Here is a 57,523-nt window from a genome sequence, read left to right on the forward strand (position 1 = left end):
GGGTCAGGTAGCCGTGCGCGATGGTCGAGCCGAACTGGCTCTCCTTGGCCCGCTCCGGGTCCACATGGATCCACTGGTGGTCACCGGTCGCCTCGGCGAACAGGTCGATCTGCCGCTGCTCGATGGTGTGCCACTGGCTGGTGCCCAGCTCGGTGCCGACGGCGGCGGTCAGCTCGGCGAGGGAGGCGAAGGTCGTCACGGTGCGCTCCTGGTGGGGGACGGACCCGGGGAGGGATCAGGACGCCGGAAGCGTATGCCTACCCATCGGTATCTGTCAGGAGCCGAGCGGGAAACCGGTGTTCACGGGGCCGGTCCTCACGGGCCCCGCGCTCGTCGGCCCCGCGCCCATCGGCCGTCGCGTCTGGAGCCCCGGGGCGCCCGGGACGCCCGGTCCGGTCGGGAACAGCCGGCGGCCGCTCACCAGCTCCGGCACCAGCGCCACGAACAGCGGCTCCGGATCGCCCACCCACGGCCGCAGGCCGGAGCGCAGCACCCGCCGGACCTGCTCGGGGTCGCTCACCACGTCGGCCCGCCCGTGCACCAGTACGCTCCACCCGGTGCGGGTGACCGGGTCCAGCAGATCCGCCTGGAAGGCCACCACCGTGCCGTCCAGCCCGCGCGCGGTGGCACTTCCCCGGCGTACGGCGAGCACCAGCCGCCCGTCCAGGACCTCGAAGGAGACCGGCAGGACGGCCGGCAGCGCGTGCTCGGTGTACACCACGCGCCCGACGGGCACGGTGCTGAGCAGCCGCAGGCACTCGGCCTCGCTCAGGGTCTCCACACGGTCCTCACGCTCCATGCGTCCGATCGTCCTCGGTCGGTGCCCGCATCGATAGGGCCCATGGTCCCTGAGCGGACGGGCCGGGAGCCCCGTCGGCGGCCGTCCGGGGCGGTAGCCTGCCCGGCGGGTGGAGAAATGGTGCAGGAGGGGGACGGCCGGATGGCGGGCGGGGTCGATCTGGTGGTGATCGGGGCGGACGGCGGGCCCGACCGGGCCTTCGGGGGTGCGGCGCTCGCGCCGGACGGTGCCCGGCAGCTCGCCGAGGTGCTGCCCGGGATGTGCTTCGACACCGGCGCGGCCGGCTGCCGGGTCACCACGGTGCCGCCGGACGCGGACGCCAACGCCATGCTCACCGCCGTCCGGGACGCCGCCCTGCACCCCGGCCGCTGGCTGCTGGTCTGCCTGGTCGGCCAGCTGGTGGCCGATCCGCGCGGCCGCCGGCTCGCCCTGGTCACCGCCGGCAGCACCGCCGACAACGCCTACCGCCGGGGCCTGGCCTGGGACTGGGTGGTCAGCGCGATGGTGCACGGGGACCAGGAGGAGGCGCTGCTGCTGGTCGACGCGGCGGTCGACCGGGACGCCTGGGCGGCGCTGGAGCGCGGCGAGGACGGCGCGGGCGAACTGCTGAGCTACTCGCGGGTCCCGCTGTGGGGCCGGATCGGCCGCTACAGCCCGGGCAGCCGCTACGCCCCGGGCAGACGCGGCCGGGACGCCGTCCTGCCGGGCGGGGAGGGCTCGTTCAGCCGGGCCCTGACCACCGTCCTGCGCGAGGGCGTCCCGGGTGCCCCCGCGGCCGTCTCCCCGCTCGATCTCCAGCCGGCCGTGGCCGCGCTGACGGACGGCGGGGAACCGGCCGGTAGTTCGGGTGCGCCTGGCGCGCGCCTGCTCGTTCCGCCGCACGCCGGGCGGCTCCTGATGCGCAATCGGGCCGCGGTTCGGGGCGCATTGGCCGGATTGTCGCTTTCCGAAGAACTGTTGGCCGTTCTGTGGCGGGAAAGTGCCCCGACGGAACCGCCTTCCGCGTAAGGTCAGGGGGCCTGAGGTGTTGCCGTGATGGGGTGGGTTGGCGAAGAATCGATCCCCAGCGGAAACACCGGTGGGACGGCGGAATTCTCCTGGCGGCCGTGGATCACGGATCAGGTCGGTCGCAATGAGGTGGGGCCATGCGGCAGCGCGGAAATGTGTTGCGCCCTGGGGCGGTTGGGGTCGGTGGGGCGGTTCTGGTGTTGCTGCTCGGTGCTTGTGCGGGCGGTGGTGCGGGCGGTTCCGTCGATCGCATCGGGTCGGCCGCGCCCACCGTCGCGGGAGTGAACCCGCTAACTCCTTCGAGTGGTTCGGCAAACGATTCGATCGCGCCGACCAGCGGTCCGGAAGGGGCCATGGCACGGCTGGCCCTGAAGGCGTATCAGGACTGGTGGCAGGCCCAGGCCGAGACGTTCGGGCGGTCGGATTCGGACGGTTACGGACTGGAGCAGTACTCCTCCGGTCGGGCGCTGTCCGACAGCCTGGTCAGCCTCCGGCAACTGCGCGACGCCAAAGTGGTGATGACCGGAACGCCGCGCAATTCCGCGGTGGTCAAGACCGTCGACCTGAAAGCCGATCCGCAGACCGCCGTGATCGAGGACTGCGTCGACCTGTCCGGCTGGCACCGCGTCGATGCCGTCACCGGGGCCGCCAAGGATCCCGGAGCACGCCTGAACCGGTACGTCGGAACCGCTTCCCTGCGCTGGTTCCAAGCACATTGGTTGATCTACGACTTCAAACGGGAGGTGGATCGGACATGCTGAACGCGCGGAAACCGGCCCGGCGAATCTCGGTCGTCGCGTCGATGTCGGCCGGGTTGCTGCTGTCCTCGGCGGTGGGTGCGACCGCGGACGAACCGCCGAGCGGCGGGGCCGAGCAGTGCTACCCGAACGTGATCTGCGTGGACGTCAATTCCGGGGGGACGACCACGACGCCCGGCGGATCGAAGCCCGGCGGTGGCGGCGGATCGGGCACCGGCCCGCAGCTGTGCAGCTACCACGACGTCCCCTGGGCCTGCCACGACCCCCAGCTGGGCTGGTTCAGCAGCGACAAGGGCTGCTACTTCCGCCCGCTGGACAACCCGCCGGCCGCCGGCGACCCGGCCTGGGGCGGCCACGACCCGAAGGACGGCTCGCTCTACACGAAGGTCTGCCCGCAGACCGACGGGGGCCTGGGCGGCGCCGAGGTCGTCTTCGAGCCCACCTCGCCGGACGGGCAGAACGTCAACGCGGAGGCCACGGCCATCCAGACCGCCTACGACCGGGTCCGCTTCCGGCCCCCGGTGGGCCGGGCCGCGCCCCAGAAAACGGCGGTGGTCAACGCCCCGGTCTGGCTCTGGGCGGACGACGCCGCGCTGCCCGCACCGGGCAACGCGTCGGTCGCGGGCATCTCGGTCACCGTCACGCCCCGGCTGGTGAAGGCGGACTGGAGCTTCGGCGACCACCTCCAGACCTCCTGCACCACGCCCGGCACGCCGTACGTCCCCGCATACGGCGACGCGAAGTCCCCGGACTGCGGCTACGAGTTCAGGACCAGCTCGGCCCGTGAGAAGAACGGCGTCTTCAGCGCCACGGTGACGATGCACTGGGAGGCCGCCGTGGTGGTCACCGGCGGGCCGAACCCGCGGAAGTTCACCATCCCGGGCATCAACCAGAGCAGCAAGCCCTTCGAGCTCAAGGTCGCCGAGATGCAGGTGCTCAACTGAGCGCTCCGGCGCGGCGATCCGCGCACTGACCAGCCAGAAGAGCCAGACCGGCCGGACGAGCCGGACGAGCCAGAGACGAACGAGGGAAGGGCGGAACCCGGTGGAGAACCGTACGTTCGCGACGCCGGGATCCGGCACCTCCGCGGGCGCGGCGGCGTCCGTGGCACTCCCGGAGCAGCCGGAGCAGGGCGGCCCGGGCAAGGGCCGGGGGCTGCCGCACGCGCCCGGGCGGACCATGCGGGCGCGGCGGCGGCGCCCGGCGGTGCTGGCGATGGCGGTCGCGCTGATCGCGGCCGGCGGGCTGGGCGGGGCCGTCCTCTACAACAGCACCGGCCAGCGGGTCGCGGTGCTGGCGCTGGCCCGGGACGTGCCGTGGGGGCAGGTGATCACCGAGGACGACCTGGTGGTCGCCCGGATCGCGGGGGACCCGGCGCTGCACCCGCTGGCGGCCCAGGACCGGACGAAGGCCGTCGGCATGCGGGCCGCCACCGACCTCAAGCGCGGCGCGATGCTCACCGGGGCCGACCTCGCGCAGGGACTGTCGGTGCAGCCCGGGCAGATCGTGGTCGGGGTGTCGGCCAAGCGCAGCCAGCTGCCCGCCAGCCGGCTCCAGCCCGGCGTGCAGCTGGTCGTCGTCTTCATCCCCGACAACGGCCGGGCCGACTCGCTGCCCGCCACGGTGATCACCGTCGGCCGGGTGGACACCGACGGCAGCCAGGTGATCGACGTGGCGGTCGGCACCGCCGACGGGCCCCGGCTGGCGCAGTGGGTGGCGAGCGGGCGGATCCAGGTGCTGCTCGCGCCGCGCGGCGGGGCGGCGGGCGGCGCCGCGCCGAACCCGGCGCCGAGCGGTGCGCCCTCGGCCGCCCCCGCCGCTCCTACCCCCGGGGCGACCACGCCGGGTGCCGCCACGTCCGGGGGACCGGCCGCGACGGGCGGCGCCTGATGGCCGTGATCGCGGTGGTCGGCGGCCCGGGCGCACCGGGAGCCACCACCACCGCCCTGGCACTGCTGCTGTCCTGGCCGCTGCCGCCCGGCCGGCGGATCCTGCTGGTCGAGGCCGACCCGGACGGCGGCGCGGTGCTCGCCGGCGCCCTGGAGGGCCGGGTCGAGGCGGTGTACGGGTTGCGCAACCTGGCCGTCGCCGACCGGCGCGGGCTGCTCGCGCAGACCATCTGGGAGCAGCTGATCGACCTCTCGCCCGAGGGCAACGCCGAACGGCTGCTGCTGCCCGGGCTGACCGACCCCACCCAGGCGCCCGGCCTCGCCTACACCTGGGAGCCGCTCGCCGAACTGCTGCACGGCGTGGAACAGCAGGGCTACGACGTGATCGTGGACCTCGGCCGCTCCGGCGCCACCGGCCACAGCGCGGTGCTGGCCCGCCGCGCCGACGCGGTGGTGGCGACCGTGCGCACCACGCTGCGCGGGCTGAGCGCGGTCCGGCCCCGGCTTGCCGCCCTGACCGAGGACCTGGCCGCCGCCGGCACCGGCGCGGACGCGCTCGGGCTGCTGCTGGTCGCCGAGGGGCCGTACGCCCGGGCGGAGGTGACCCGGGAGCTCGGGCTGCCGGTGCTCGGGGTGCTGCCGCACGCCCCCCGGACGGCGAAGGTGCTCTCCGACGGCGGGGACACCACCGACCGGCGGTTCATCCGCTCGGAGCTGATGCGCACGGCGCGCTCGGCGGCGGACGAGGTGCAGCTGCTGGTCCGCCGCCGGCGCCAGCGGCTCGCGCCGGGCGCGGCGCCCGCCCAGCTGACGGCGGGCGGCCCGGTCGCGGGCCCGGTCGCGGCGGCGGTGCCGACGCCGCCGGTCCCGGCCGCTCCGATGCCGGCGGCCCAGGCCCCGGCCCCGCCGATACCGACCCCGCCCGTGCCGATGGCGCCGCAGCCGTCGATGCCTGCGCCCGCGCCGGGCCCGTACGGGCAGTCGGCGTACGGTCCGGGCGGCCGGCCGGGGTACGGGCAGGGCGGTCACGGCCAGACCCCGTACGCGCCAGGCCCGCAGGCGCAGGGCCCGTACGCGCAGACCCCGCATGGGCAGGGACCGTACCCGCCGGGCCCGTACGGTGCGGCGGCCCACGGCCGCTCCGGGCCCGGCCGCTCCGGCTACGGGACGGCCGAGGGCGAGCAGCCCTCGTACGCCCCGCCGCAGTCCGTCCCACCGGTGATCACCACCGGACCGGTGGCGCCGCTGGCCGGGCTGGCGCCGCAGCCGGCCGCGCCGGCGCCGTTCCCGGCGCACGTCCAGTCCGCCCCGTACGGCGATCAGGATGACCAGTACCCGCTCCAGCAGCCGTTTGTGACAGACAGTCAGGACAACGTGAACGGGCCGTACCCGCACGACCCCGGGGAGGTGCTCCGTGCGCGGTAGCCCCCTGCACCAGCGTCCCAGCGCCGATCCGGCCGCGCTGCCCTGGGCGGGGCCGGTGACCGGGCCCGCGCCGGTGACCGGTCCGGTCGCCCCGGCGCACGGGTACCAGCCCGGCCCGGTCGCGCCCCAGCCCGGCCCGGCGCAGCCCGTCGCGCCGCAGCCCGTCCCGCCGGGTGCGGCCGCCGGGCCCACCGCCGTGCCCTCCCAGCTGCCCTCGCTGGACCTGCGCGGCTCCGCCACCCGGCCCGTCGTGGACCCGCAGGTCGCCCGCGAGCTCAAGCGCCAGGTCGCGGCCGAACTGCACCAGCAGATCACCCGGTTGACGCTCTCCTCCGGCTCCGAGCCGGACCGCGCCACCCGCCGCCAGCGCGGCCGGGCGCTGATCGAGGAGGCCGTCGCCCGGTGGTCCGACGCGTACGCCCAGACCCACGGCATCCCGCCCACCCGGGATCAGGACCGCGCCCTCGCCGAGGCCGTCTTCGACCTGCTGTTCCGGGCCGGCCGGCTCCAGCCCTACCTGGACGACCCGGAGATCGAGAACATCCTGATCAACGGCTGTGACGACGTCTGGGTCTCCAAGGTGCACCAACCCCTGCGCCAGGTACCGCCGGTGGCCGACAGCGACGCCGAACTCGTCGAACTGCTCCAGGATCTGGCCCGCCAGCACGGCGGCGGCGAGCGCAGCCTGTCCACCGCCAGCCCGACCCTCGCGCTGCGGCTGGAGGGCGGCATGCGCCTCCAGGCGCTCACCGAGGTGACGCCCCGCCCGTACGTGGCGATCCGGCGCCACCGGGTGGCCTCCGCGACGCTCCCCGAGATGGTCGAACTCGGCACCCTGGACGCCACCTTGGCGGCCTTCCTGGCCGCCGCGATCCGGGCCCGGAAGAATGTGATGATCACCGGCACCCAGGGCGTCGGCAAGACCAGCCTGCTGCGCGCGATGGCCGCCGAGATCCCGCCGGACGAGCGGATCGGCACCCTGGAGTCGGAGTTCGAACTCTGGCTGCACACCCTCGGCCACCTGCGCCAGGTCGTCCCGATGGAGGCCCGCGAGGGCAACGGCGAGCGCGTCGAGGGGCGCCTGGCCGGGGAGTTGACCCTCGGCGACCTCATCCCGGCCGCGCTGCGGATGACGCTCTCGCGGATCATCGTCGGGGAGGTCCGCTCCGGCGAGGTCGTCCCGATGCTGCGGGTGATGACCAACGGCGAGGGCGGCTCGATGTGCACCCTGCACGCCCGCGGCCCGCACATGGTCGTCGACCGCATCGCCGAACTCTGCCTGGAGTACGGCTCGCACATGACCGACTCACTCGCCTACCGGCTCACCGCCAACGCCCTGGACCTCATCGTGCACGTCACCATGGTCGACGAGACCGCCGTCGGCGGCCGCCGGCACCGCTTCGTCTCCCACGTCCTGGAGGTCACCGGCCTCGGGGAGAGCGGCCGGCCCGCGCTGAACACCGTCTTCGGCCCCCGGCCGGACCTCGGCGAGCCGCGGGCCGTCCCGCACACCCCGCCGCAGTGCCTGGACGACCTGCGCCGGGCCGGCTTCGACGCCTCGCTGCTCGGCTCCCGGTACGGGAGTTGGGCCACCCCGCTGCAGCTGCGGATCGGCGGTGGCACCCGGTGATGCTGCTCTTCGCCCTGTGCGGGCTGGCGGTCGCGGGCGGCATGGTCGCCCTGGCGCTCTGGGCCCGCGGCAGCGAGCCCGGCGACGAGGACGAGGCCGAGCGGGCGGTCAACCCGCTGGCCGGCCGGCTCCACGTGTTCTGGTACGGCGCGCCCGGGACGGCCGGGCACCGGATGGTGCGGCTGCGCCGCGTCCAACTGCCGCTGGCGCTCGCCGGCGCGCCGCTGGCCTGGCTGTTCACCGGCATCCCGCTGACCGCGCTGCTGGTGCCGCTGGCCGTCTTCGGCCTGCCCTGGCTGTTCGACACCACCCGCCCGGACACCCACCGGATCGAGCGGCTGGAGGCGCTCTCCGAGTGGACCCAGCGGATCGCCGACGTGCTGCTGCTCGGGGTCGGCCTCAACCAGGCCATCGTCACCAGCCGGCGCACCGCCCCGGCCGCCCTGGAGGACGAGATCGGCGAGCTGGCCGCCCGGCTGCAGGCCCGCTGGCGGCCCGAGGAGGCGCTGCGCGCCTTCGCCGACAGCCTCGCCGACGCCACCGCCGACAAGGTGCTCGCCGCGCTCGTGCTGCGGGCCGGGGACAGCGGCCCCGGCCTGGCCCGCACGCTCTCCGACATGGCCGACTCGGTGCGCGAGGAGGTCCGCCAGCGCCGCGCCATCGAGGCCGACCGGGCCAAGCACCGGACCACCATCCGCTGGCTGGTCGGCATCATCGTGCTGGTCGTCACCGTCGGCTCCTTCAACACCGAGTACACCCGGCCGTACGGGACCTTCCTCGGCCAGGTGGTGCTCGCCGTGGTCGCCGCCCTGTTCGTGGCGATCATCGCCTGGATGCGGGCGCTGGCCTCCCACCCGCCGGTGCCCCGGCTGCTGACGCCCGACCGGCGCAGCAGGAGCGGACGGCGGACCAGCGCCGCGCCGACCGGGCCGGAGCCGGCCGAGCAGCTCGGGGAGGTCCGATGATCTCCCCCTGGTCCGTGCTGGCCGGCGCCGCCGCGGCCGGCGGCCTCGCCCTCCTGGTCGCCGAACTGCGGCCGGCGCCACCGGACCTGCGCCAGGCGCTGGACCGGCTGCACGCCACCCCCGCCGACCGCGAGCAGGACCCGGACGAGCGGCCCCGCTGGTACGACCGGATCGGCGAGCGGTCCGTCCACCTGCGCGGGGTCTCCGTCCCGCGCCGCGAGCTCGCCCTGATCGGCCGCACCCCGGCCCGGTTCATGGTGCACAAGCTGCTGTTCTCCGCGCTCGGCCTGCTGCTGCCCGCCTACCTGGGCGCGATGGCCGTGCTGATGGGCGTCGGCCTGCCGTTCGCCCTGCCGCTGGTCGCCGGGCCGCTGCTGGCCGGACTGCTCTGGTTCGTCCCGGACGCCGTCGTGCGCGGCGAGGCCAAGGAGGCGCGCACCGAGTACCTGCACGGCATCGCCGCCTACCTGGAGCTCGTCGCGATGGAGCGGGCCGCCGACTGCGGCCCCGCCGAGGCGCTGCGCCGGGCCGCCGCGGTCGGGCGGGGCGCGGTGTTCCGGCGGATCCGCGACGCGCTGGAGCGCGCGGCCACCGACCGGCTCCCGCCGTGGGCCGGACTCGACGCGCTGGCCGAGGAGTTGGGGCTCAGCCCGCTCCAGGACGTGGCCGACATCATGCGGCTGTCCGGCAACGACGGCGCCGCCGTGTACGACACCCTGCGGGCCCGCGCCAAGGGCCTGCGCGGGGAACTGCTCGCCGAGGACCTCGCCCGCGCGAACGCCGACAGCGAGCGGATGGTCGCGCCCGGGGCCGCCCTGACCCTGCTGATGACCGTCCTGATCGTCTTCCCCGCGCTGCACCAGATGCTCAACTGACAGCCGTCCCAGAGCAGCCGACACCACACCACACCGCCACGTCCCTCCGGAGAGACCCGATGACCGTACGACTCGTCCAACTGGCAGACCGGGTGCTGCGCCCCGTCCTGCTACCGGTCCAGTTCGCACTCCTGCTGTTCACCCTGCGGCTCGGCCGGCTGCGGGCCGCCCGCGCGCGCGGCGACCGCGGTGCGATCAGCATCGAACTCGCCCTCGCCATCATCGCGTTGGTCTTCGTCGCGGGTGCCGTGGCGACCGCGCTCTACCTGCTGAAGGACAAGGTCGTCAAGAAGGTCGAGCAGGACCCGAACATGCCGGGTGCGGGCGGAGCGGGCGGAGCGGGCGGCGCGGGCGGCGCCACCCCGTGATGCGTGCCGCTCTCCGCCGCAGGGGCGACCGGGGGTCGATGAGCGTGAGCCTCGCCATCGTCTTCCCGGTCGTCCTGCTGCTCGTCCTGCTCGTCGTCCAGGCCGCGCTGTGGTGGTACGACCGGCAGGTCGCGCTCACGGCCGCCCGCGAGGGCGTGGACGCCGGACGGGTGCAGGGCAGCGCGACGGACGGCGAGAAGAACGAGGCGGCCCAGCGGCAGGCCCGCGACTTCCTCGACCGGCAGGGCGTGCACGGGTACACGGTGCGGACCGACGGCAGCACGGCGCAGACCATCCGGGTCACCGTGCGGCTGACCCCGCCGCTGCTGATACCCGGGCTCAAGGCGCCCGACATCACCCAGTTCGCCGAGGCGCCCCGCGAGCGCTTCGTACCACCGGCGGTGACACCGTGACGGACGCGCTGCGGACACCGGGCCCACGGCGGCGGTGGTCGGGGCTCCGGTCGCGACCGCGCAGGCCGGACCGGGGCGGGATCGCGATCGAGGCGGCGATCGTCGTGCCGGGGGTGGTCGGGCTGGTCCTGCTGGCCGTCGCCGCCGGACGGGTGCAGACCACGGCCGGCACCGTGGAGGCCGCCGCGCGGGCCGGGGCCCGGACCGCCTCCCTGCAGCGCAGCGTGGACGGGATGGACCAGCCGGCCAGGGACTCCGCCCTCGCGACGCTGCGCCAGCAGGGCGTGTGGTGCCGCGACGGGGACGTGCGGGTCGGCAAGGGGGAGCTGAACCTGCCCGGCGGACCGGTCACGACCGTCACCGTCACGGTGGTCTGCGACGTGGAGCTGGCCGACCTGCTCGGCGGACCGTCCGGGATACCCGTGACGAAGCACCTCGTCGGCGAGTTCACCTCGGTGGTGGACCGTTACCGGGGCACATGACAGCGCGCGGCGCCGTCACCGGGAAGACAGGGGATTGGAGACGGCCCGTGCGGGGGAGACGCAAGCGGAGAGCGCTCGGGGGATGGCGGAACGGTACCGAGCGGCGCCCGGTGGGGGCCGGTGGGGAGAGCGTCGTGCGAAGTGGGGGGAGGGGACGGAAGTGGTGAGCCGTCTGCGGCGACGGCTGTCGGCGCGCCGGTCCGACCGGGGCGCGGTGGCCCTCTTCGTGGCGATCTGCGCGGCCTACGTCGTGCTCGTCATCGCCCTGGTGATCGACGCCGGCGGCCGGCTGCGGGTCGCCGAGCGGACCGACGCCTACGCCCTGGAGGCCGCGCGGGTCGGCGGCCAGCAGCTCGACCGGGCGGCCGTCCTCCAGGGCAAGGGCTTCAAGGTCCAGGAGAAGTACGTGCGGGACGCCGCCGACGCCTACCTGGGCCTGTACGGCCTGCGGGCGGGCGGCATCGAGTTCTCCGGTGACGGCAGGGTCGTCACCGTCACCGTGCAGGCCGACTACCGCCCGGTCCTGCTGGGCGCCCTCGGGGAGCGGAAGGTTACGGGCAAGGGCAGTGCGACCCTCGTCCACGGAGTAGAGAAAGCGGAGACCGACTGATGGCCGCGCCACGTGCCAAGGACCAGGCCCGTACCGCCCAGGCCCGAAACGGCCAGGCCCCCAACGGCCGGGCCGGGACGTCCCATCGGGCCGGCGGTGCCCGAAGGCCCGCCGCCCCGGCGCCCCGACCACCCCGCGGCCGCGGCCGCGCCGTGATCACCGCGCTCGGCGCGCTGGTCGCCCTGCTCGCGCTGCTGTTCGGCGTCCCCGCGCTGCTGCTGTACGGCACCGACGCGGTCGCCGGGATGGGCGAGGTCGCCTCGGGCGGGGTGGGCGAGGCGCTCACCAGTCCGGACGACGGAAGCCTGTTCCTCTGGGCGCTGGTGGTGGTCGGCTGGATCGCCTGGGCCTGCTTCGCGCTCTCCGTCCTGCTGGAGATCCCGGCCCAGCTGCGCGGCCGGATCGCCCGCCGCATCCCGGCCTTCGGCTGGAGCCAGCGGCTCGCGGCCGGGCTGGTCGGCTCGGTGCTCGCCCTGCTCCCGGTGGCCGGCTCGGCCTTCGCGGCCGTCCCCGAGCCGAACCACAGCCCGGTCGTCCAGGCGCAGTTGACGCCGGGCGTGCAGCGCGCCGCACTGCCCGCCGCGCAGGCCGCGCCGGCCCTGACCCCGGCCGCCGAGCAGCAGAGCACGTACACCGTCCGGGACGCCCGGCCGGCCGACAGCCTGTGGTCCATCGCCGAGCGCCAACTGGGCTCGGGGGAACGCTGGGTGGAGATCGCCAAGCTCAACGACGGCCGGGTGATGGGCGATTCGGGCATCCGCTTCGACGCCGACCGGCCGATCCAGCCCGGCTGGGAGCTGCTGATGCCGGCGGACGCCAAGCCGGACGAGGCGAGGACACCGGCGCCGCCCGCCCCGGCCCCCTCGGGCGACCCGGCGCAGGGCGCGCCGCAGGAGACGCCGCAGAGCGCTCCGCAGTCCGGGACGGAGGCCGGTGGGCCCGGTGGCGCGGGCGGTGCGGCCGGCTCCGGCGGCCAGCGGACCGTCACCGTCCAGACCGGGGAGAGCCTGTCGGCCATCGCCCAGCGGGAGCTGGGGGACGGGGAGCAGTGGCCGAAGCTGTTCGAGGCGAACAAGGGGGCGCAGGCCCCGGACGGGACGCAGCTGACCGACCCGGACGTGGTGGTGCCGGGGATGGTGCTCACCGTTCCGGGGGCGGGGGGTGCCGCACCGGCGCCCGCACCGGCTCCCGCTGATCAGGCTCCGGCCGACCAGGCCCCGGCCCCCGCGCCGGCCCCCGCCGACCAGGCTCCGGCGCCGGGCGCTCCCGCGCCGGGCGCGCCGCAGTCGGCCCCGGCGCCCGCGCCCACGCACGCGCCGGCCCACGCGCCCGCCCCCGCCGCGCACGCCGACCCGGCCCCCAGCGACGACTACACCGTCGCCCTCTCGGCCTCCACCGTCGGCGTCCTGCTCGCGGCCGTCATGGTCGGCGCCGTCGCCCACAAGCGCGGCACCCAGCAGCGCGCCCGCCGCCCCCGGCACCGCATCGCGATGCCCGAGGCCGAGGCCGCCGCCTTCGAGAACGAGCTGATGGCCCGGCAGGACCAGGCCGGACTGGACCTGCTGGACCGCTCCCTGCGCACCCTGGCCCGCAACACCGTGCGCGGCGGCAAGCGGCTGCCCGCCATCGTCGCCGCCCGGATCACCCCGGGCCAAACCATCGAACTGCACCTGTCCGGACCGGCCACCCCGATCGCGCCGTTCCGCGCCGCGCACGCCGCCAACGTGTGGTGGTGCAGCGCCGACTCGGGCGACCTGCTCAGCCCCGGCCAGGCCCGCAAGACCGCCGCGCCCTATCCCGCGCTGGTCACCCTCGGCACCTCGCCGGACGGCTCGGTGGTCCTCGCCGACCTGGAGGCCGTCCGGCTGCTCCACCTGTCCGGCCACCCGGACGACGCCCGCGACGTGCTGCGCACCCTCGCCGTCGAACTGGCCCACAGCCCGCTCGCCGACCGGCTGCACCTGCACCTGGTGGACCTCGCCGAGGAGGTGCCGATCAGCGGCCCGGCCGCCGAACGCGTGCACCGCCACCCCACCCTGGAGGCCGCGCTCGCCGCCCTCGGCCCGCGCACCGCCAAGGCCCGCGCCACCCTGGTCGCCGCCGAGGCCACCAGCCCGCGCGAGGCCCGCAGCCGGGGCCAGGCCGACGAGTCCTGGACGCCCGAGATCGTGCTCTGCGCCCACCAGCCCGGCGGGGACGTCCCGGCCGAGCTCGGACGCCTGCTCGACGCCCGTCCGCGCACCTGCGTCGCCGTCATCACCCGTGCCCCCGAGCGCGGCACCGGCCCGGTCGCCCGCTGGACCCTGCCGGCCTCCGGCCAGGCCGCGATCCCGGGCCTGCACCTCACGGTCGAGCTGCAGCGGCTCAGCGACCGGCAGTACGACCAGGTCGCCGAGCTACTCCGGGTCGCCGACGACACCACCCAGCACCCGGCCCCGGCCTGGACGCTGGACGGGCCGGAGGACGACACCGACACCACCGAACTGCCCGCCGCCGTACCGGTGCTGGCCGCCGTCGGGGCCTCGGCCGCCGTGGCGGTCCCGGCCATCGGAGGTCCGGCTGCCGCGGCTCCGGTCGGTGGGGCTTCGACCGGCGGGGCCTCCGTCGGTGGGGCTTCCGCCGGCAGGACTTCCGTCGGCGGGGCTTCGGCAGGCGGGGCTTCGGCAGGCGGGGCGGAGGAAGGCGCGGCCGCCGGTCCCCGGCTGCTCGCCCGGGTCATCGGCACCGGCGCCAGCCCGTTCGCGGGCACCGATCCGGTGGCGCCCGCTCCGACCCCTGCCGCGCTGCCGCCCGCGGCGTCCAGCCCGGCTTCGGCTCCGGCGCCTGCCCCGGCCGGCCCGGCGCGGTTCGCCGTCAACGGGCAGGGACGGCAGGCGGCGACCGACGAGACCACCCGCGACCTGCGCCGGCCGGGCCTGGCGGAGGACGAGGGGACGGCCGGGCCGGGGGACACCGGTTCGGAGTCCACGGCGACGGTCGTGCTCGCCGTCCAGCCGGTCGTGCCGCAGCCCGTCGTGGCGGAGCCGACCGCGTCGAAGACGGCCGAGGGCCTTGTGCCGTCGACCGAGCCCGTTCCCGCTGCCGCTGCCGCTCCCGAGGCTGCCGTCGCCCTCGGGACCGGACCGGCCGGGACGGCGGAGACCGCGGAGGCCGTCGAAGCCGCCGAGGCCGTCGGTGCGGAGCAGCCCGGCCCCGCCGCCGTCGCCCCGGTCGCCCGGACGACGCCCGGCCGCAGCGACAGCGACGACCTGCTCGCCATCCTCCGCTCCCCGGAGGCGCACGCCCCCCGCAACGCCCCCCGGATCCGGCTGCTCGGCCCGGTGGACGTCGCGGGAGTCCTCGGCGCCGCCGCACCCGGCGCGCTGCCCCGGCTCACCGAACTGGCCGTCTACCTGGCGCTGCGCCCCGGGTCCGACCGCCACGCGCTCGACCACGACCTGCACCCCGGCGCGGCGCACCTCGACCCGCACCCCACCGCGGCCGGCTCCGAGAGCCCGCTGCCGGCCAAACTCGCCGACCTGGCCGCCTGGTTCGGCACCTCGCCGGAGGGCCGGGTCTTCCTGCCCACCGAGGGCACCGAGGGCTACTCCTTCGCCCCGGCGGTCACCTGCGACTGGGACGAGTTCCGCGGCCTCTACCGGCGCGGCATGCGCAGCACCAGCGCCACCGCCGACGCGGCCCTCGCCCACGCCCTGGCCCTGGTCCGCGGCGCGCCGTTCGCCGAGGCCCCGCCGGCCTCGTACGGCTGGGCCGAGGCCGAGCGGCAGGACATGATCGCGGCGATCGTCGACACGGCCCACGAACTGGCCGCCCGCCGCCTGCAGTACGGCGACCACCGCAGCGCCGAGGCCGCCGTCTTCCGCGGCCTCGCCGTCGCCCCGGACGTCGAACTGCTGCACCGGGACCTCTTCTACGCCTACGCCTCGGCCGGCGCCCGGGACCAACTCCTGCGCGCCGTCAATCGGTTGGACGCCCTCAGCCGCCGGACCGGCCGGGATCTGGACGCCGACACCGTCGCCCTGCTGCGGGACCTGCTCGCGGGCTCCTGACACCGCGCCCGCCCGCCCGGCCACTCCTGTTCCAGGGGTGGCCGGACGGGTTTCCGGGAGCGGTCACTCCTCCCAGGAGAAGGGCCGGCAGGCACAGGCGCCGTCGCGCGCCGGTTCGGCGGCCGAGTGGACGTCCTGGACGACGGCCTCCGGAACCCGTGCCACGGCCACCAGGACCCGCCGGTCGTCCGCCGGGGTCCGCGCGACCACCTCGACCTGCTCCTGCTCCTCCGCCGTCGCCCGGACGAGCGAGCTGAACACGTACGTTCCGCCCTCGACGCCGTACCCGTCCGCCCACAGCTCGACCAACGCCCCGCCGTGCAGGGCCAGATGCCAGCGGGACGGTGTTCCGGCGACGGGTTCCATGGCGGGGCAGTGTAGTCAGGCCGTCCGCAGCCAGGCGTCCAGCGCGGCGAAGTCCGCGTCGGTGAGCCCGCGTCGGGGATCGACCCGGTGGAGCAGGGCGCGGGCGGGGGAGTGGGCGGCGACCCAGCGGCGGTCGGCCCCGGTGATCTCGTCGTCCACCCAGGCGAACGGCCGCCCGCCCGCCCAGGCGACCAGCGTGCGGGTCTTCCAGTGCAGGCCCTGCGGCGGGTGCGTGGCGTCCGCGGTGTCCGCGTCCTCCGCGTCGTCGGAGTCGTCCACCGGCCAGTCCACGACGGGCAGTCGGGGCAGGCCGAGCCAGGGCGCGAGGCACTCGTTGGCGTCCTCCAGCCAGGTGGTGGCCCACACCGGCTCGGCCGGCAGGCGGAGCAGCCGAGGGCCCAACTCCGGGTCCACGCGGGCGATCAGCGGGTTCCCGCCCGGCGTCGTACCGGCCGGGACGTGCGGGCTGCGGTGGACGGGGTAGCCGCCCGGCGGCGGGCCCCCGAAGGGGATCAGCGGACCGTCCACGTCGAGGAAGAGCAGCGGGCGATCGGTATCGATCATGACGGCACCTTAGCGGGCGGCGCGGGCGGTGTGGCGCGCCGATCGGCCACCCGGCCTGGAACGGGCGAGCCGGGATCTCGTAGGGTGGCGCGCACGGAGTGTGGTGGCAGGCACCACGCAGTCGAGGGCATCAGACGCCGCGGGAGCGGCGGGGCGGGGCGGTGACCAGGAGATGGCGGAGACGACAGCGGTTTCCGGAGGTCCCGACCCGGCCGGGGGCTCGGGTCCCTGGGACGCCGTACCGCCGCCCCCGCGCTTCCCGGCCGAGGAGCACCCGCCCGGCCCCGCCGCGCTGTACGAGCCGCCGCCGGCGCCCCCGGCCGCACCCCCGGCCGCACCACCGGTCGCGCCGCCGCCCGCACCGCCCGTCCCGCCCACCGGATGGACCCTCACCGGGCTGCCCGCCGCCGGGGCCGCGTCCACGGCGACCCCGCCGCCGTTCCCGGTCCAGAGCGCGGCGCCGAGCGCCGCCGCCGTCGGCGCGGGCGGGCTCGGAGCCGCGCCGCGCGGACGGATCCTGGTCATCGAGGGCGGGTACGGAACGTCCGGCCGCCGCACCTGGGGCCGCGGCGGACCGACCCAGGCACCCGTGCTCTCGGCGATGCTCGCCGCCGTCTCGCCGCAGGTGCTGCTCGCCGCGGACGCGGTGGACGCCGTCCACCTCCCCGGCGCCGGGGACCCGCACACCGTCCTCGCCCACCTGCGCGCCGCCTCCCGGCACCCCGGACCGCTGCTGATCCACCTGGGCGGCCACGTCGTCGCCGACAAGCGCGGCGGGCAGCTCCAGCTGACCCTGCGCGACGCCAAGCAGGACGGCCTCCCCTGGCAGGCCGTCGCCGCCGAGCTGAGCCACCGTCCGGCCGAGTGGCAGACCCTCGTCATCGCCGACCTGAGCGCCGACCAGAACGCCTGGCCGTACCTCCAGGGCACCGTCTCGCCGCTCAGCGAGGGGATCCCGCTCTGGGCGGTGGTCAGCCCGGACCCGGAACAGATCGGCACCTTCACCCGCGCCCTGATCGAGGCGCTGCACGGCGGGCGGCCCGGTGCGGGCGAGGTGCTCGCGCCGGAGCAGCTGCGTCAGCAGGTGTACTCGGTGCTGCGGCCGGACGTGGTCATCCTGGCCACGCACGCCCCGGACCGGCCGTTCTTCCGCAACACCGCCCGTCGCGGCGAGGGCCTGCCGGCCGAGGTGGCGCCGCTGCCGACCGCCGGTACGGCGCCCTCCGACGCGCCGCCGCCCCCGGTGGCGCCGCTGCCGCGTCCGGCGGAGCCCCGGGACGCCGCCCCCGAGTGGCCGGTAGCGGCCCCGGCCGGGGCGCCCGCGTCGTCGGCGGGGTTGGCGGGGGCGGTCGGGTCCGCTGCGTTCGCCGGGTCTCCGGTGGCCGCGGGCGGTCCGGTCAGCCTGGTCAAGCCGGGCGTACCGCCCACCCCGCCGCGGCCGGCCCGCCCGGTCAGCCTGCAGAAGGCGGGCGGGAGCGTCGAGGCATCGGGCGTGACCCTGCGCAAGCCCGCCCCGGCCGACACCGTGCCCGAGGACAGCGCGCACCCGGCGGGCGTCACGCTCCTCAAGTCCCGGCCGGAGCCGGTGGACGGTGCCGTCGCCGAGCCCGAACTCCCGCAGGAGGAAGCCGCGGTGGCCGCCGAAGCCGCGGCGGAGGCGGTCGGGACCGTGGTCGGGCCGGTGGCCGAGGAGGCAGCGGAGGAGACGGCGGAGGAGACGGCGGAGGAGACGAGCGAGGAGGCAGCCGAGGGCGCTGCCGGGGAGGTCGTCGAGGAGGCACCCGAGGCCGCGGAGGAGCCCAGGGACGCCGTCCCGGTGGAGTCCGTGCCGACGGACGAGGCGCCCGCCGAGCAGGCTCCCGCCGACGTCGTTCCGGTGGACGGGACACCTTCTGACGAGGTGCCGGCCGACGCCGTGCCGCAGGACGAAGCGCCGGCCGAGGACGCTCCCGCCGACGCGCCGCCCGCCCCGAGTGACGTCCCTGCCGACGCACCGGCCGACGAAGCCGATGAGGCAGCGGCGGCCGCTACGCCCCGCGCGGACTACCGCGAGGTCATCGGACGGATCGTCCGTAGCGCCGAGGCCGGGGACCACGCCGCCGCCACCGACCTGGCCTTCGCCCTCGAACTGGAGGCGATCGCCGAGCACGGCGCCGTCTCCGAGCCGGTGCTGCAGGTCCGGCAGGTCCGGGCGCACGTCTGCCGGCTCGCGGGCCGGTCGGCCGAGGCCGCGGACATCTACCGCGAGGTGGCGCTGACCCTGCTCCGTTCGCAGGGCCCGGACCATGTGGAGACCCAGCGGGCGGCCACCAACGCCGAGGCCTGCTGGCGCGCGATCGCCGACCGTGCGGAGGCCATCCGGATCGCCCCGGAGATCATCGAGCTGCGCGCCTACCTCCCGGGCCCGGACGGCCGCAAGCTCCGCGCCGCCGAGCGCTACCTCGCCCAGTTGGCCGCGACCGGCTGACAACCGGCGGTCGGCGGAGAACCGCTGACGGATAACAGCAGACGGAAAACAGCGAACAGCGGACAGATTTCAAAATCTGTCCGCTGTCGTCTGTTATCTGTTACCTGTCATCCGTCACCCGGTGACCCGCCGGTTCACCGACCGGCGACCGCGTGCACGAACTTCGCGCCGTCGATGGTGCCCAGGCCGCTGGCGAGGTCGTAGCCCTCGGTCGCGTTGTAGCCGGTGACGCCGTTCCAGCCGTTGTCGCCCTGCTTCACGTCCACGATGCCGCTCCACTTGCTCGGCAGCAGGTTCATGCCGTACAGGCGCCAGTTGAGCTGGCCGAGGCGGTGGCCGGCGAGCTGGTCGGCGAGCGCGACGACGCCCGAGAACAGCGGGGTGGCCTCGCTGGTGCCGCCGGTGAGGTGCCAGCCGACCGAGGTCGGGTCGTAGGACTCGTAGGTCCAGGCGGCGCCGTCCACGGCCGCGCTCATGCTGATGTCCGGGGTGCCGCGGTGGTTGCCGGTGACGTTGGCGACGCCGGCCTGGTACCACGGACGCTCGAAGATGCCCGAGACGCCACCGCCGCCGGCGCCGGACTTGTCGTGCCACACCTTGTCGGGCGCGGTGCGGTTGCCCTTGTCGTCCAGGGTGAGCTGGGTGCCGCCGATGGAGGTGACCAGCGGGTCCGAGGACGGCCAGGAGTTGACCTTGTACGGGTACAGGTCGGTGCCGTTCTCCTGGGCGTCGGTGGCGCCGTTGTCGCCGGAGGCGGCGAGCACCGTCACGTTGTGGTCGGCCGCGGCCTGGAAGGCGTAGCGCAGGTCGGTGAGCGACTTGAAGTCGCCCTTGTCGTACCCCGGGAAGGTGTTCTCGGTGGCGCCGAAGCTCTGCGAGATGACGTCGGCGCGGCCGGCCTTGATGAGGGCCTTCTCGGCGTCCATCATCTCGGGCAGGCCGGTGGTGCCCTCGGTCTCGGCGACGCCGGTCTCGACCAGGATGATGTGCGCGTCGGGGGCGATCGCGTGGGCGTACTCGACGTCCAGGGTGGTCTCGCCGGCCCAGCCGGTGTGGTCGGGGTTCTTCGGGTCCCAGGTGGGGACGTTGCCCCACTTGACCACCTCGACGTTGGTGTCCGGGATGCCCCACTGCTTGTCGAAGACCTCCAGGTCGTGCTGGATGGTCGGCGAGCCGAAGGAGTCGACGATGACGATGGTGCGGCCCTTGCCGGTGATGCCCTCCTGGTACAGCGGGTCCAGGTTGTAGGCGGTCCGGTACTGCAGCGGCGAGTAGCAGTGGATACCGACCTGGCTGACGCACTGGGTGGTGCTCAGCGGGGCGGGGCGGCCCTGGGCGTTGTGGTGCCCGAAGGAGGCGGGGCGGACGTGGACGCCCGTGAGATCGTGCGCGGGGGCGGCGATCGCGGTGCCGGCGGCCGGTACGGCGACGGTACCGGCCGTGAGGGCGGTGGCCCCCACGGCGAGCAGGGCCAGGGCGCGGCGGAGGGTGGCGGGGCTGCCCATGGGACTCCTTGGGGCGCAGGGCCCGACCTGGTTCGGTCGGGTCGGTGCGGCCATCCCATCGAGAGCTGCATGATCATGCCATAGTCATTTGGTGGGGCCATGTGATCAAGGACATGGTCATACTCGGCCACGCGAAAAGGTAAAGGCCGTCCCAGGGGAAAGTAACCTCCCACCCGGGACGGCGACATGACGACACGTCAGATGACCGCCTAGCGTGCTCCGCCGTTGACGTACAGCGTCTGCCCGCTGACGTACGAGGCCTCCTCGCTGGCCAGGAAGGCGACGACCGAGGCGACCTCCTCCGGCTGCCCGACCCGGCGCAGCGGCGTCCGGGCGGCGACCTCGGTCTGGTGCTCCTCGGCGCTGCTGCCGACCCGCTCGGCGGTGGCCGCGGTCATCGCGGTGGCGATGTACCCGGGCGCGACGGCGTTGACGTTGACGTTGAACGGCCCGAGCTCGATCGCCAGGGTCGCGGTGAGGCCCTGGATGCCGGCCTTGGCGGCCGCGTAGTTGGCCTGGCCCCGGTTGCCGAGGGCGGAGCGCGAGCTGAGCGAGACGATCTTCCCGTACTTCTGCGCCACCATGTACTTCTGCGCGACGTGGCTGCAGTTGTACGCGCTGGTCAGGTTGACCGTCAGCACCGCGTCCCAGTCGGCCTTCGGCATCTTGAAGAACAGGTTGTCCCGGGTGATCCCGGCGTTGTTGACCAGGATGTGCACCCCGCCGAGGTCCGCCGCGACCTGCGCGAACACCGCCTCCACGGCGTCGTAGTCGGCCACGTCGCAGCCGTACGCCCGGGCGGTGCCGCCCTTGGCGGTGATCTCGGCGACCGTCCCGGCCGCCCGCTCGGCGGTGAGGTCGACCACGGCGACCGCCGCGCCCTCCTCCGCCAGCAGGCGGGCGGTGGCCGCCCCGATGCCCTGGGCCGCGCCGGTCACCACGGCGACCTTCCCCGCGAACCGCGTCATGTGAACTCCTCGGAAGTCTGGAGGGTTGAAGGTCGGTCCGGGCCTTGGAGACTCGGACCGACGGAGGTGTGGATCAACAGAGCTGTGGACCAACAGAGTTGTGGATCGACGGACGGGGAGCGCCGGTCGTCAGACGTTCTCGACGAGCACGGCCGTACCCTGCCCCACGCCCACGCACATGGTGGCCAGACCGCGCCGGGCACCGGTACGGCGCATCCGGTGCAGCAGGGTGGTGAGGATGCGGGCGCCGGAGCCGCCCAGGGGGTGGCCGAGCGCGATCGCGCCGCCGCTGGGGTTGACCACCTCCTCGGCCCGCTCCGGGCTGAACCCGATGCCGTCGGCGGAGGCGAGCGCCTGGGCCGCGAAGGCCTCGTTCAGCTCGGCGGTGTCCAGGTCGGCGAGCGACCAGCCGGCCCGCGCGAGCACCTTCGCCGTGGCCGGGACCGGGCCGATGCCCATGACGTCCGGGTGCACCCCGGCCGAGGCGCCGGCCACGTACCGGCCGAGCGGCCGCAGCCCGAGGTCGTGCAGCGCCTCCTCGCCGACCAGGAGCAGCCCGGCCGCGCCGTCGTTCATCGGTGAGGCGTTCCCGGCGGTGACCGTGCCCCCGGGTCGGAACACCGGCTTGAGGCCGGCGAGCTTCGCCAGGCTGGTGTCCTCGCGGATGCCCTCGTCGCGGCCCACCGTCACCCCGTCCGGCCGTTCGACCGGGACGAGTTCCGCGTCGAAGTGCCCGTCCTCGCGGGCGGCGCCGGCCCGCTGGTGGCTGCGCAGCGCGAAGGCGTCCTGGCGCTCCCGGTCGATGCCGTACCGGGCGGCCACCTCCTCGGCGGTCTCGCCCATGCTGAGCACGCCGTGCAGTTCGGCCATCCGCGGGTTGGTGAGCCGCCAGCCGAGCCGGGTGTCGAAGGTCTCCATCCGGTGCGGCAGCGCCTCGTCGGGACGGGGGAGGACGAAGGGGGCGCGGGTCATCGACTCGCAGCCGCCGGCCAGCACCACGTCCGCCTCGCCGGAGCCGATGGCCCGGGCGGCGAGGGTGACGGCCTCCAGGCCGGAGGCGCAGAGCCGGTTGACGGTGGCTCCGGGGACGGTCTCCGGCAGGCCGGCCAGCAGCACGGCCATCCGGGCGGCGTTGCGGTTGTCCTCGCCGGCCTGGTTGGCGGCGCCCCAGTAGACGTCGTCGATCCGGGCCGGGTCGAGTGCGGGGACGTCGGCGAGCAGGGCGCGCAGCACGGTGGCCGAGAGGTCGTCCGGGCGGACCGTGGCGAGCGCGCCGCGCAGTCGGCCGATGGGTGTGCGGCGGGCGGCGGCGAAGTAGACGGGACGCACGTCGTCGGGCTCCTTCTCGGGAAACGGGTGGCGGGGCAGGCGGCGGGGCAGGGCGGCTTGGCGGGCCAGCGTCAGAAGGCGTTGACGCCGGTCAGGGCGCGTCCGATGAGCAACTGGTGGATCTGGCTGGTGCCCTCGTAGAGCGTCATCACCCGCGCGTCGCGCAGGTACTTGCCGACGGGGTACTCGTCGATGAACCCGTAGCCGCCGAAGACCTGGAGCGCGTTGTTGGCGGCCCGGACGGCGGCCTCGCTGGCGTACAGCTTGGCGACGGAGGACTCGGTGGCGAACGGCAGGCCGCGGTCGATGTGGTCGGCGACCTTCCAGGTGAGCAGCCGGGCCGCCTCGACGTCGACGGCGATGCCGGCCAGCAGCTCCTGGACGAGCTGGTGCGAGGCGATCGGCTTGCCGAACTGTTCGCGCTCGCCCGCGTAGCGGACGGCGGCCTCCAGGCAGGCCCGGGCGATGCCGACGCAGCCGGCCGCCACCGACATCCGGCCCTTGGCCAGCGCGGCCATCGCCACCGTGAACCCCTTGCCGACCTCGCCGAGCCGGGCGCTGTCCGGCACCCGGACGTCCTCGAAGGAGAGGCCGGCGGTGGCCTGGCCGCGCAGGCCGAGCTTGCCGTGGATCTCGGTGCGGGTGAAGCCGGGCAGGTCGGTGGGGACCAGGAAGGCGGTGATGCCCCGGTGGCCCCGCTGCTCGGGCGCGTCCCCGCCGGTGCGGGCGAAGACCAGGGCGACGTCGGCCCAGGTGCCGTTGGTGATGAAGGTCTTGGCGCCGCTGATCAGCCAGTCCCCGCCGTCCCGGACGGCGCGGGTGGTGAGGCTGGCGGCGTCCGATCCGGTGCCCGGCTCGGTGAGCGCGAAGCAGGCGAGCGCCTCGCCCGAGGTGAGCCGGGGCAGCCAGTGCCGCTTCTGCTCCTCGGTGCCGAAGGCGTTGACCGACTTGCCGACCAGGCCGAGCGAGACCGAGACGATCCCGCGCACGGCCGAGTCGCCGCGCCCGAGTTCCTCCAGGACGAGGCAGTACGCCAGGTGGTCGCCGCCGCTGCCGCCGTACTCCTCCGGGATGGTCAGCCCGAGGAAGCCGACCTTCGCCAGCTTGCCGATGATCGCGCGGTCGACGGACTCGGCGCGGTCCCACTCGGCGGCGTGCGGCACGACCTCGCGGTCGGTGAAGGAGGCGGCGAGGTCCCGGACGGCGCTCTGCTCCTCGGACAACTCCAGGTTCACGGCGGCTCCCGAATCCGGTGTCCAGGGCCCCGACCCCAGGGCCGGACCCATTAAACTAGCGCTGCAAGTTTTATGGGGGGACTGTAGCCCCGCCCCGCCCGCGCTGGGAAGGGGCACCTGCCAGAATCGGTCCCCAGCACACCCGACCGGAGGAACCGGAGGCACCCGCCGCGATGGCCCGTCCACGCACCCCGCTGCTCAGCCGCGAGCGCATCGTCGCCGCCGCCCTGCGGCTGATCGACGAGGAGGGGCTGGACGCCCTCTCCACCCGCCGGCTCGCCAGCGAGCTGTCGGTCAGCGGGCCCTCGCTCTACAACCACTTCGCCACCAAGGACGAGCTGCTGGACGCGGTGGTGGACAGCGTCATCGGCGAGGTCGACCTGTCGATGTTCGGCACCGCCGGGGCTGCCGGGGCCGGTGGGGGTTCCTGGCCGGAGGCGCTGCGCGACTGGGCCCGCTCCTACCGTGCCGCGCTCGCCGCCCACCCCAACATCGTCCCGGTGCTCGCCCAGGGCCCCGGGCGCCGGCCGAACGCCCTGCGGCTGGCCGACGCCGTCTTCGGCCACCTGGTCGAGTCCGGGTGGCCGCGCGGTCAGGCGACCAGGATCGGCGCGTTGATGCGCTACTTCGTCACCGGCTCGGCGCTCGCCTCCTTCGCGGCCGGCTTCCCCGCCGACGCCGAGGTCTACGACGCGGCCGACTACCCGCACCTCGGCGAGGCGCACCGGCTGGCCGGGCACCGCGGGACGGTGGACGAGGGAGCCTTCGAGACCGGGCTGGAGGCGCTGCTCGACGGGCTCGCCCTGCGCTACGCCCGGCTCGCCGAGCGGCCCTGAGACGAGGCTGGAGGGGCCCGGTCGAGCGGAAACGATTCGGCCCCCGCACCCCGCGCTGATCGCGCCGGGGGTACGGGGGCCGAGAGGTCGGCGGGCCGACGGGCGGATCAGCCCATGTCCTCCAGCCGGACGCCCTTGGTCTCCTTCATGAACTTCGCCACAAAGAGGATGGAGAGCGCCGCGAAGGCGGCGTAGATCAGGTAGGTCGCCGACAGGTTCCAGCGCGACATGGACGGGAACGAGACGGTGATCACCCAGTTCGCGATCCACTGCGCGGAGGCGGCGACGGAGAGCGCGGCGGCGCGGATCCGGTTCGGGAACATCTCGCCGAGCATCACCCAGACGACGACGCCCCAGGACATCGCGAAGAACAGCACGAAGGCGTTGGCGGCGACCAGCGCGACGGTGCCCTGGAGGTCGGGCAGGGTGAGGTTGTCCCCGCTGCCGGTGGCCGAGGAGAAGGCCCAGCCGGCGGTGCCGAGCGCGACCGCCATGCCGGCCGAGCCGATCAGGGCGAGCGGCTTGCGGCCGACCCGGTCGACCAGCACGATCGCGATCACGGTGCCGAGGATGTTGATCACCGAGCCGACGAAGCTGATCAGCAGCGAGTTGCCCTGGTCGATGCCGACCGACTGCCACAGGATCGACGAGTAGTAGAAGATCACGTTGATGCCGACCAGCTGCTGGAAGACCGACAGGCCGATGCCGACCCAGACGATCGGGAGCAGGCCGAAGCGGCCGCCGAGCAGGTCGCGGAAGCGCGGGCGGTGGTCGGAGGCGATCAGCGCCTGGACCTCGGCGATCCGGGCGTCGGTGTCCACGCCCTCGCCCTCGACCTCGGCGAGCACCTTGCGGGCGTCGTCCAGGCGCTCGGCCTGGATCAGGTAGCGCGGGGACTCGGGGATCACCGAGGCGAGCACGAAGTAGACCGCGGCCGGGACGACGCAGATGCCGAGCATCCACTGCCAGGCCTCCAGGCCGAGCAGCCGGCCGCGGGTGTCGCCGCCGGCCGCCTGCGCCAGCACCCAGTTGACCAGCTGGGATATCGCGATGCCGAGCACGATCGCGGCCTGCTGGAAGGAGGCCAGCCGGCCCCGGTACTTGGTCGGCGCGACCTCGGCGATGTAGGTCGGGGCGATCACCGAGGCGATGCCGATGGCCGCGCCGCCGAGGACGCGCCAGAGGGCGAGGTCCCAGGCGGAGAACGGCAGCATCGAGCCGACCGCGCTGATCGCGAACAGCAGGGCGCCCGCCTTCATGACCTTGATGCGGCCGTACCGGTCGGCGAACCGTCCGGCGATCGCGGCGCCGACCGCCGAGCCCAGCAGGGCTGAGGAGACGATCAGACCGGTCACGCCGCTGCCGACGCCGAACTTCTCCTGGATGCCGGAGACGGCGCCGTTGATCACGGAGCTGTCGTAGCCGAACAGGAAGCCGCCGAGGGCCGCTGCCGCGGTGATGAAGACGACGAAGCCGAGGCGGCCGGGCGCGGGGGCCTCGACCGCCCCGGAGGGCTTCTGGGTGACGCTCACGATCTGACTCCTGGTACTCAACGCTGAGCTCGGTAGCCGAGATCGTAACCCCTATTCGTTTAAGTCTTGTACACCGGGAACCTCAAGTTTCGCTCTGAGAATTCGTAAGGTGAACAAGCAAATTGGGCCGTCCGGGAGTGGCGGTCAGGCCGGCGAGGCGAGCGAGAGCCCGAACCGGCCCTCCGGGTCGGTCCACCAGTGGCTCAGCCGCAGCCCGGCCGCCGCCAGTTCCCCGGCCACCCGCTCCCGGCGGAACTTCGCCGACACCTCGGTGCGCAGCTCCTCGCCCCGGGCGAAGTGCACCGGCAGGTCCAGGGCCGGGATCTTCACGGACTGCGCGCGCAGCGAGCGCAGCCGCATCTCGATCCACTCCTGCTCGGCGTCCCAGAGCGCGACGTGCTCGAAGGCGTCCGGGTCGAAGTCGGCGCCCAGCTCGCGGTTGAGCACGTTCAGCACGTTCCGGTTGAACTCGGCGGTCACCCCGGCGGAGTCGTCGTAGGCGGCGACCAGCACCGCCGGGTCCTTGACCAGGTCGGTGCCGAGCAGCAGGAAGTCGCCCGGGTCGAGGGCGGTGCGCAGGCCGTGCAGGAAGGCCGCGCGCTCAAGGGGCAGCAGGTTGCCGAGGGTGCCGCCGAGGAAGGCGACCAGGCGCGGGCCGCCCTCCGGGGGCAGGCCGAGCCCGGCGGTGAAGTCGGCGAGCACGCCGTGCACCGCGAGCCCGGGGTACTCGGCGGAGATGGCGGCGCCGGCCGCGGTCAGCGCGCTCTCGCTGACGTCCACCGGGACGTACGTCTCCAGGGTGCCGAGCGCGCGCAGGGCGTCCAGCAGCAGCCGGGTCTTCTCGGAGGAGCCGGAGCCCAGCTCCACCAGGGTGCGGGCCCCGGTGGCGGCGGCGATCTCGCCGGCCCGGGCGGTCAGGATGGCCCGCTCCGCCCGGGTCGGGTAGTACTCGGGCAGCCGGGTGATCTCCTCGAACAGCTCGCTGCCCCGCGCGTCGTAGAACCACTTCGGCGGCAGCCACTTGGGCCGCGCGGTCAGTCCGTGCTGCACGTCGTGGCGCAGCGCGGTGCTGAAGTGGTCGGCGGGCAGCAGTCGGGTGAGTTCGAAGGTGTCCATGACAGGGTGGTTCCTCTGTTCAGAAGGTGAAGGAAGAGTGGGGATCAGTCGCGGCCGGGAAGGCGGCGTACGGTGACGCCGCGCGAGTCCGCCAGCAGCAGCGAACCGTCGGGGACGGACGTCCAGCCCGGCGCGTCGTCGTACGGTTCGGAGGCCACCACCGTGCCGAGGCCCGGCAGGGTGCGGTGGTACAGGGTGTCGCCCCAGGTGGTCGCGGCGATCGAGGCGCCGTCGGTGAGCAGCAGGTTGAGCCGCCCGGTGGTGTGCGCGGTGACGTCCGCGACGGTGCCCGCCAGGGCCTCGCCCGGCCCGGCGCCGTCCCGCAGCCGGTGCAGGGTGAGCGCCCACAGCAGCGCCGAGTCGGTGCGCGCCTCCAGGTCCAGGAGTTCGGCCGGGGGCAGCAGGGCGGCCAGGGCGTCCAGCTTGCCGGGCCAGCCGGCCACCGCGCCGTTGTGGCTGAACAGCCAGCGCTCGGCGGCGAACGGCGCGGCCGCGCCCTCGCCCGGTGCGCAGCCCTCGGTGGCGGACCGGACGGCGGCCAGCAGCGCCCGGGTGCGGACCACCCGGGCGAGGTCGGCGAAGGCCTCGTCCGCCCAGATCGGCCCGGTCCGGCGGTAGCGGGCGGGCACCTCGTCGCCGTCCGCGTACCAGCCGAGGCCGAAGCCGTCCGCGTTGACCGTGCCGTACTGCTGGACCCGGGGCGCCCAGGACTGCCGGTACAGCCCGTACGGCGGGTGCACCAGCAGCTCTCGGGGCGCCACCGGCTCGCCCAGGTAGGCGATGTGACGGCACATCAGTCCGCCTCCAGGTCGCGGGCGGTGCGGAACCCGGCGAAGATCTGCCGCCGGACCGGGTAGTCCCAGTTGCGGAAGGTGCCCCGGCAGGCGACCGGCGCCACCGCGAAGCAGCCGCCGCGCAGCACCTTGTGCTCGGGGCCGAAGAACACCTCCGAGTACTCCCGGTACGGCCAGGCCCGGAAGCCCGGGTAGGGGCGGAAGTCGCTGGCCGTCCACTCCCACACGTCGCCGATCAACTGGCCCACCCCGTACGGGGACCGGCCCTTCGGGTAGCTGCCCGCCCCGGCCGGGCGCAGGTGGCGCTGGCCGAGGTTGGCGTGCTCGGGGCCGGGCGGGCCGTCGCCCCAGGGGTAGCGGCGGGAGCGGCCGGTGGCCGGGTCGTGCCGGGCCGCCTTCTCCCACTCGGCCTCGGTCGGCAGCCGCCGGCCGGCCCACCGGGCGTACGCGTCCGCCTCGTACCAACTGACGTGCAGGACGGGCTCGTCCGGCTCGACCGGCGCCACCGTGCCGAAGCGCCGGCGGAGCCACTGGCCGTCCTGGTGGCGCCAGAACAGCGGGGCGGTCAGGTCGGCGCGGCGGCGGTGCTCCCAGCCCTCCGGCGTCCACCAGCGCGGGTCGTCGTAGCCGCCGTCCGCGATGAACCGCTGGTAGGCGGCGTTGGTGACCGGGGTGGTGTCCAGCAGGAAGGCCGGCAGGTCGACGGTGTGCGCCGGGCGCTCGTTGTCCAGCGCCCACGGCTCGGTGTCCGTCCCCATGGTGAACGGGCCCGCGGGGATCAGGACTTCGGCGGGCAGGGCGGCCGCGTCGGCGGGCGCGGGCGGTGGCGGTGGGGCGGCCAGGGCCGGCTCGCCCTGGCGGAGCTGGTGGGTGATCAGCATCGTCTCGTCGTGCTGCTGCTCGTGCTGGGCGATCATCCCGAACGCGAACCCGGCGTCCAGCAGCGGCGCGCCCTCCAGCGGGCTCGCCGCCAGCAGGTCCAGCACCCGGCCGCGCACCTCGTGGGCGTAGGCGCGGGCCTCGGCGGGCGGCAGCAGCGGCAGGCTGGGGCGCTCGGCGCGGGGGTGCTGGAAGGCGTCGTAGAGCGGATCGATCTCGGGGTGCATCGGGTCGCGGCCGCCGACGTTGCGCAGCAGCCAGAGCTCCTCCTGGTTGCCGATGTGCGCGAGGTCCCAGACCAGCGGGGACATCAGCGGGGAGTGCTGGGCGGTGAGGTCGCCGTCCCCGACGCAGTCGGTCAGCGCGGCGGTGCGGGCGCGGGCGGCCAGCAGCTCGGTGGCGATGCTCTCGCGCAGCGCCTCGGTGCCGGTGGCGGCGGCGTCAGGGGTGGCGGTGGCGGCGGTCGGGCCGGTGCTGCGGTCCGGGCCGGCCGCCTCGGTGCCCCCGTGGGGTCGGATGTCGGTCATGGTGCGGCCTCCTCCGGGGGAGCGGGTCGGGTGCCGGAGCGCAGGGCGTCCAGCTGGTCGTCGGCCGGGCAGCGGCCGCGCGCGGGGTAGCGCTCGGCGAACTCGGCGACGACGGTGCGCAGTTGACCGGCGCCGGGCAGGCGGCCCAGTGCGGCGTCGGCGGCGGCGAAGCAGGTGAGGGTGGCCCGGCGCAGCTCCGGGTCGGCCATGGCCAGGGTGGCGGCCCGGCGCCAGACCTCGCTGCGCGGCGGGCGCGGACCGTCGGTGCGTTCCAGCGGCTCCAGCGCGGCCAGCGCGGCATCGGCGGCCACCGGGTCGTCCAGCAGGGCGGTGACCAGTGCGGCGACCACCACCCAGCCGTCCCCGGGCTGGGCGTCGATCATCCGCAGCTCCAGGTGGCCGCGCGGGCGCACCGGCGGGAAGAGGGTGGTGCGGTGGTAGTCCAAGTCGTCGAGCGTGGGCGGGCGTTCGCCCGCGCCGCGGATCCAGTCGCGGAAGGTCAGCCCGGTCGGGGCCGTCCAGGGCAGGCCCTCGGGCCTTCGTACGCACAGGACTTGGGCATCCAGCACGTACTGTGCCCAGGCCTCGCGCGGGTCGCCGTGGTCCGGCTCCGGGGCGAGCGTGCGGGTCGGGTCCATTCGGGACCAGACGGCCTGCCGGGTGGACCGATGGCCGGTAGAACTGCCGTCCAGTGTCGGTGAGTTGGCGAAGGCGGCGACCAGCACCGGGCCGAGCCGGTGGGCCAGTCGCCAGCGGCGCTCCACCGCGTGCGGCCCGTCCGCCTCGCCGGCGTCCAGGCAGACCTGCACCGACGCGGTGCCGGTCATCATGATGCGGCCCCAGGGCCCGGCGGAGTCGAAGAAGCGCTCCATCGCGAGGTAGCGGGGGTGGTCCAGCACCATCCGTCGGGGGCGGGCGTACGGGTCCGTCCCGGTGCCGGTGAGTCGCAGGCCCTGTGCCGCGAAGGCGGCCCGCAGGGCGGTCAGATCGCGTCGGGTGTCCTCGACGCAGGCCAGGAGGCCGGTGGCGGGCGGGGAGCTGAGCTCGACCTGTCCGCCGGGTTCGAGCGTGAGGCGCGAACCGGAGGGGAGGGAGACGCCGTCCGGTCCGCCGAGTGGCAGCGACTCCAGTGCGGCGTGGAGCAGTTCCGGCCGTACGGGGCGGGACGGACATCGATCGTCATGGACGAACCATTCGACCTCCACCCCCACCAGACGGGGCGGTCCGATCTTGAAGCAGACGCCCGACACGTGGCTGCGCGCCCCCGATTCGGTCAACGGGGTCACCCCCGGCGGGGGTGTTGGCGTGCTCTGCCGGTCGGGCGGAGTGGTGCGGGATACCGGTATCACCGGACTCACCATCCTCGGGATCACGATTGCGGCCCGGTCTACCTTGCCCAGTCTGCTACGGAGCATGCGGGGATGCCCCGCAAAAATCGTGTGAACGTTCTTTTTCGCAGGTCAGAGCTGTGGCGAACGGGTGAGTTCGGGGCTGTCAGGCCGACCGGCGGGCAGGGAGCGGCCCGCGCCCGGCCGGGGCACGTGCCGGGGTCACAGGCGCTCCAGCCGCTCCAGGGCGCTCGCCAGCACCGGCCCCGGCAGGGCGTAGTTCAGGCGCAGTGAACCCCGGCCGCCGGGCCCGAAGTCGGCGCCGTCGGAGGCCTCCAGGCCGCAGCGCTCCAGCAGCGCCCGGCGGGCGTCGGCGGGCGGCAGGCCGAGCGCGGCGGCGTCCAGCCAGAGCAGGTAGGAGGCCCGCGGGGTGGCGCGGACGGCGGGCCCGAGCCGGTCGGTCAGCCGGGTGCGGGCGGCGGCCAGGTGGGCGAGCAGCGCGTCCAGCCAGGGCCCGCCCTCGCGCAGCGCCGCCTGCTGCACGGTCTGCTCCAGCAGGCCGCCCTCCCAGAGGCCGTAGCCGGCCAGCGCCTCGGTGAACCGGGCGCGCAGCCCCGGGTCGGGGACGAGGGCGAAACCGCTGGGGATGCCGGAGCAGTTGAAGGTCTTGCCGACGGAGTTGAGGGTGACGACGAGGGGCCGGTGCGCCGGGTCGGCGGTGGTGACGGCGACGGGGTGGGCACGGCCGGGGTGGGTGAGGTCGCCGTGCACCTCGTCCGAGACCAGCAGCGCACCGCTCTCGGCCGCCCGGGCGGCGAGCGCGCGCACGGCGTCGGCCGGCCACACCGTGCCGGAGGGGTTGTGCGGGTTGCTCAGCAGTACGGCGCCGACGGGGCGGGGGAGCGGGCCCGACGGGAGCCGGTAGCCGCTCGGGCCCGGGTGCAGTACTTGCGGCGGGTGCGCCGGGTGCAGCGGCAGCTCGCGGTACGGGAGGCCGGCCGCGCGGCAGAGCTGGGCGAAGCCGCCCCACTCGGGGGTGGGGAAGAGGACGGGGGCCTGCGGCCGTACGGTCTCCAGGAGGACGCGCAGCGCGGTGCGCGGGCCGCAGGGCAGCAGCAGGACCCAGTCCGGGTCGACCGCGGCGCCGTGCCGGGTGCGGTACCAGTCGGCCACCAGCGCGCGGCCGGCCGGGTCGCAGACCGTGTAGCCGTACGCGCGGTGGCGGGCGCGCCGCTCCAGTGCCTCGGCGACGGCGGGCGGTCCGGGCAGGTCCATGTCGGCGAGGCCCATCGGGATCGTCCCCGGGGCGTCCGCGCGGGCCCACTTGCTGCTGCCGGTGCCGGTGCGGTCGAAGGGGGCGTCGAAGCCGAAGTCGGGGGCGGGGACGTCGGTGGGTGCGGGGCCGGGGGTGTCGCAAACAGATGACAGATTTCGAAAGCTGTCATCTGTTCGCTGAAAGTTGTCGTCTGTCATCTGTTCGCCGCCATCCGTCCTCCGACGCCCGTCACGCCGCTCGACGCCCGTCACCCCGCCGCCGCCCCCGCCAGGTACGCCGCGAGCCCCCGCCGCCCCCGGCGCATCATCACCGCGTGGTTGGCCCGGAACAGCGGGTGCAGCGGCAGGGCGAGCCGGCGCAGCAGGGGCTTGCCGGGCCGGGTCTCCTCCTCGAACAGCACCCGGCTGCCCGGATCGCCCGGCCCGCGGGCCCCGCTCGGTCCACCCGCCTCGCTGGCCCCGCCCGCCAGGTCCGGCGTCACCGTGAACCGCGACCACCCGGCAAGGTCGCCCCGCATGGCCACCTCCAGCACCCCGGCGGCCGGGTCGCGCCGCTTCGCCGCCAGCCCGATCACCAACCGGTACGGCAGCAGCGCGCGCACCACCACGTCCCCGGAGTCCTCGCCGGTCGGTCGGACCTCGCGGATCTCCGGCCACCACAGCGGATAGCTCCGCACGTCCTCGAGGGCCGCGTACACGGCGGTCGCCGGAGCCGCGAGCCGCCAGACGCCCCGGAATCGGTAGTGGTTGGGGTCCACGGCCCCACCCTAGTCCGGGCCGGTCGCTCCGAGGGGTGAACGCCGTTGGACCGTTGCCGAGTTGGTCCGTGGCACGGCCGGTAACCGGAGGTGAATCTTCCGGAAGCGCCCGTCCGGGAGGAAGGAAGCACTCCGCTTGCACCCGTTCGGGGTGCGGGGGAGGATCTTCTGTGCTTGTAGTCTCATCAGTCACGGCAGCATCCCCTGGGCGCTGCGACCCCAGAAACCGGAGTGAAGGAGTCACAGGCATGCGGCGACCGAGCTGGGTACCGGAGGGCACGGACCTGGACAAACCGAACGCCGCGCGGGTCTACGACTACTACCTGGGGGGCTCGCACAACTTCGAGGTCGACCGGGAGATGGCCCGCAAGGCGATCGCCATGTGGCCGGAGCTGCCGCAGATCATGCGCTCCAACCGCGCCTTCCTGCGCCGCGCCGTGACCTTCCTCGCCGAGCAGGGCGTCACCCGCTTCCTGGACATCGGCTCCGGCATCCCGACCTTCGGCGCCGTGCACGAGATCGCCCGGGCGATCCGCCCCGAGGCCAAGGTGGTCTACGTGGACCGCGACCCGGTCGCCGTCGCGCACAGCCGCCTGCTGCTGGAGGACGACCACGACTGCGCCGTCGCCCAGGCCGACCTGCGCGACGTCGACGACCTGCTGGCCCGCCCCGAGGTCACCGAGCTGCTGGCGGCCGGCGAGCCCGTGGCCGTGCTGCTGGTCGCCGTCGCGCACTTCGTCGGCGACGAGGACGACCCGTGGCGGCTGATCGGAACGATCCGCGACGCCCTCCCGCCCGGCAGCGCGCTGGTGCTCTCGCACGCCGCCCTGGAGAGCCGCCCCGACCAGGCCGAGGACCACCAGAAGCTCTACCAGCGGACGCCGACCCCGCTGACCATGCGCACCCACGAGCAGATCACCGCGATGTTCTCCGGCTTCGAGCTGGTCGAGCCGGGCGTGGTGCACCTGCCGCTGTGGCGTCCGGACCAGCCGGGTACGGTCGGTGAGCACCCCGAGCGGATCGCCGGGGTGGCGGGCGTGGGGATCCGCCCTTGAGCGGACGCGACGGACGAGGCACCGACGGCCGCACGCCCCGCGCGGCGGCCGTCGCGAGGCCTGCCCGGCCCGCTCGGCCCGCAAGGCCTGCCGGGCCCGCCGGAACCGGCGCGTACACCAGAGGAACCAGGTTCAGCAGATGAGTACCACCCCGGTGCGCGGCAACGCGGAGCGGTTCCACGAGGAGTGGGCCCGGCTGCTCTCCGCCGACCACGGCACCGCCGTCCACCCCGGCCTGCTCGGCCGGCTGGTCGCGCGCACCGCCGCGCTGCTGCACCGCGCCCAGGAGGACGAGCCGTTCGAGCCGCGGCTGGCCGCGCAGGCCGGCGCCGACCTGGTCGACGCGCACTTCACCGACCCGGTGCTGCTGGCCCGGGCGGTCGAGCTGCTCCAGGCGCAGCCCGTCCAGGACGACCGCGGCCCGGCCCTGACCGGCGCCTTCGCGGCCGGCTGGGCGGCCGCCCTGCGCGAGCGCACGCTGACCGAGCAGGAGGCGATCCGCACCGCCGCCGACAGCGCCCGCAAGGAGGCCGAGCGGGCGCTGCGCGCCTCCGAGGCCCGGTTCCGGGCGCTGTTCGAGAGCGCCGCCATCGGCATCGGCATCGGTGACACCGACGGCAACATCATGGCGGTCAACAAGGCCCTCCAGGAGCTGTTCGGCGCGGGCCCCGAGGACATGATCGGCCGCCGGGTCGGCGACCTGGTGCACCCCGAGGACACCCCCGGCGTGTGGGAGGCGTACGAGGAGCTGATCAGCGGCAAGCGGGACTACTTCCAGTTCGACAAGCCGTACTACCGCCAGGACGGCGAGGTGATCTGGACCCACCTGACCGTCTCGCTGATCCGCGACGACGACGGCATCCCGCAGTACCAGGTCGCGATGCTGGAGGACGTCACCGACCGCTACCGGCTCCAGGAGCGGCTGCGCCACCAGGCCACCCACGACCCGCTCACCGGCCTGCCCAACCGCGCGGCCTTCTTCGAGCGGCTGGAGAAGCTGTTCGAGGAGCCCGAGCCGGGCGCCCGCTTCGGCCTCTGCTACGTCGACCTCGACGGTTTCAAGGTGGTCAACGACAGCCTCGGCCACGACATGGGCGACCAGCTGCTGGCCGCCGTCGCCGCCCGGCTGAAGGCCGCCCTCACCCCGCTCGGCCACCTGGTGGCCCGGCTCGGCGGCGACGAGTTCGTCGTCCTGCTGGAGAAGTGCCGGGGTGAGCAGGAGGCGGTGGCCGCCGCGAAGACCGTGCTCAAGGCGCTGGCCGGGCCGGTGCTGATCGGCGACCACAAGCTCGCCGTCGGCGCCAGCGTCGGCGTGCTGGAGCGGCGGGTGTCCACCACCACCCCGGGCGCCGCCGTCCGGGCCGCCGACCTCACCCTGTACCGCGCCAAGGAGGCCGGCCGCGGCCGCTGGACGCTCTTCGACCCCAAGGAGAACGCCCGGGCGGTCAGCCGCTACGCGGTGTCGGTGCGGATGCCGGCGGCCCTCGACCGCGGCGAGTTCTTCATCGACTACCAGCCGCTCTACCGCCTCGCGGACGGCCGGCTGGCCGCCGTGGAGGCGCTGGTGCGCTGGCGCCACCCGCAGCTCGGCGTGCTCGGCCCGGACGAGTTCGTCACCACCGCCGAGGAGACCGGGCTGATCATGCCGCTCGGCCGCTGGGTGCTGGAGCAGGCCTGCGGCCAGGCCGCGGACTGGATCAAGCGGTACGGCGACGCCGCCCCGCAGCTCAACGTCAACCTGGCGGTCCGGCAGGCCCGCAGTGCCGCCCTGGTCACCGACCTCGCCCGGATCCTCGACAGCACCGGCCTGGACCCGGCCCGGTTGCAGCTGGAGATCACCGAGTCGACCGTGGTCGGGCCCGAGGACGAGGCGCTGCGCACCCTGCACGGGCTGGTCGACCTCGGGGTGTCGCTGGCCGTGGACGACTTCGGCACCGGCTGGTCCAACCTCGCCTACCTGCGCGACCTGCCGGTCTCCGGGCTGAAGATCGCCGGCTCCTTCGTCGGCGACCTGCACGAACCGGGGAAGGACGAGTCCACCGGGTGGCGGATCGTCAGCGGACTGGTGTCGATGGCGCACGCGCTCGGGCTGAACGTCACCGCCGAGGGCGTGGAGACCCACCGGGACGCCGAACGGCTGCGGACCATGGGCTGCGACTGGGCGCAGGGCTGGCACTTCGGACGCCCGGTGCGGCCCGAGGAGATCGCCCGGCGGATCGTGGAGGAACCGCTGGGGCGCCCGGTCGAGGAGCGCTGAGGCGGGCCGGCTGGACGCCGACTCGAGTTCCGCTCGGGGGCCGGTCCGTTCCCGCCCGGTCCTGCTCCGCTTCGGCGGTCGCGGTCCCGGCCCGACCGCCGTACGGGCAGTGCCGGCCGAGGCGTCGACAGCGGCCGGTTCCCCGTCGGGGATCGCGCTTGCGTACCGGTCCTGCGATGGGTCGGTCCTGATCCGCGAAAGCGGCCGACACCCGCGCCCGCCATGAGGGATGATGACGCGTCACAATCCACCCCGGAACCGGTGCGCCCATGGTCACGGCCCCGCGCCGGTCCGGGCTGCGGGGGAGGGGAGCGTCGCATGGGCACGACGGAGGACGCGGACCCGGCCGAGGGCGGTCGGCGCGGGCCGAGGCCCCGGTCGGCCGCCGGAGCCGAGCCGGGGAATCCGCCGGGGAGCAGGGTGGAGCGGTGGTCGCGGGGGCGCTGGCGTGCTTCCGAGGACGCCTCGGACCGGTCGTCCCGGCTCGGCGCGACCCCGCGGGCCCGGGTGGACCCGCAGGCCGCGACCCGTCGGGTGCCCGCCGCCCCGCCGCGCTTCGATCCGGAGGCCGCGACGCGTCGGGTGTCCGGCAACGTGCCGCGGTACGACCCGGAGGCGGCCACCCGCCGCAGGCCGGACACCGGGCCGAGGTTCGACCCGCACGCCCCGACCGAGCTCCGGCCGAACCGGCCGGGGGGCTCGGGCAGTTCGGGGGACTCGGGGCACTCGGGACGTTCGCCGGGTACCGACTCGGAGGCGGTGACCGAGGTCGTCCGGCCCCGGTCGGGCTCGGGGGCCGGCTCGTCCTCCTGGCAGGACGGCATCGGGCCCGGCGGCCCCGCCCCGGCCGGGGGAGGCGGCGGCGTGAGTGCGGGCGGGAGCCCGGCCGGCCCCGAGGACGGGTTCGGCGGGGCCCCGGACACCGGCGGTCCGTTCGAGGGCGTCTTCCCGGACGCCCTGCGGAGCCGCTTCATCCCGCTGGGCCGGGCCGGAGCCGGCTCCGAGGGCACCGTCTGGTACGTCCGGCGCACCGACGGCGGCGGTGACGCGGCCGTCAAGGTGGCCGTCGCGGGCCAGCCGATGGACCACGACCTGCTCTCCCACCTGGGCCACGACGGCTTCCGCCGGCACGTCCCGCAGCTGATCGACTTCGGCCGGGTCCGCCACCACGGCGCCCAGGTCGACTGGGTGGCCATGGAGTACCTGCCGGTCACCCTCGCCGCCCACGTCGCCGGGCTGTGGCGGTCGGGCGGGCACGGCGACCGGCGGACCACCGAGCAGATCGTCTACGAGCTGGTCGCCCTGCTCGACTTCTGGCAGCAGCGGATCCAGCGCAACCCGCTGGACTTCAAGCCCGCCAACATCCTGGTGCGCCCCGGCAGCGGGTCCGGGGAGTTCGTGATCGCCGACTTCGGCGGCGTCGACCGGCTCACCGACAGCCGCCGGTTCACCTCCGCGATGATGGTCACCGTCGCCTACATGGCCCCCGAGCAGCTGGCCGGCAAGAACCACCAGGCCGGGCCCTGGTGGGGGCTCGGCAACGTGCTGTACGAACTGTTCGTCGGCCGCCCCCGCTTCGTCGGCGCGGACGGCGAGCGCCCGGACGACCAGGAGCTGGAGCTGGAACTGGTCATGGGCGAGGAGGTCGACCTCAGCGCCGTCCGCGACCCGCGCCAACTGCTGCTCCTCCAGGGGCTGTTCACGAAGATGCCGGAGGACCGCTGGACCGCCCCGCAGGTCCGCAGCTGGCTGGCGGGCGGCACCCCCGAGGTGATCCGCCGCCGACCGCAGGCGCAGGCCAGGGCCCACCGGCCGGTCACCTTCCTCGGCAACCCGTTCACCGACCCGGTCCGGCTCACCGAGGCGCTGCTCAAGAACTCCGGCGCGGCGGCCCGCTGGCTGGCCACCGGGGGAGCGGAACGGGTGCGCGACTGGCTGCGGGACGAGGTCGAGGACACCGTCTTCGACCTGCACTACCTCTCCGACGTGGCCAAGGCGCCCGGCTCCCGGCGCGAGTCCGTGGCCGCGGTGGCGGTGCTCGCCCTGGGGGCCGCCTTCGTCCCGGGCGCCGTCCCCCACTACCGCGACCGGCCGATCGACACCACCGGGCTGGAACGCGTCGTCACCGCACCGGACGGCGCCGAGCTGATCGACGAACTCGTCCGGGGCGGGGTGCCGGCCGTGGTCGCCCGCTACGACTGCTTCCACCCCGAGTGCGCCGGCGAGCACTGCTCGCGGCTGCTAGCGCTGGCCGCACTGCCGGAGGTGCTGGCCGAGGTGGACCGGCTGGCCCGCACCGTCGGCGGCGGCCGGCGCGGCGGCGACGGGCTCAGCCCGGAGGAACGCGAGGAGGCGCACCGGCAGGCGGTCTGGCTGAGCATCCGGCCCGAGGAACGCGCGCGGCTGCTCGGCCGGCTCTCGCCGCTGCCCGCCGCACTGCACCGACTGCCGCTGCCCGGGCGGGTCTCGGAGCTCGCCGCCGCGGTGGCCGCCGCGGTGGTGGACGGCGCGCTGGCCATGGGCGCGGGCGCCCGCACCGTCGTACGGACCGTGGCCCGCAGACCGGCGCCAGACCCGGCGGCGGCCACTCCCCGGGACGTGGTCCGGCGCCACTGGTCCGCGCTGCGCCGACGGGCGGTGAGCGCCGACCCGGCGCAGCCGGCCGGCCGGGCGGCCCTGGTCGCGGCGGAGGCACTGCGGCGGCGCGGCCGGGGACGGCCCGAGCGGCCCGAACCGGAGGCCGGGGTGCGACAGGAGGGACGGGTGGCCCGGCTCTGGCTCAACCGGCGCCGCCGGCCGCCGACGGGCTGGGAGGAGCGGCGGGAGCAGCTGGCGGCCTGGTGGCCGCACGCCCGCACCGCGCTGCCGCGCCGGGCCGGGGCGGTCCTGCTGCTGCTCCTCGCCTTCGGGCTGCTGCTGTGGGCGGGTGCGGTGCTCCGCTACCCGGTCGAGGCGGGGGAGAAGCTCGACCTCTCGCCCGCCGGCGCCTTCGGCGGCCCCCTGCGGAACGCCGGCGAGCACGCGGCCCGGCAGGTGGCCGGACAGCTCGGCGCGGGGCTCGTCGCGGCCGCCGTGATCGCCTTCTTCCCCGCCCGGGTGGGCATCGGCACGGCGCTGCTGACCGGCGCCGGAGCCCTCGCCATCGGCTACCTGCGGCTCGGACCGCCGATGACGGTGCTGGAGACGCCGCCGTCGGTGGCCGACCGGGTCGTGGTGTTCGAGGGCGGGATGGGGAGTTGGGCCGGCATCGCGGCGGTGGTGGCGACCGTGGTCTCGCTCGTCCTGATCGAGCGGGCCGCCAACCGGCTGCTGAAGCCGGCTCAGGAGGCCCGACGGCAGGCCCGGGAGGCCTGGCGGGAGCGGGGCGTGCGGGGTGTGCGGGGCGTGCGGGGCGCGGGGCCGTCCGGGGCCGGCACCGCCGAGCGGGCGGGGGGCGCGCCGTCCGGGCGGTGGCGGACGGGCGGCGCCGGTGCGCGCGACCGGGTGCGGTTCGCGCTCGGGACGACGGCGGTGCTGGTGCTGCTGCTGTGGGCGGCGGTCGAGGTCCGGCTGGCGGCCACCGGGACGCACCCGACGCCCGACTCGTGGGGGACGGGGCAGGGCGGTGCGGACTACCAGGCCGGGTTCGTCCTGCTGCTGGCGGTGGTGTCGCTGGTCAGCACCCTCGGGACGCCGGCCACCGCCAAGGGGCTGTTCGTGCTCTGGGTCCCGGCCACGCTGTTCCTGGGCGCCTGGCCGGGGCCGCTGGGCCCGGTCGAGGCGCTGCGGATCCCGGTGTTCGAGGGGCTGTTCCGGGCGATCGCCGGGCTGTGGGGGCACGGGGCCTTCTGGGCCGCGCTGCTGGTGGCGCTGCCGTTGGCGGCGTACGGGGTGCTGCGGACGGTCCGGGGGCGCGCGGGGCGCGGGTGACAGCGAACGGCTGACGGCTGACAGATCACGGCGAACAGATAACAGCGAACAGATAACAGATGACAGCTGACAGATTTTGAAATCTGTCAGCTGTCATCTGTCACCAGCCGCCCGTGCGGCAGTTCAGCCGACCAGCCGGGACAGCTCGATCGAGTGCCCCGTCCGCTCCACCTTCGCCCGCAGGTAGCGGACGTTGCTGGCCGACAGGTGCACCCCCGTCGGCACCCGGTGCCGCACGACGATCCCCAGGTCGGCCAGCTGCGCCGCCTTGTCCGGGTTGTTGCTCAGCAGGTCGATGCCCGTGGCGTCGAGCGCGGCGAGCATCTGGGCGGCCGCGGTGTAGTCGCGGCCGTCCTCGGGCAGGCCGAGCGCGGTGTTGGCGTCGTACGTGTCCAGGCCGGAGTCCTGGAGGGCGTAGGCGTCCAGTTTGTTGTAGAGCCCGATGCCGCGGCCCTCCTGCCGCAGGTAGAGCAGGTACCCGCCGGCCTCGCTGATCCGCTCCACCGACTCGCGCAGCTGCGGCCCGCAGTCGCAGCGGTCCGAGCCGAAGACGTCGCCGGTCAGGCACTCGGAGTGCAGTCGCACCAGGGGCGTGCCGCCCTCGGGGACCGTGCCGAGCGCGAGCGCCAGGTGCTCGGCGCCGTCGGTGAGGCCGTGGAAGGTGGAGACCTCCGCGTCGGCGCGGTAGCCGTCGGGGAAGGTCAGCGGGATGCGCACACGCGAGCGCACCGTGGCGGCGCCGGGCTGCGGCATGGGTGGGCCTCCGTGGATCGGGGGTGGGCCGGGCCGGTTCGGCGCGGACCGGGGTGGACGCGGTCGGACCCGGACGGGTCGTGGTGCGTCGGAGGTCGACCGTACTAGGTAGTTCCAATTTGAACAACTAGCGGCCGCCGGGGCCCGGCTCGACCACCGGGGCGCACAACACCCCATCAGCCCCGGCTGTTCCCACCAGGGCTTCCAGCATGTGGATGGTGCGGGACCCGCGGTGTGGACACTGCGAGACTGGCGCCGTTTCCTGGGCACGTCCCTCAGGCCCGTCGGGACACTGCGCACGCCCATCGACGACCACGGAAGGGTCCTGAAGATGTCGACGACCCCTGCCACCCCCCACACCTCCGCTCCCGGCTCCTTCGAAGCCGAGCAGCGCGCGATAGAGGCGCTCTACGCGGACGTGGTCCGCCGCAACCGGGGCGAGGACGAGTTCCACCAGGCCGTCCACGAGGTGCTGGAGACCCTGGCGCCGGTGCTCGCCCACCGCCCCGAACTCCTCGACGCCCGGATCATCGAGCGGATCTGCGAGCCCGAGCGGCAGCTCATGTTCCGGGTGCCGTGGACGGACGACTCCGGTGACATCCACGTCAACCGCGGCTTCCGGGTGGAGTTCAGCAGCGCCCTCGGCCCGTACAAGGGCGGGCTGCGCTTCCACCCCTCGGTGAACCTCGGGATCGTCAAGTTCCTCGGTTTCGAGCAGATCTTCAAGAACGCGCTCACCGGCCTGCCCATCGGCGGCGGCAAGGGCGGCTCCGACTTCGACCCCAAGGGCCGTTCGGACGCCGAGATCATGCGGTTCTGTCAGTCCTTCATGACCGAGCTGTACCGCCACCTCGGCGAGTACACGGACGTGCCGGCCGGGGACATCGGCGTCGGCGGCCGGGAGATCGGCTACCTCTTCGGCCAGTACAAGCGGATCACCAACCGGTACGAGAGCGGCGTGCTCACCGGGAAGGGCCTCGGCTGGGGCGGTGCGCAGGTCCGTACCGAGGCCACCGGCTACGGCTGCGTCATGTTCACCTCCGAGATGCTGCACAGCCGCGGCGAGAGCCTGGACGGGCGCCGGGTGGTCGTCTCCGGCTCCGGCAACGTCGCCGTCTACGCCATCGAGAAGGCGCAGCAGCTCGGCGCGACCGTGCTCACCTGCTCCGACTCCTCCGGCTACGTGGTGGACGAGAAGGGCATCGACCTCGACCTGCTCAAGGAGGTCAAGGAGGTCCGGCGCGGCCGGGTCTCCGACTACGCCCGACTGCGCGGCGGCCACGTCCGGTTCGTCGAGGGCCCGGGCGTGTGGGGCGTGCCCTGTGACGTCGCGCTGCCCTGTGCCACCCAGAACGAGCTGGCCGAGGCCGACGCGCTGGCGCTGGTGCGCAACGGGGTGCTGGCCGTCGCCGAGGGTGCGAACATGCCCACCACCCCGGAGGCGGTGCGGGTGTTCCAGGAGGCCGGGGTGGCCTTCGGTCCGGGCAAGGCGGCGAACGCGGGCGGCGTCGCGACCAGCGCCCTGGAGATGCAGCAGAACGCCTCGCGCGACTCCTGGACCTTCGAGCACACCGAGGAGCGGCTGGCCGGGATCATGAAGCACGTCCACGACTCCTGCTTCACCACCGCCGAGCGCTACGGCCACCCGGGCAACTACGTGGTCGGCGCGAACATCGCCGGCTTCGAGCTGGTCGCGGACGCGATGCTGGCCCAGGGCCTGATCTGAGCCGCTGACGGCCGTCGCCTGGCGATCGGTCAGGCACCAGGCACCAGGCACCCGGCGATCGGAGCCCGGCGCCCGACCGGAGCGGGCACCGATTGTCGGGTGCGGCAGGGTGGGTCCTTCCTACGGTGAAGGTCAGCAAGGGAAGGACGGGGTTGGCGTGCTGGAGCACCTGAACCGGGCGATGGACCGGATCGAACACGACCTGGACCGCGAGGTCGACGTGGCCGCGCTGGCGCGGATCGCGATGACGTCGGAGTACCACTTCCGGCGGTTGTTCTCGATGCTCGCCGGGATGCCGCTGTCGGAGTACGTCCGGCGTCGGCGGCTCACCGTCGCCGGGGCCGAAGTCCTGGACGGCGAGCGGACGTTGCTCGACATCGCGGTCCGGTACGGGTACTCCTCGGGGGAGGCGTTCGCCCGGGCGTTCCGGGCCATGCACGGAGTCGGGCCGGGCGAGGCCCGGCGCGACGGCGCGGTGCTCGTCTCCCAGCCCCGGATGTCCTTCCGACTCATCGTGGAGGGAAGCAGCAGTATGGAATACCGGATCGTCGAGAAGCCGGACTTCCGGATCGTCGGCAGGAAGGCCCGGGTCACCCTGATCTACCTGGGGATCAACCCGGGGATCGCCGAGTTCATCAAGGGACTCGGCAAGGAGACGGTCGAACGGATCGCGGAGCTGTCCGGGGACGACCCGGCCGGGATCCTGTCGGTGAGCGACGACTTCTCGCCGAACCGCGAGGAGGGGTCCGAACTCGACTACTGGCACGCGGTGGTGGCGCGCGAGGGGGTCGCCGTCCCGGCGGACCTGGACGTGCTCGACGTCCCGGCCGGCACCTGGGCGGTGTTCACCAACACCGGGCCGTTCCCGCAGGCCCTGCAGGAGATGTGGGCGGACGTGGCTGGCCAGTGGTTCCCGTCCAACCCGTACGAGGCCCGGCCGGGTCCGGAGATCCTGCGGGTCAGCCCGGTTCCGGGCACGGCCGATGCCGAGGCGGAGCTGTGGATCCCGGTGGCGAGGGCCGTGCGCGGCTGACGGGCGAAGGCTGACAGCCGACAGCTAACGGATAACAGCGAACAGATAACAGATGACAGCTGACAGATTTCGAAATCTGTCAGCTGTCATCTGTCATGTGTTCGCCCGCCCGTCTCGCCGCCCGTTCGGCCCACCCCGCCCGCCAAGCTCCGCCCCGCCCCGCATGCTGGGCCTGGAGGTGCGGGGGCCGAGGCGCCGAAAACCCGGGAGTTCCCGAGCAAGCTGCGAGGACAGACGCCATGAAGCAGACCTCCGTGACCACCAACGCCCCCTGCTGGACCGAGTTGGGCACCTCCGATCCGGCCGCCGCCCGGGCCTTCTACACCGAGCTCTTCGGCTGGCAGGCGGACGACACGGCCCGCCCCGGGGAGGGCGACTACACCCAGATGCTGGTCCGGGGCGTCCCGGCCGCCGCCATCACTCCGCGCTACGCCCCGCAGCAGCCGATCGCCTGGACGGTCTGCATCGCGGTCGCCGACGCCGACGCCACCGCCGCGAGGATCAAGGAGTGCGGCGGTCTGATCCGGAAGGACCCCGGCGACGTCTTCGGCTTCGGCCGGTTCTCGGTGGCCGCCGACCCGTCCGGCGCGGTGTTCATCCTCTGGCAGGCCCGCGCCTTCCGGGGCGCCGGGGTGTTCAACGAGCCCGGCGCGCTCGGCTGGGTGGAACTGCTCACCCGCGACCCGTCCGGCGCGCTCGCCTTCTACCCGGAGGTCTTCGGCTGGTCCGTCGCCCCGTCCGAGCACTACCCCCAGTGGGGCCTGGACGGACGGGACTTCGGCGGCATGCTGACGATGGACGACTGCTTCCCGCCCGAGGCGCCGCCGCACTGGCTGCCGTACTTCGCGGCCGCCGACGTGGACGGCACCGTCGGCCGGGCGGTGGCGCTCGGCGGGGACGTGCTGACGCCCGCCACCGGCATGCCGGGCGGCCGGCGGATCGCCGTGCTGCGCGACCCCCAGGGCGCCGCGTTCGGCGTCTACACCGCCGGCACCGAGGGCTGACCGGCACGCCGCAGGGCGCGCGAGCGACGCCACCCGGCCACGCCCGCGCCCGCCGCCCCCGCCGTGACCAGCAGCGCCCCCAGCGGCACCACGTCGCCGATCCGGTCGTACCAGGTCAGCGTCCCGGGCGCGGTGAGCGGCAGTCGGACGGTCAGCACGCCGGTGCCGTCGGTGCCGAGCCGGGCGAGCTCCCTGCCCTGGGCGTCGAACGCGGCCGAGACCCCGGTCAGCGAGGCCTGGACGGCCGGCCGGCCGGTCTCGGCGGCCCGGATCGCGGCCAGCGAGACGTGCTGCTCGGGCGCCCAGGTGCGCTGGAAGGTCGAGGTCGAGGACTGGTAGACCAGCACCCGGGCGCCGTCCCGGGCGGCGGTGCGGGCCATGTCGGGGAAGGCCGACTCGAAGCAGATCAGCGCCCCGACTGGCAGCGGCGCGCCCTCCCGGTCGGTGGCGGGCAGGACGTGGAAGGCCGTTCCGGGTGCCCGGTTCTCGCCCGCGGCCCGGCTGACCCCGGCGATCCAGCCGAGCACCGGCCGCAGCGGGATGTACTCGCCGAACGGCACCAGCCGGATCTTGCGGTAGCGGTCCACCACGCCGGCGGGGGAGACCAGCACCGCGTCCTTGGAGATCCGCCCGTCCGTCTTGCGCGCGTCCTCCCCGGCGACGACCTCGGCGCCGCTGGTCGCGGCGAGCCGGCGCAGGGTGTCCAGTGCGGCCGGGTCGCGGTCCAGGTCGGCGGTGGTGCTGCTCTCGCCCCACACGACCAGGTCCACCGGCTGTCCGACCAGTCCGGCCGTGATCCGCGCGCTCGCCTCGAAGCGGGCCTGGGGGTCCTCGACGATGCCGGGCTGGACCAGTGCCACGGTCACGGCCCCGTCCGCGGCGGGTGCCTCGCGCAGCGCGAACAGCAGCGGACCGGAGGCCAGGACCAGCACGACGGTCCCGGCCGCGACGGCCCGCGGCCGCCGGTGCACCGCGGTCAGCGCGATCAGCGCCCCGGTGTTCACCGCCGCCACCGCCGCGCTGACCAGCCAGATCCCGCCGGCCGAGGCCAGCCCGAGGACCGCCGGGTGCTGCCACTGGGTGGCGCCGAGCAGCGCCCACGGCCCGCCGAGCGCGGGCCAGGACCGCGCGTACTCGGTCGTCACCCAGACGGCCGGTACGACCAGCAGTGCGAGCAGGGCCCGACGGGCGGTCAGCCGGGGGTGCAGCAGCCGGTGCACGGTGTACCCGACGGCGCTCTGGAGCGCCCCGAACAGCACCGCGATCACCGGCAGCCCCGGCCCGACGGACGGGACCAGCCAGTACATCGCGGTCAGGATGAACCCCGCGCCGAACCACCAGCCGCGCACCGCCGCCTCCCGGCCCGACGGCGCCCGCTGCATCAGCAGCAGTCCGGGGACGAGCGCGACCCAGGCCAGCCAGGCCTGCCCGGGCGCGGGGAAGGCGAGCACCGGAACCGCTCCGGCCGCCAGCGCACCGGTCCGCGCGCGGTACCGGTGCGGCGCGTGCGGCTCCCGTTCCTCGGCGGCGGTCGTGCTCAGGGTCGGGCTGGCGGGAGCGGAGCGACGCGACATGACCCGTATTGTCCGCTTGACGGGCGTACACCACCAGTACGCCGTTCAGCCGAACGGGTGACAAGAGCCCCATGTTCGGAACCAGTGGTCCCGGCCGTACCGGTGGCCTTGCCAGAACGGGCGATCGGAGGGGTGGCCCCAAGGAAGTGCGGCCCCGAGGGGGCCCGCCCCTCCGATCACCGTGCGCGGCCCTACTCCTCGCCGCCCTCCAGGTCCCCCTCGGTCTCCAGGAAGGCGGCCTGCAACTGCTCGATCAGCTCCGGGTCCGGCTGCTCCCACAGCCCGCGGCTCGCCGCCTCCAGCAGCCGCTCGCTGATCCCGTGCAGCGCCCACGGGTTGGCGCCCGCGAGGAACTCCCGGTTGACCGGGTCGAGGACGTACTCCTGGGTCAGCTTCTCGTACATCCAGTCCGCGACCACGCCCGTGGTGGCGTCGTAGCCGAACAGGTAGTCCACCGTCGCGGCCATCTCGAAGGCGCCCTTGTAGCCGTGGCGGCGCATCGCCTCGATCCAGCGCGGGTTGACCACCCGGGCGCGGAAGACCCGGGCGGCCTCCTCGGTCAGGGTGCGGGTGCGGACCGTCTCCGGCCGGGTCGAGTCGCCGATGTAGGCGGTCGGAGCCTTGCCGGTGAGGGCCCGCACGGTGGCCACCATGCCGCCGTGGTACTGGAAGTAGTCGTCCGAGTCGGCGATGTCGTGCTCGCGGGTGTCGGTGTTCTTCGCGGCGACGGTGATCCGCTTGTACGCGGTCTCCATCTCCTCGCGGGCCGGGCGGCCGTCCAGCCCGCGGCCGTACGCGTAGCCGCCCCAGACCGTGTACACCTCGGCCAGGTCGGCGTCGGTGCGCCAGTCCCGGCTGTCGATCAGCTGGAGCAGGCCCGCGCCGTAGGTGCCCGGGCGGGAGCCGAAGACGCGGACGGTGGCCTTGCGCTCGTCGCCGTGCACGGCGAGGTCGGCCTGGACGTGGGCGCGCACGTAGTTCGACTCCGGGGCCTCCTCCTGGGCGGCGGCCAGGCGCACCGCGTCGTCCAGCAGGGCGACCACGTGCGGGAAGGCGTCCCGGAAGAAGCCGGAGATGCGCAGCGTGACGTCGATGCGCGGGCGGCCCAGCTCGTCCAGCGGGATCGGCTCCAGGCCGGTGACCCGGCGCGAGGCGTCGTCCCAGACCGGGCGGACGCCGAGCAGGGCGAAGGCCTCGGCGATGTCGTCGCCGGCGGTGCGCATCGCGCTGGTGCCCCAGAGCGAGAGCCCGACCGAGGGCGGGTACGCGCCGTCGTTGTCCGAGCGGTAGCGCTCGACCAGGGAGGAGGCGAGCGCCTGGCCGGTCTCCCAGGCGAGCTTGCTGGGGACGGCCTTCGGGTCGACGGAGTAGAAGTTGCGGCCGGTGGGCAGCACGTTGACCAGGCCGCGCAGCGGCGAGCCGGACGGGCCGGCCGGGACGAAGCCGCCCTGGAGCGCGTGCAGCACGGCGTCCAGCTCGTCGGTGGTGGCCGCGAGCCGCGGCACCACCTGGGCGGCGGCGAAGTCCAGCACCGCGCGGACGGCCTCCTGGACGGCCTCCGGCAGTTCGGCGGTCACCTTCTCGACCGCCTCGGGCGCCCAGTCCTCCGCCTCCATCGCCTCGACCAGGGCGCGGGCCCGGGCCTCGGCCGCGTCGGTGGCGCCCAGGGTCAGCGCCGCCTCGTCCAGGCCGAGCGCCTCGCGCAGGCCGGGCAGGGCGCTGACGCCGCCCCAGATCTGCCGGGCGCGCAGGATGGCGAGCACGATGTTGACCCGGTCGGTGCCGGTCGGCGCCTGGCCGAGGACGTGCAGACCGTCACGGATCTGGGCGTCCTTGACCTCGCAGAGCCAGCCGTCGACGTGCAGCAGGAAGTCGTCGAAGCCGTCGTCCTCGGGGCGCTCGTCCAGGCCGAGGTCGTGGTCGAGCCGGGCGGCCTGGATCAGGGTCCAGATCTGGGCGCGGATCGCCGGCAGCTTGGCCGGGTCCATCGCGGCGATGTTGGAGTGCTCGTCCAGCAGCTGCTCCAGGCGCGCGATGTCGCCGTAGGAGTCGGCGCGGGCCATCGGCGGGACGAGGTGGTCGACGAGCGTGGCGTGGGCGCGGCGCTTGGCCTGGGTGCCCTCGCCCGGGTCGTTGACCAGGAAGGGGTAGACCAGCGGCAGGTCGCCGAGGACGGCGTCCGGGCCGCACTCCGCGGACAGCGCGGCGGTCTTGCCCGGCAGCCACTCCAGGTTGCCGTGCTTGCCGAGGTGGATCACCGCGTGGGCGCCGAAGCCGCCGTCCTCCTGGGCGGCCTGGATCCAGCGGTAGGCGGCCAGGTAGTGGTGGCTCGGCGGCAGGTCGGGGTCGTGGTAGATGGCGACCGGGTTCTCGCCGAAGCCGCGCGGCGGCTGGATCAGCACGAGCAGGTTCCCCGAGCGGATCGCGGCCAGCACGATGTCGCCGTCCGGGTTCTGCGAGCGGTCGACGTACAGCTCGCCGGGGGCCGGGCCCCAGTGCTCCTCGACCTGCTCGCGCAGGCCCTGCGGGAGGGTGGCGTACCAGCGGCGGTAGTCGGCGGCGGGGATGCGGACCGGGTTGCGGGCCAGCTGCTCCTCGGTGAGCCAGTCCTGGTCGTAGCCGCCGGCCGCGATCAGGGCGTGGATCAGCGGGTCGCCCTCGTGGCCGCCCTCGCCGTCGTCGAACGCGGGGAGGTCGTCCCCGAGGTCCATGCCCTCCGCGCGCAGCCGCTCCAGCAGCCGCACCGCGCTGGCCGGGGTGTCCAGGCCGACGGCGTTGCCGACCCGGGCGTGCTTGGTCGGGTACGCGGACAGCACCAGGGCGAGGCGGCGCTCGGCGGCCGGGACGTGCCGCAGCCGGGCGTGCTTGACGGCGGTGCCGGCGACGCGGGCGGCGCGCTCCGGGTCGGCGGCGTAGACGGTCAGGCCGTCCTCGTCCAGCTCCTTGAAGGAGAACGGGACGGTGATCAGGCGGCCGTCGAACTCCGGGACGGCGATCTGGGTGGCGGTGTCCAGCGGGGACAGGCCGTCGTCGCTGGCCTCCCACTGGGCGCGCGACCAGGTGAGGCAGAGCGCCTGGAGGATCGGGCGGTCGAGCGCGGCCAGCGCGCCCGCGTCCCAGGCCTCCTCGTCCCCGCCGGCCTGGGCGTCGGCCGGGCGGGTGCCGCCGGCGGCGAGCACGGTGGTGACGATCGCGTCCGCCTCGCCGAGCGCGGCCAGCAGCTCGGGCTCGGCGCCGCGCAGCGAGGCGCAGTAGTAGGCCCTGGCCCGGGCGCCCTGGTCCTCGACGGCCCGGCAGAGCGTCTCCACGAAGGCGGTGTTGCCGCTCATGTGGTGGGCGCGGTAGTAGAGCACCGCCACCGTCGGACCCTCGGACGTACGGGCCTCGCGCTCCAGCGGGCCCCAGGCCGGGGCGGAGGCGGGCGGGGCGAAGCCGTGGCCGGTCAGCAGCACGGTGTCGGAGAGGAAGGCGCCCAGCTCGGCCAGGTTGGCGGCGCCGCCGTGGGCCAGGTAGGCGTGCGCCTCGGCGGCGATGCCGGCCGGGACGGTGGACAGCTCCATCAGCTGGGCGTCGGGGGCCTGCTCACCCGTCAGCACCACCACCGGGCGGGGGCCGGCCAGCAGCGCGTCCAGGCCCTCCTGCCAGGCGCGGCGCCCGCCGAGCAGGCGGACCACGACGAGCTCGGTGCCCTCCAGCAGCGCGGGCAGGTCCTCGGGGGTGAGCCGGGCCGGGTTGCCGAGGCGGTAGCGCACCGGCCCCTCGGAGGCGCGGGCGCTGAGCAGGTCGGTGTCGGACGTCGACAGCAGCAGGATCATGTGAAGGCCCTCCCGGCCTCGTCGGTGGCCGGGGTGGCCGGGATCTGGGCCGGGGCGGCCGCTGGGGTGGCACGGACGGCCGCGCGGTCGACCGGGGTGGTCGCGGCGCGGGCCGGGGCGGTCGCGCGGTCGACCGGGGTGGTCGTGGCGGCGGCCGGAACGGGCATGACGGCGGTCGGGACAGCCGTGGTGGCGGTCGGGACGGCCGTGGTGGCGGCCGGGGACGCGGGCGCGGGCATGCGACAGCGCTGGAACATTTCTGCCTTCCTCGGGGTCCGCGCCCCGGGCCGGTGGAGGACGGCAGGAGTTCCTGGCTCCCGCGGCCGACCGGTCTACCGGTGAACCGCGGTCACAGTGGCGGGACCGCACCGGGTTCGCACCGGTTTCCTCCCCTGCGCCGTCGCTGGCGTGCGGACGGTCCGTGAGGGACCGCCCGCCAGCATCGTACGGGGTGCGGCTGACCTGGGGGAGGGTGAGCTTTCGGACGTCCGGCCGACGGGGCTCGGATGTCCGGCGGACGGGGGCTCGGGGTGTCCGGCAGGTGCGGCGGGGGCGGGGCCGGGGTGTGATGCAGCGGACGGAGGCAAGCGATCGGATCATCTGTATGCTCGCCGCCATGCCACCGACACCCGACGCCACCGCGCCGGGCGCCGCAGGACCCGACCGGGAGGTGCCCGACCGGGGGCGTGCGGACGCCTGTCCCGGAGCACTTCGTCTGCATACGGCCGACGACGGCGCCCTCGCCCGGATCCGCCTGCCCGGCGGTCTGCTGACGGACCGTCAGGCCATCGCGCTGGCCGAGGCCGCCGAGGCCCTCGGCGACGGCGAGTTGGAGACCACCTCGCGCGGCAACGTCCAGCTGCGCGGCCTGGCCCCGCACTGCGCGGCCGAGCTCGCCGACCGGCTGCGCGCCGTCGGGCTGCTGCCCTCGGACACCCACGAGCGGGTCCGCAACATCGTCGCCTCGCCGACGGCCGGACTGGACACCACTGCCGAGGGAGCCGTCGGCAACGCCGATGTGCAGTCCTGGGTACGGGAGTTGGACGCGCGGCTGTGCGCCGCCGACTGGGCGGCCGGGCTGTCCGGCAAGTTCCTGTTCGCGCTGGACGACGGGCGGGGCGACGTCGCCGCGCTCGACGCCGATGTGACATTGGTCGCAGGCCCGGGCGGCACGCGGTTGCTGCGCCTCGGACGCGACGGACGCGGACACCCGGTCGAGTCCGGGCGGGAGGTCACGGCCGTGCTGGACGCGGCCCGCTCCTTCCTGGCGGCGCTGCGGACGCACGGGCGCAAGGCCTGGCACCTGCGCGAGGTCCCCGAACTGCTGCCGGCCGGCACGGTGCCGCTGCCCGCCTTCGCCGGCAGCGCGCCCGCCGTCGGCGCGCTGCGCGGCGGGCTCTCGGTGGGGCTGCGGTTCGGCCGGGCGAGCGCCGGGCAGTGGCGGACGCTGGTCGCCGCCTCGGCCGGTGAGCTGCGGCTGACCCCCTGGCGCGGGGCGGTGCTGCCCGGCGCCCCGGCCGACCGGCTGCCGGGGCTCGCCGCGGCCGGCTTCCGCACCGAGCCCGGCTCGGCCTGGGAGCGGGCCACCGCCTGCACCGGGCTGCCGGGCTGCGCCAAGTCGCTGGCCGACGTCCGTACGGACGCGGCTCGGGCGCTGGACGCCGGTGCCGCGGTGAGGACCGGTGCCGGCCCCGATGGTCTGCTGCCCGTCCACTGGTCGGGCTGTGAACGGCGCTGCGGCCACCCGGCCGGGCGGTGGGTGGACGTGCTCGCCACGGGGCGCGGCTACCGGGTGACGGTGAACGGGGCGAACGCCGACGTGCCGGAGCCCGATGCGGCGAAGGCCCATGAGATGAACGCCGTTGTGACGAACGCCGTTGTGACGAACGAGGAGATGGCCGAGGCGGTCGCCGAGGCCAGGAGGACCACGAAGTGATCGAGTACGAGAAGGACGGCGCGTCCATCTACCGCCAGTCCTTTGCCACCATCCGCGCGGAGGCCGATCTGGCCGCCCTCCCGGCGGACGTCTCCCAGGTCGCGGTGCGGATGATCCACGCCTGCGGGATGGTCGACCTGGTCGAGGACCTGGTGTACTCGCCCGGTGTGGTCGCCTCCGCGCGCGCCGCGCTGCACGCGGGTGCGCCCATCCTCTGCGACGTCAACATGGTCGCGAGCGGCGTCACCCGTCGGCGGCTGCCGGCCGACAACGAGGTGATCTGCACCCTCACCGACCCCTCGGTGCCCGAACTCGCCCGCACGATGGGCAACACCCGCAGCGCCGCGGCCATGGAGCTGTGGCTGCCCCGGCTGGAGGGCGCGGTGGTCGCCGTCGGCAACGCCCCGACCTCGCTGTTCCGGCTGCTGGAGATGATCGAGGCGGGCGCACCGCGACCGGCCGCGGTGATCGGCGTCCCGGTCGGCTTCATCGGCGCCGCCGAGTCCAAGCAGGCCCTGGCCGAGCACCCGTCCGGCCTGGAGCACCTGGTGGTGCGCGGTCGGCGCGGCGGCAGTGCGATGGCCGCCGCCGCCATCAACGCGATTGCGAGCGAAGAAGAGTGACGGACCGTCAGAGCACCACGGGTCGGCTGTACGGCGTCGGGCTCGGCCCGGGCGACCCGTCGCTGGTGACCGTCCGCGCCGCCGAACTCATCGGCAAGGCCGACGTGGTGGCCTACCACAGCGCCCGGCACGGCCGGTCCATCGCACGGTCGATCGCCGAACGGTATCTGACGGACGGTCAGATCGAGGAGAAGCTGGTCTACCCGCTCACCGTCGAGACCACCGACCATCCGGGCGGCTACCGCGGCGCGTTGGACGACTTCTACGAGGAGGCCGCGGCCCGGCTGGCCGCCCACCTGGACGCCGGGCGCGACGTGGTCGTCCTCGCCGAGGGCGACCCGCTCTTCTACGGCTCCTACCAGCACATGCACAAGCGGCTCGCGCACCGCTACCCGACCGAGGTGGTGCCGGGCGTGACCTCGCTCAGCGCGGCCGCGGCCCGGCTCGGGCAGCCGCTGACCGAGGCCGAGGAGACGCTCACCGTCATCCCCGGCACGCTGCCCGAGGAGGAGCTGACGGCGCGGATCGCGGCCGCCGACTCGGCCGTGATCATGAAGCTGGGGCGCACCTTCCCGACCGTCCGCCGGGCCCTGGAGCGGGCTGGGCGGCTGGCGGAGGCGCAGTACGTGGAACGGGCCTTCATGGCGGGGGAGCGGATCGCGCCGCTCGCCGAGGTCGACGGCGACACGGTGCCGTACTTCTCGGTCGCGGTGCTGCCGAGCAAGGTCGCGCCGCTGGAGCCGGAGGTCCGGCTGTCGGACGGCGTCGGCAGCGTGACCGTGGTCGGCACCGGGCCGGCCGGGCCGCTCTGGCTGACCGCCGAGGCGCGCGGCGCGCTCTCCGAGGCCACCGACCTGGTCGGCTACACCACCTACCTGGACCGGGTGCCGGAGCGGCCGGGGCAGCGGCGGCACGGCTCGGACAACAAGGTGGAGTCGGAGCGCGCCGAGTTCGCCCTGGAACTCGCCCGGCGCGGGCACCGCGTCGCGGTGGTGTCCTCGGGTGACCCGGGGGTGTTCGCGATGGCCACCGCCGTGCTGGAGGTCGCCTGCGAGGAGGCCTACCGGGACGTCCCGGTGCGGGTGCTCCCCGGGATGACCGCCGCCCACGCGGCCGCCTCCCGGGCCGGCGCCCCGCTCGGGCACGACTACGCGACGGTGTCGCTCTCGGACCGGCTCAAGCCGTGGGACGTGGTGGCGAAGCGGCTGCGGGCCGCGGCCGAGGCGGACCTGGTGCTCGCCCTGTACAACCCGGGCTCGAAGTCCCGGATCACCCAGGTCGGGCTCGCCCGGGACCTGCTGCTGGAGTACCGGGCACCCGAGACCCCGGTGGTGATGGCCCGCGACGTCGGCGGCCCGACCGAGCGGGTGCGGATCGTCCGACTGGGCGAGCTGGACCCGGCGCTGGTCGACATGCGGACCATCCTGCTGATCGGCTCCTCGCAGACCCGGGCGGTCGAGCGGGGCGGCGGCGTGGAGGTCGTCTGGACGCCGCGGCGGTACCCGGAGGAGTGACGGGTGACAGATGACAGCGAACAGATTTCATCATCTGTTCGCTGTCATCTGTTCTCTGTTCGCTGGTATCCGTTCCCTGTTCTCCGGCTGCCGACCGCTACCGGGTCGGCTTGGTGAGCAGCAGCTCCGTGTTGTGGTCCCCGCCCGCGCCCAGCAGCGCCGCCGGGCGGCCGTTCGGGTCGTTGTACGACAGCTCGCGGTAGAGCGCCGCGAGGTTGGCGTCCGAGGTGCCGCCGAAGTCCGTCCCGTACGGGGCGGAGGACTCGATCAGCGTGGTGAACAGCGAGAGCGTGCCGTCCCCGTTGTCCGCGATCTCGATGATCCGCCCGTGCTGCGGGTAGTCGATGTGCGAGGCGGTGTTGATCTCCCAGAACGCCCGCTCCGGCACCGCGTGGCCGTGCGGCGTGATCTTGTTCATGTGGGTGTGCCCGTTCACCCACGCGACCACGTTCGGGTAGCGCTGGAGCAGCGCGACCAGCTCGTTGCCGTCGTGCCGTCCCTCGAAGATGTTGCGCGGGTCCGGCAGCAGGTTGCCCATCGTGCCGCTGGTGTGGTGGCTGAAGAGCAGGATCAGCTCGTCCGTGCTCCCGCCGGTCACCTTGCGCCCGTCGGCGTCGTACCAGTGCCCGCTGTGCGCCTGCAACTGCTGCTCCAGCCAGCGCAGTTGCGCGGTGCCCAGCGAACCGTCGGCGAACCCGGCCTGGTTGGTGGTGTCCAGGCTGATGCCGACCACCTTCTCCGAGATGCGGAAGGTGTAGTAGAGCTTGCCGCTGTTCGCCATGTCCGAGGTGAAGCCGTGCCCGTACGGGCCGGCGCCGGTGACCGCCGGGTTCAGGTGGGCCTTGGCGAACTCCTTGAGCGTGAACGGCCGGCGGCGCTCGTCCGGGGTGACCTTGCGGACCAGGTCGCCACTGGCGATCAGCTTCGCCAGCAGCAGCACGGCGCCCGCCGGGTCGCGGCGCAGCGAGTCCGTCAGCTGGGCGGCCGTGGCGTCGTCGCAGCCCTCCAGCTTGTACTGGCCGGTGTACAGGTCGTTCAGCAGTCCGAGGTCCGGCAGCGAACCCTCGATGCTGTCGTCGTGGTTGCCGACCGTGGTGTACCAGGGCGTGCGCAGGCCCGGCGCGTCGAAGGGGCGGCCGGCGGCGGACAGGAAGCCGGCTATCTGCGGGAAGCCCTTCGCCTTGTAGCCGTCGTTGTAGGAGAGTTCGGGGTTCCAGTAGGCGGCGTTGCCGGAGTTCTGCACACCCTCGTAGCGGCTGAGGTCACCGGTGTTCTGGGCCAGCCGTCCACCGCCCATGACCTTGAGGTACCAGTCGAGTTCGGCGAGCTCGTGGTTGTCGGTGTTGTCGCCGGTGGCCATCACCATGCTGAACGGCATCCCGGTGTAGGGGCCGCCGGCGAGCGAGTTGACCCGCTCGACGAGGGCCGAGACACCGCGGGCGTTCAGGGCCTCCTGCGGCCGGTACGCGCTGCCGTTGAGCTTGGCCAGGTACTCGAAGCGCACCGGGGACTCGGTGTCCACCAGGTGCAGGTCGCTGAACTGGACGAAGCTGGCCAGCCCGGTCCGGCGGTCGTCCCGCCCGGTGGTCGCCGACGCCAGGTCGCCGCGCACCACCAGCGGCCAGCCCGGCCCGGCCGTCAGCCGCTTGTAGCCGCCGGTGCCGACCGGCGTGGCCACCTGCTCCAGCGTGGTCCCGGTGACCCTGACCGCCCGCGCGGCCGTCGTCGCCAGGGCCTGGTCGCGCGCCGCGGCCGAGGCGAACTGCGCGCCGCCCAACGACAAGGCCGACCAGGCGGCGGCCACCGACGTACCGGTGAGGAACGTACGCCGACTCATCCCTGCCACAAAAACCCCCACATGCTGGTGGCCCGGCGGGGCAGTCGACCCCGGCCGGGCCCACGTCTGTCATGAACCCGCTTCTGGCGGACCGCCAGATTACTCACTGGTAGCCGCGGCGGGCGAGGCCCGTGCAGCGAACTCTTCGGGAACGCGGGACGGCGCGACCCTCCGCAACTCGTGCACGAGGGGTTCCACCGAGCGGGGCGAGGCGCGGCCGCCGCCACCCCGGTCGGGCCCCACCAGGGCCGGTGGGGGAAAATCGGCGACGGCGTCCGGTGCGGCCGCCGGAGCGGAGCAAGGACGGCGCGGGCGCCGTCGGAAACGGGGCGCAGGTGGCCGCAGCGGGATCCGAGGCGGGAGCCGGGGTCGGCGCCGGAGCGGGCGGCCGGGCCGGCCAGCTGAAGAGCAGCGGCCTGCGGCCCGGCTGGACGACGGGCGCCTGCGCCACCGCCGCCACCAGGGCCGCGTACACCGCGCTGCTCACCGGCGAGTTCCCGGACCCGGTGGTCATCACCCTCCCCAAGGGGCAGCAGCCCGCCTTTGCCCTCGCGGCCGAGCAGCTGACCGTCGCCGAGCAGCCGACCACTTCCGAGGAACTCACCGCAGCCGAGCAGCCGACCGGCCCCGGCGGGCGCACCGCCGCCATGGCCGGTGTGGTCAAGGACGCGGGCGACGACCCCGACGTCACCCACGGCGCGCTGATCCGCTCGACCGTACGGTCCGGCGAGCCCGGCACCGGGGTGGTGTTCCGGGCCGGCCCCGGGGTGGGGACGGTCACCAAGGCCGGCCTGCCGCTGCCCGTCGGCGAACCCGCGATCAACCCGGTGCCCCGGCAGATGATCCGGGACGCCGTCGCCGAGGTGGCCGCCGCGCACGGCGGCAGCGGGGACGTGGTGGTCGAGATCGCGGTCGACCACGGCGAGGAGATCGCCCGCTCCACCTGGAACCCCCGGCTCGGCATCCTCGGCGGCCTGTCCATCCTCGGTACGACCGGGGTGGTCGTCCCCTACTCCTGCTCGGCCTGGATCGACTCGATCCGCCGCGGCGTGGACGTGGCCCGCGCGGCGGGGCGCACCCACGTGGCCGGCTGCACCGGCTCGACCTCGGAGAAGGTCGCGGTCGCGGAGCACGGGCTGCCCGAGGACGCGCTGCTGGACATGGGCGACTTCGCCGGTGCGGTGCTCAAGTACCTCAAGCGCCACCCGGTGCCCCGGCTGACCATCGCGGGCGGCTTCGCCAAGCTGTCCAAGCTCGCGGCGGGCCACCTCGACCTGCACTCGGCGCGCTCCCAGGTGGACAAGGGCTACCTGGCCGGACTGGCCCGCCGGGGCGGCGCGGACGAGGCGCTGGCCGAGGCGGTCGCGGGCGCCAACACCGCGCTGGAGGCCGTGCAGTTGTGCCGTGCGGCCGGGGTGCCGCTCGGGGACCTGGTCGCCGAGGCGGCCCGGGCGACGGCGCTCGGCGTGCTGGTGGGCTCGCCGGTCGCGGTGGACGTCATCTGCATCGACCGCGCGGGCACCGTCGTCGGCCGGGCGGAGCCGCTCGGGCCGTGACAATGTCACGGGTGTCACGACGGCGCGACAACATCGCCCGGTGACGTGAAGAACTGACGCCCAAACAGGGCAAGAATCGGACAAATGGAGCAGTAGGGCGGCCCCCCGGTTCTGTCGCCATCTCAACCATGAGATATCGTCTGGCGAGTGACAGGCGACTACCTCACCCGCATCGGCACCC

General features: G+C 74.8%; 46 protein-coding genes and 1 riboswitch (2 of these 47 cut by a window edge). Of the genes, 26 read left to right on the top strand and 20 right to left on the bottom strand.

The window, feature by feature from the left end:
- Positions 1–199, bottom strand: partial view of a MaoC family dehydratase gene (locus AMK13_RS26295; RefSeq protein WP_074004323.1) — the beginning only. The gene continues 254 nt to the left of window position 1, outside the view; only the first 199 of its 453 coding nucleotides appear in the window; it begins with the start codon at positions 197–199; its stop codon lies beyond the left edge, outside the window.
- Between the two features lie 75 nt (positions 200–274).
- The gene (locus tag AMK13_RS26300) at positions 275–799 is read right to left on the bottom strand and encodes a pyridoxamine 5'-phosphate oxidase family protein (protein WP_074004324.1); all 525 of its coding nucleotides are present in this window, start codon (positions 797–799) and stop codon (positions 275–277) included.
- 117 nt (positions 800–916) lie between these two features.
- Here AMK13_RS26300 and AMK13_RS26305 point away from each other — a divergent pair, with 117 nt between their 5' ends.
- From AMK13_RS26305 to AMK13_RS26365, 13 genes are all read left to right on the top strand, one after another.
- The gene (locus tag AMK13_RS26305; RefSeq protein WP_074004325.1) at positions 917–1,807 is read left to right on the top strand and encodes a hypothetical protein; all 891 of its coding nucleotides are present in this window, start codon (positions 917–919) and stop codon (positions 1,805–1,807) included.
- Positions 1,808–1,944: 137 nt separating this feature from the next.
- Positions 1,945–2,568, top strand: a complete 624-nt coding sequence (locus tag AMK13_RS26310; RefSeq protein ID WP_143204635.1) for a hypothetical protein — start codon at positions 1,945–1,947, stop codon at positions 2,566–2,568.
- Positions 2,562–3,509 (top strand): hypothetical protein, encoded by a 948-nt coding sequence (locus AMK13_RS26315; protein ID WP_049658834.1) that lies wholly within the window; start codon positions 2,562–2,564, stop codon positions 3,507–3,509. Before AMK13_RS26310 ends, AMK13_RS26315 begins: the two co-directional genes overlap by 7 nt.
- A 100-nt stretch (positions 3,510–3,609) precedes the next feature.
- On the top strand, positions 3,610–4,455 hold the full coding sequence (locus AMK13_RS26320; protein WP_074004327.1) for an SAF domain-containing protein: 846 nt from the start codon (positions 3,610–3,612) through the stop codon (positions 4,453–4,455).
- Positions 4,455–5,879: a hypothetical protein gene (locus AMK13_RS46330; protein WP_074004328.1), complete on the top strand. Its 1,425-nt coding sequence runs from the start codon at positions 4,455–4,457 to the stop codon at positions 5,877–5,879. The genes AMK13_RS26320 and AMK13_RS46330 overlap by 1 nt, the downstream gene beginning before the upstream one ends.
- A complete protein-coding gene (locus AMK13_RS26330) occupies positions 5,869–7,509 on the top strand; it encodes a CpaF family protein (RefSeq protein WP_074004329.1) in 1,641 nt (546 codons plus the stop codon). Before AMK13_RS46330 ends, AMK13_RS26330 begins: the two co-directional genes overlap by 11 nt.
- On the top strand, positions 7,509–8,474 hold the full coding sequence (locus tag AMK13_RS26335; protein WP_079272466.1) for a type II secretion system F family protein: 966 nt from the start codon (positions 7,509–7,511) through the stop codon (positions 8,472–8,474). Before AMK13_RS26330 ends, AMK13_RS26335 begins: the two co-directional genes overlap by 1 nt.
- The gene (locus tag AMK13_RS26340) at positions 8,471–9,349 is read left to right on the top strand and encodes a type II secretion system F family protein (RefSeq protein ID WP_049658133.1); all 879 of its coding nucleotides are present in this window, start codon (positions 8,471–8,473) and stop codon (positions 9,347–9,349) included. Before AMK13_RS26335 ends, AMK13_RS26340 begins: the two co-directional genes overlap by 4 nt.
- Positions 9,350–9,408: 59 nt before the next feature.
- Positions 9,409–9,717, top strand: coding sequence for a hypothetical protein (locus tag AMK13_RS26345; protein WP_074004330.1), 309 nt, complete (start codon positions 9,409–9,411; stop codon positions 9,715–9,717).
- Between the two features lie 38 nt (positions 9,718–9,755).
- A complete protein-coding gene (locus AMK13_RS26350) occupies positions 9,756–10,130 on the top strand; it encodes a TadE/TadG family type IV pilus assembly protein (RefSeq protein ID WP_234348625.1) in 375 nt (124 codons plus the stop codon).
- 104 nt (positions 10,131–10,234) lie between these two features.
- On the top strand, positions 10,235–10,612 hold the full coding sequence (locus tag AMK13_RS26355) for a pilus assembly protein (protein ID WP_143204636.1): 378 nt from the start codon (positions 10,235–10,237) through the stop codon (positions 10,610–10,612).
- A gap of 160 nt (positions 10,613–10,772) precedes the next feature.
- Complete coding sequence (locus AMK13_RS26360; RefSeq protein WP_049658128.1) at positions 10,773–11,222, top strand: hypothetical protein; 450 nt, start codon at positions 10,773–10,775, stop codon at positions 11,220–11,222.
- Positions 11,222–15,271 carry a LysM peptidoglycan-binding domain-containing protein gene (locus AMK13_RS26365; protein ID WP_143204637.1) on the top strand — a complete coding sequence of 1,350 codons (4,050 nt, stop codon included), beginning with the start codon at positions 11,222–11,224 and terminating at the stop codon, positions 15,269–15,271. Before AMK13_RS26360 ends, AMK13_RS26365 begins: the two co-directional genes overlap by 1 nt.
- A gap of 63 nt (positions 15,272–15,334) precedes the next feature.
- Here the strand turns inward: AMK13_RS26365 and AMK13_RS26370 are convergent, their stop codons facing one another.
- Positions 15,335–15,637 carry a hypothetical protein gene (locus tag AMK13_RS26370; protein WP_074004332.1) on the bottom strand — a complete coding sequence of 101 codons (303 nt, stop codon included), beginning with the start codon at positions 15,635–15,637 and terminating at the stop codon, positions 15,335–15,337.
- 15 nt (positions 15,638–15,652) lie between these two features.
- Complete coding sequence (locus AMK13_RS26375) at positions 15,653–16,201, bottom strand: HAD domain-containing protein (RefSeq protein WP_074004333.1); 549 nt, start codon at positions 16,199–16,201, stop codon at positions 15,653–15,655.
- Positions 16,202–16,373: 172 nt separating this feature from the next.
- On the opposite strand from AMK13_RS26375, the gene AMK13_RS26380 reads away from it, so the two are divergent.
- On the top strand, positions 16,374–18,668 hold the full coding sequence (locus AMK13_RS26380; protein WP_074004334.1) for a hypothetical protein: 2,295 nt from the start codon (positions 16,374–16,376) through the stop codon (positions 18,666–18,668).
- 134 nt (positions 18,669–18,802) lie between these two features.
- On the opposite strand, the gene AMK13_RS26385 is transcribed toward AMK13_RS26380, so the two are convergent.
- The 4 genes from AMK13_RS26385 to AMK13_RS26400 all read right to left on the bottom strand — a co-directional run bounded on the left by AMK13_RS26385 (position 18,803) and on the right by AMK13_RS26400 (position 23,705).
- Positions 18,803–20,173, bottom strand: coding sequence for a S53 family peptidase (locus tag AMK13_RS26385; protein WP_049655521.1), 1,371 nt, complete (start codon positions 20,171–20,173; stop codon positions 18,803–18,805).
- A 209-nt stretch (positions 20,174–20,382) separates the two neighbouring features.
- Positions 20,383–21,141, bottom strand: coding sequence for a 3-oxoacyl-ACP reductase FabG (gene fabG, locus AMK13_RS26390; RefSeq protein ID WP_049655523.1), 759 nt, complete (start codon positions 21,139–21,141; stop codon positions 20,383–20,385).
- A 129-nt stretch (positions 21,142–21,270) separates the two neighbouring features.
- Positions 21,271–22,470 (bottom strand): thiolase family protein, encoded by a 1,200-nt coding sequence (locus AMK13_RS26395; protein WP_074004335.1) that lies wholly within the window; start codon positions 22,468–22,470, stop codon positions 21,271–21,273.
- Positions 22,471–22,541: 71 nt separating this feature from the next.
- The gene (locus AMK13_RS26400; protein ID WP_074004336.1) at positions 22,542–23,705 is read right to left on the bottom strand and encodes an acyl-CoA dehydrogenase family protein; all 1,164 of its coding nucleotides are present in this window, start codon (positions 23,703–23,705) and stop codon (positions 22,542–22,544) included.
- 173 nt (positions 23,706–23,878) lie between these two features.
- On the opposite strand from AMK13_RS26400, the gene AMK13_RS26405 reads away from it, so the two are divergent.
- On the top strand, positions 23,879–24,541 hold the full coding sequence (locus AMK13_RS26405) for a TetR/AcrR family transcriptional regulator (protein ID WP_074004337.1): 663 nt from the start codon (positions 23,879–23,881) through the stop codon (positions 24,539–24,541).
- A gap of 107 nt (positions 24,542–24,648) precedes the next feature.
- Here the strand turns inward: AMK13_RS26405 and AMK13_RS26410 are convergent, their stop codons facing one another.
- The 7 genes from AMK13_RS26410 to AMK13_RS26440 all read right to left on the bottom strand — a co-directional run bounded on the left by AMK13_RS26410 (position 24,649) and on the right by AMK13_RS26440 (position 32,750).
- The gene (locus AMK13_RS26410; protein WP_074004449.1) at positions 24,649–26,076 is read right to left on the bottom strand and encodes a sugar porter family MFS transporter; all 1,428 of its coding nucleotides are present in this window, start codon (positions 26,074–26,076) and stop codon (positions 24,649–24,651) included.
- 141 nt (positions 26,077–26,217) lie between these two features.
- Entirely contained in the window at positions 26,218–27,189 is a 972-nt protein-coding gene (egtD, locus tag AMK13_RS26415) for an L-histidine N(alpha)-methyltransferase (RefSeq protein WP_074004338.1), read from the bottom strand.
- 44 nt (positions 27,190–27,233) lie between these two features.
- Positions 27,234–27,983 carry an ergothioneine biosynthesis protein EgtC gene (gene egtC / locus AMK13_RS26420; protein ID WP_074004339.1) on the bottom strand — a complete coding sequence of 250 codons (750 nt, stop codon included), beginning with the start codon at positions 27,981–27,983 and terminating at the stop codon, positions 27,234–27,236.
- Complete coding sequence (gene egtB / locus AMK13_RS26425; RefSeq protein ID WP_079272469.1) at positions 27,983–29,389, bottom strand: ergothioneine biosynthesis protein EgtB; 1,407 nt, start codon at positions 29,387–29,389, stop codon at positions 27,983–27,985. Before egtB ends, egtC begins: the two co-directional genes overlap by 1 nt.
- On the bottom strand, positions 29,386–30,666 hold the full coding sequence (egtA, locus tag AMK13_RS26430) for an ergothioneine biosynthesis glutamate--cysteine ligase EgtA (RefSeq protein ID WP_241853032.1): 1,281 nt from the start codon (positions 30,664–30,666) through the stop codon (positions 29,386–29,388). The genes egtB and egtA overlap by 4 nt, the downstream gene beginning before the upstream one ends.
- 273 nt (positions 30,667–30,939) lie before the next feature.
- Positions 30,940–32,190, bottom strand: coding sequence for an aminotransferase class I/II-fold pyridoxal phosphate-dependent enzyme (locus AMK13_RS26435; RefSeq protein WP_107418846.1), 1,251 nt, complete (start codon positions 32,188–32,190; stop codon positions 30,940–30,942).
- Positions 32,191–32,240: 50 nt separating this feature from the next.
- A complete protein-coding gene (locus tag AMK13_RS26440; RefSeq protein ID WP_074004342.1) occupies positions 32,241–32,750 on the bottom strand; it encodes an SRPBCC family protein in 510 nt (169 codons plus the stop codon).
- A gap of 248 nt (positions 32,751–32,998) precedes the next feature.
- Here AMK13_RS26440 and AMK13_RS26445 point away from each other — a divergent pair, with 248 nt between their 5' ends.
- From AMK13_RS26445 to AMK13_RS46050, 3 genes are all read left to right on the top strand, one after another.
- Complete coding sequence (locus tag AMK13_RS26445; RefSeq protein WP_074004343.1) at positions 32,999–33,805, top strand: SAM-dependent methyltransferase; 807 nt, start codon at positions 32,999–33,001, stop codon at positions 33,803–33,805.
- Positions 33,806–33,944: 139 nt separating this feature from the next.
- A complete protein-coding gene (locus tag AMK13_RS26450) occupies positions 33,945–36,062 on the top strand; it encodes a putative bifunctional diguanylate cyclase/phosphodiesterase (RefSeq protein ID WP_079272470.1) in 2,118 nt (705 codons plus the stop codon).
- A 759-nt stretch (positions 36,063–36,821) separates the two neighbouring features.
- Positions 36,822–39,971 (top strand): protein kinase domain-containing protein, encoded by a 3,150-nt coding sequence (locus AMK13_RS46050; RefSeq protein WP_206745851.1) that lies wholly within the window; start codon positions 36,822–36,824, stop codon positions 39,969–39,971.
- A gap of 123 nt (positions 39,972–40,094) precedes the next feature.
- Here AMK13_RS46050 and AMK13_RS26460 read toward each other — a convergent pair whose 3' ends face one another.
- A complete protein-coding gene (locus tag AMK13_RS26460; RefSeq protein WP_049659023.1) occupies positions 40,095–40,724 on the bottom strand; it encodes a GTP cyclohydrolase II in 630 nt (209 codons plus the stop codon).
- A gap of 331 nt (positions 40,725–41,055) precedes the next feature.
- Here AMK13_RS26460 and gdhA point away from each other — a divergent pair, with 331 nt between their 5' ends.
- From gdhA to AMK13_RS26475, 3 genes are all read left to right on the top strand, one after another.
- Positions 41,056–42,450 (top strand): NADP-specific glutamate dehydrogenase, encoded by a 1,395-nt coding sequence (gene gdhA, locus AMK13_RS26465; RefSeq protein WP_074004345.1) that lies wholly within the window; start codon positions 41,056–41,058, stop codon positions 42,448–42,450.
- A 157-nt stretch (positions 42,451–42,607) separates the two neighbouring features.
- Positions 42,608–43,483 carry an AraC family transcriptional regulator gene (locus tag AMK13_RS26470; protein ID WP_074004346.1) on the top strand — a complete coding sequence of 292 codons (876 nt, stop codon included), beginning with the start codon at positions 42,608–42,610 and terminating at the stop codon, positions 43,481–43,483.
- A 239-nt stretch (positions 43,484–43,722) separates the two neighbouring features.
- Positions 43,723–44,487 carry a VOC family protein gene (locus tag AMK13_RS26475; protein ID WP_074004347.1) on the top strand — a complete coding sequence of 255 codons (765 nt, stop codon included), beginning with the start codon at positions 43,723–43,725 and terminating at the stop codon, positions 44,485–44,487.
- Here AMK13_RS26475 and lnt read toward each other — a convergent pair.
- The 3 genes from lnt to AMK13_RS43025 form a co-directional block, all read right to left on the bottom strand.
- Positions 44,463–46,061 (bottom strand): apolipoprotein N-acyltransferase, encoded by a 1,599-nt coding sequence (gene lnt, locus AMK13_RS26480; RefSeq protein ID WP_198959434.1) that lies wholly within the window; start codon positions 46,059–46,061, stop codon positions 44,463–44,465. The genes AMK13_RS26475 and lnt overlap by 25 nt on opposite strands.
- 191 nt (positions 46,062–46,252) lie before the next feature.
- Entirely contained in the window at positions 46,253–49,876 is a 3,624-nt protein-coding gene (gene cobN, locus AMK13_RS26485; RefSeq protein WP_049657984.1) for a cobaltochelatase subunit CobN, read from the bottom strand.
- A complete protein-coding gene (locus AMK13_RS43025; RefSeq protein ID WP_143204639.1) occupies positions 49,873–50,133 on the bottom strand; it encodes a hypothetical protein in 261 nt (86 codons plus the stop codon). Before AMK13_RS43025 ends, cobN begins: the two co-directional genes overlap by 4 nt.
- A gap of 47 nt (positions 50,134–50,180) precedes the next feature.
- Positions 50,181–50,266: riboswitch (cobalamin riboswitch) on the bottom strand.
- 226 nt (positions 50,267–50,492) lie between these two features.
- Between AMK13_RS43025 and AMK13_RS26495 the strand changes: the two genes are divergently transcribed.
- From AMK13_RS26495 to AMK13_RS26505, 3 genes are read left to right on the top strand one after another with little or no spacing between them, the layout of a single operon-like run.
- Entirely contained in the window at positions 50,493–51,812 is a 1,320-nt protein-coding gene (locus AMK13_RS26495) for a cobalamin biosynthesis protein CobG (RefSeq protein WP_241853033.1), read from the top strand.
- A complete protein-coding gene (locus AMK13_RS26500) occupies positions 51,809–52,435 on the top strand; it encodes a precorrin-8X methylmutase (protein ID WP_049649824.1) in 627 nt (208 codons plus the stop codon). Before AMK13_RS26495 ends, AMK13_RS26500 begins: the two co-directional genes overlap by 4 nt.
- Positions 52,432–53,949, top strand: a complete 1,518-nt coding sequence (locus AMK13_RS26505) for a precorrin-2 C(20)-methyltransferase (protein ID WP_074004350.1) — start codon at positions 52,432–52,434, stop codon at positions 53,947–53,949. The genes AMK13_RS26500 and AMK13_RS26505 overlap by 4 nt, the downstream gene beginning before the upstream one ends.
- A gap of 97 nt (positions 53,950–54,046) precedes the next feature.
- Here the strand turns inward: AMK13_RS26505 and AMK13_RS26510 are convergent, their stop codons facing one another.
- Entirely contained in the window at positions 54,047–55,786 is a 1,740-nt protein-coding gene (locus AMK13_RS26510; RefSeq protein ID WP_107418848.1) for a TIGR03767 family metallophosphoesterase, read from the bottom strand.
- Positions 55,787–56,121: 335 nt separating this feature from the next.
- Here AMK13_RS26510 and AMK13_RS26515 point away from each other — a divergent pair, with 335 nt between their 5' ends.
- The gene (locus AMK13_RS26515) at positions 56,122–57,342 is read left to right on the top strand and encodes a cobalt-precorrin-5B (C(1))-methyltransferase (RefSeq protein ID WP_074004453.1); all 1,221 of its coding nucleotides are present in this window, start codon (positions 56,122–56,124) and stop codon (positions 57,340–57,342) included.
- 147 nt (positions 57,343–57,489) lie between these two features.
- Positions 57,490–57,523, top strand: the start of a protein-coding gene (locus AMK13_RS26520; protein ID WP_049649821.1) for a UDP-N-acetylglucosamine 1-carboxyvinyltransferase. 1,496 nt of this gene lie beyond the right edge of the window; only the first 34 of its 1,530 coding nucleotides appear in the window; it begins with the start codon at positions 57,490–57,492; the stop codon falls past the right edge of the window.

Origin of the sequence: Streptomyces sp. CB02056 (genome assembly GCF_001905545.1) — a bacterium.
Taxonomy (GTDB): domain Bacteria; phylum Actinomycetota; class Actinomycetes; order Streptomycetales; family Streptomycetaceae; genus Kitasatospora.

Excerpts from the sequence above, each read along its gene's own strand:
- AMK13_RS26305 (WP_074004325.1), top strand. The coding sequence starts at position 917 with ATGGTGCAGGAGGGGGACGGCCGGATGGCGGGCGGGGTCGATCTGGTG.
- egtD (WP_074004338.1), bottom strand. The coding sequence starts at position 27,189 with ATGGACACCTTCGAACTCACCCGACTGCTGCCCGCCGACCACTTCAGC.
- AMK13_RS26375 (WP_074004333.1), bottom strand. The coding sequence starts at position 16,201 with ATGATCGATACCGATCGCCCGCTGCTCTTCCTCGACGTGGACGGTCCG.
- AMK13_RS26460 (WP_049659023.1), bottom strand. The coding sequence starts at position 40,724 with ATGCCGCAGCCCGGCGCCGCCACGGTGCGCTCGCGTGTGCGCATCCCG.
- AMK13_RS26310 (WP_143204635.1), top strand. The coding sequence starts at position 1,945 with ATGCGGCAGCGCGGAAATGTGTTGCGCCCTGGGGCGGTTGGGGTCGGT.
- AMK13_RS26345 (WP_074004330.1), top strand. The coding sequence starts at position 9,409 with ATGACCGTACGACTCGTCCAACTGGCAGACCGGGTGCTGCGCCCCGTC.
- gdhA (WP_074004345.1), top strand. The coding sequence starts at position 41,056 with ATGTCGACGACCCCTGCCACCCCCCACACCTCCGCTCCCGGCTCCTTC.
- egtB (WP_079272469.1), bottom strand. The coding sequence starts at position 29,389 with ATGACCGACATCCGACCCCACGGGGGCACCGAGGCGGCCGGCCCGGAC.
- AMK13_RS26450 (WP_079272470.1), top strand. The coding sequence starts at position 33,945 with ATGAGTACCACCCCGGTGCGCGGCAACGCGGAGCGGTTCCACGAGGAG.
- AMK13_RS46330 (WP_074004328.1), top strand. The coding sequence starts at position 4,455 with ATGGCCGTGATCGCGGTGGTCGGCGGCCCGGGCGCACCGGGAGCCACC.
- AMK13_RS26445 (WP_074004343.1), top strand. The coding sequence starts at position 32,999 with ATGCGGCGACCGAGCTGGGTACCGGAGGGCACGGACCTGGACAAACCG.
- AMK13_RS26300 (WP_074004324.1), bottom strand. The coding sequence starts at position 799 with ATGGAGCGTGAGGACCGTGTGGAGACCCTGAGCGAGGCCGAGTGCCTG.
- fabG (WP_049655523.1), bottom strand. The coding sequence starts at position 21,141 with ATGACGCGGTTCGCGGGGAAGGTCGCCGTGGTGACCGGCGCGGCCCAG.
- AMK13_RS26495 (WP_241853033.1), top strand. The coding sequence starts at position 50,493 with ATGCCACCGACACCCGACGCCACCGCGCCGGGCGCCGCAGGACCCGAC.
- AMK13_RS26365 (WP_143204637.1), top strand. The coding sequence starts at position 11,222 with ATGGCCGCGCCACGTGCCAAGGACCAGGCCCGTACCGCCCAGGCCCGA.
- AMK13_RS26475 (WP_074004347.1), top strand. The coding sequence starts at position 43,723 with ATGAAGCAGACCTCCGTGACCACCAACGCCCCCTGCTGGACCGAGTTG.
- AMK13_RS26435 (WP_107418846.1), bottom strand. The coding sequence starts at position 32,190 with ATGACAGACGACAACTTTCAGCGAACAGATGACAGCTTTCGAAATCTG.
- AMK13_RS26405 (WP_074004337.1), top strand. The coding sequence starts at position 23,879 with ATGGCCCGTCCACGCACCCCGCTGCTCAGCCGCGAGCGCATCGTCGCC.
- AMK13_RS26315 (WP_049658834.1), top strand. The coding sequence starts at position 2,562 with ATGCTGAACGCGCGGAAACCGGCCCGGCGAATCTCGGTCGTCGCGTCG.
- AMK13_RS26510 (WP_107418848.1), bottom strand. The coding sequence starts at position 55,786 with ATGAGTCGGCGTACGTTCCTCACCGGTACGTCGGTGGCCGCCGCCTGG.
- AMK13_RS26380 (WP_074004334.1), top strand. The coding sequence starts at position 16,374 with ATGGCGGAGACGACAGCGGTTTCCGGAGGTCCCGACCCGGCCGGGGGC.
- lnt (WP_198959434.1), bottom strand. The coding sequence starts at position 46,061 with ATGTCGCGTCGCTCCGCTCCCGCCAGCCCGACCCTGAGCACGACCGCC.
- AMK13_RS26335 (WP_079272466.1), top strand. The coding sequence starts at position 7,509 with ATGCTGCTCTTCGCCCTGTGCGGGCTGGCGGTCGCGGGCGGCATGGTC.
- cobN (WP_049657984.1), bottom strand. The coding sequence starts at position 49,876 with ATGATCCTGCTGCTGTCGACGTCCGACACCGACCTGCTCAGCGCCCGC.
- AMK13_RS26370 (WP_074004332.1), bottom strand. The coding sequence starts at position 15,637 with ATGGAACCCGTCGCCGGAACACCGTCCCGCTGGCATCTGGCCCTGCAC.
- egtC (WP_074004339.1), bottom strand. The coding sequence starts at position 27,983 with ATGTGCCGTCACATCGCCTACCTGGGCGAGCCGGTGGCGCCCCGAGAG.
- AMK13_RS26350 (WP_234348625.1), top strand. The coding sequence starts at position 9,756 with ATGAGCGTGAGCCTCGCCATCGTCTTCCCGGTCGTCCTGCTGCTCGTC.
- AMK13_RS26385 (WP_049655521.1), bottom strand. The coding sequence starts at position 20,173 with ATGGGCAGCCCCGCCACCCTCCGCCGCGCCCTGGCCCTGCTCGCCGTG.
- AMK13_RS43025 (WP_143204639.1), bottom strand. The coding sequence starts at position 50,133 with ATGTTCCAGCGCTGTCGCATGCCCGCGCCCGCGTCCCCGGCCGCCACC.
- AMK13_RS26340 (WP_049658133.1), top strand. The coding sequence starts at position 8,471 with ATGATCTCCCCCTGGTCCGTGCTGGCCGGCGCCGCCGCGGCCGGCGGC.